Genomic DNA, 47,952 nt, shown 5'->3' on the forward strand with positions numbered 1-47,952 from the left:
AATGCCGCAGGGGACTTGGTGCAACCATCCGAAATCAACCAGTTAAGAAAATAGCATCAGGAGGAAATCATGGCAGCAGTAGATCACGATATTGGTCACGACGACCACGAACATCATCCGACCGGCTTGTCGCGCTGGCTGAACGCCACTAACCATAAAGATATTGGCACCATGTATCTGTGGTTCAGCTTCATCATGTTCCTGACCGGGGGCGTGATGGCGCTGACCATCCGGGCAGAGCTGTTCCAGCCGGGGTTGCAGATCGTTCAGCCCGAGTTTTTCAACCAGTTGACCACCATGCATGGCCTGGTGATGGTGTTCGGCGCCATCATGCCCGCGTTCGTGGGGTTCGCCAACTGGCAGGTTCCGCTGATGGTCGGAGCGCCGGACATGGCTTTTGCGCGCATGAACAACTGGAGTTTCTGGCTGCTGCCGCCGGCGGCACTGCTGCTGATGAGCTCGTTCTTCGTGCCCGGTGGCGCACCCGCCGGCGGCTGGACGATTTACCCGCCGTTGTCAGTGCAGATGGGCATGGGCATGGATATGGCCATCTTTGCGCTCCATATCATGGGTGCCTCTTCCATCATGGGTTCGATTAACATCATTACCACCATTCTCAACCTGCGGGCGCCGGGAATGACACTGATGAAAATGCCCTTGTTCGTGTGGACCTGGCTGATCACCGCCTATCTGCTGGTTATGGTGATGCCGGTGCTGGCGGGAGCGGTGACCATGCTGCTGACAGACCGAAACTTTGGCACCAATTTCTTTAACGCGGCCGGCGGCGGCGACCCGGTGATGTTCCAGCACATATTCTGGTTCTTCGGCCACCCTGAAGTCTACATCATGATCCTGCCGGCGTTTGGCATCGTGTCGGAGATTATCCCCACCTTTGCGCGCAAGCCGCTGTTCGGATATTCGTCGATGGTATACGCCACTGCATCCATCGCCATTCTGTCTTGCATCGTCTGGGCGCATCACATGTTCACCGCTGGCATGCCGGTCACCGGGCAGCTGTTCTTCATGTATGCGACCATGATGATCGCCGTGCCCACGGGCGTGAAAGTGTTCAACTGGACCGCGACCATGTGGCGTGGTTCCATGACTTTTGAGACGCCCATGCTGTTTGCCATCGGCTTCATTTTCCTGTTTACCATTGGTGGCTTCAGCGGTGTCATCTGCGCGATAGTCCCGATAGATATTCAGGTGCAGGACACCTACTACGTGATTGCGCACTTCCACTACGTGTTGGTGTCGGGCGCGTTGTTCTCAATATTCGGCGGCGTTTACTACTGGCTGCCGAAATGGACCGGGCATATGTATGACGAGACCCTGGGCAAGTGGCACTTCTGGTTGTCGATGTTCTTCTTCAACCTCACCTTCTTTGTTCAGCACTTCCTGGGGCTGGCGGGCATGCCGCGTCGCATTCCCGACTATGCGCTGCAGTTTGCCGACTTCAACATGATCTCAAGCATCGGCGCCTTCGGCTTCGGGTTTAGTCAGCTTCTGTTCCTCTACGTCGTGCTAAAGTGCATCCGTGGCGGCGCCAAAGCACCGGCCAAACCCTGGGAAGGAGCCAAGACCCTGGAATGGACGCTGCCATCGCCCGCTCCATATCACAGCTTTACAACCCCTCCGATTGTTAAGTAAAAAGGGTTGGTAGATGTCGAACGACGCAGAAAGAAGGCGCAGAGCGATCAGAACCGCCCTCTTTCTGTTCGCGATAGCGACGGCAATATTTGTGGGTGTTCTCTTTAAGAACTGGAAATGAGCACAGTTCAAGCCAATTCGGTAATACTGAAAAAGCTGTTGATTTTTACCTTGGTGATGTTTGGCTTTGGTTTTGCGTTGGTGCCGTTTTACGAAAAGATTTGTGAAGTAACCGGCCTCAACAATTTATTGCAGGCGGATACGTTAACCGAAAATACCCAGGTCGATACAACACGGTGGGTAACAGTCGAGCTGGATGCAAATACCCGCGGGCTACCGTGGAAGTTTAGGCCGCTTCAATCAAACGTACGGATTCATCCGGGTGAACTGGTTCAGGTGATGTACGAGGTAACGAATACGTCTAACCGGGAGATTAATGGTCAGGCTATACCCAGCTACAGTCCACAATTGCTCGCCAAGCATCTGAAGAAACTGGAGTGTTTTTGTTTCAGTAAGCAAGTGCTAAAGCCGAATGAAACGAGGCAGATGCCGGTTCAATTCATGATCGAACCGACTTTGCCCGCTGATTTCAATACAGTCACCATTTCGTACACATTTTTTGAACTGGGGAGCGACTAAACGCAGGTGATCAGTAGTCGAGCGGGCCAGAGTTGAAAGACCCAAAGGAAAAACCGACAAAAGCAACCTTTATCCAGGCGATGAAGGCCGTATCGTGGGCTTTTTTTGGGATTAGGAAACAGAGCGATCACGACCATGACGCCGCGACGCTAACAGCGGGACAGGTGATCATCGCCGGGATTGTGGGCGCGGCGCTGTTTGTGGTAGTTGTGTTTTTGCTCGTTAAGTTTGTAACAAGTTAAAGATTAATTAAATTATACGCAGGAGAAAGAGCATGAGCCAAGAAGGGGGTCACTATTACGTTCCAGCGCCGTCGACCTGGCCTATCACAGGGTCGATTGCGCTGTTATTTATGGGTTTCGGCGCGGCATTTTCGGTCAACAAGCTTCCGCTGGGCTATGGATTGCTGGCGATTGGGTTTGCCATACTCATCTACATGATGTTTGGCTGGTTCGGGGTGGTGGCCAAGGAAAGCGAGAGGGGGGCGTATAACCAGCAGGTGGACAAGTCTTTCCGCTGGGGGATGAGTTGGTTCATCTTTTCCGAGGTCATGTTCTTTGCAGCCTTCTTCGGTGCCCTGTTTTACATGCGCGTATATTCGATTCCCTGGTTATCGGATCTGGAGCATAAGATTCTCTGGCCTGACTTTACCGGCGAGTGGCCCACGGCTGGCCCAGGGATCGTAGAGAAATTCATGCCCATGGGACCATGGGGGCTGCCGGCGATCAATACCCTGATACTGCTGACATCTGGCGTGACCGTCACCTGGGCACACTGGGCACTAAAGCTGAACAAGCGCGGACAGCTCAAGTTGGGACTCTTCCTCACCTTTGCGCTGGGCTTTCTGTTTGTGGGCTTGCAGGCATATGAATATGGCCATGCCTATTCAGATCTCAACCTTAAGATGACCACCGGTGCGTATGGCGCGACATTTTACATGTTGACCGGTTTTCATGGTTTCCATGTCACGCTGGGCTCCATCATGCTGCTGGTCATCTGGTTCCGGGTAATGGCGGGCCACTTTACCCCCGAGAACCATTTTGGCTTTGAGGGCGTGGCGTGGTATTGGCACTTCGTTGACGTAGTCTGGCTGGGACTGTTTATTTTCGTATACTGGCTCATATAGAAATGCGAGCCGTACTACCCCTGCTAAAGCGATATGAACCCCGTATAGGTTCCCAGCATTAGCAGGGTAAACAGAAGAAGCGACAGACTGATGCGAAGTGTGAGGGACTTTACGGCGCGCGTACCATGCCCCTTGTCCTTCACCATGTAGTACAAGGCGGAAGCCAAGCTGCCGAGTATAAGGAATAGAATCAAGACGGCTGCAATTTTCACGATATATTCCTGTAATTATCGGGTCTGGAAACAAGTTTAGCCGAGTTCTGCATACTATCCAATGACTATTTCAGGCTGGCGGTTTAAGCCGCGATTATGGTCAACAATAGGCGCGGCAGTTGTCATCACGATTATGGTGCAACTCGGTAACTGGCAGCTGTCCCGCGCCCAGGAAAAGGAATCCAGACAGGAACGCCTGGATCTTCTTTCGCAGGAGCCCGCGGTTGTACTTCCTCCAACGGAGGTAAAACTTGGGGATTTTCAATATCGTCAAGTAGAGGCACAGGGCGAGTACGTACCGGGGTACACCATCTATCTCGATAACAAGATTTATCGCGGAGTAGCTGGTTACCACGTCATCACCCCGCTAAGGATAGGTACAAGTTCCATGCACGTTCTGGTGAATCGTGGATGGGCGCCGGCGGACCGGGATCGAAGCAAGTTGCCGGAAGTAGCTCCGCCTTCCGGTCAGGTGAGCGTCTCGGGAATTGCGACAACGGCTACTCAGCGAACGCTTGAGCTGTCTCAGGATTTGGTAGCCGGAAGGGTCTGGGAAAATCTGGATATTAACCGCTATCGGAACGCGACTGGGTTGACCTTGCAGCCGGTAATGATTTTGCAAAAGGACGACGTGCAAGATGGTCTGGTTCGGCAGTGGCCGCGTCCGGATTCAGGCTCAGCGAAAAATTTGGGATACGCGGTTCAGTGGTTTGCGATGGCTTTGGCTGTATTGATAATTTATTTGGTGTTAAGTGGCAAGCGAGAGCGGTTTGAAAAAAAATAGACGAACGCTGATTCTACTGTTCGTCGTGTTGTGCGCGCCTATTATCGCCTCGTATACGCTTTATTTTTTTGGCGTTCGGCCTGGTACCACTGTTAACTATGGCGAATTGCTTCAGGTTAAGCCCTTGGCAGGCACGGCTCTGAATCAGGCTGATCAAACTATTTTTCGCATGCGGCAACTTCGTGGAAAGTGGGTGATGGCGATGGTGGATTCCGGGAAATGCGACGAGCAGTGTCAGAAAAAATTGTATTACATGCGCCAGGTGCGTTTGACACAACATAAGGAAAAGGATCGGGTGGAAAGGCTATGGCTGATTGATGACGGGGAAGTTCCAGCGCCAGAAATCGTGAAGGACTTCGAGGGAGTGCTGCTCATTAACGCTAAGGACAGTGATCTGCTTTCAGAAATTCCGGCCGCTGTTTCCCACCGCGATCATATTTACCTCATCGATCCGATTGGAAACCTAATGATGCGTTTTCCGAAAAATCCGGATCCCGCTCAAATGGCTAAAGACATCAAGCGCTTGTTGAAGGTGTCCCAGCTTGAGCATGCGATGGGGACTGATCAAAAACACTAGGTGCCCCGAATCCGCGCGGCACCTCCCGAAGTGGCGATTACGCAATAATTGGGAGATCGGGCTTCCGTTGTCGCCCAGCAAATGGGTTAAACACAGATAAATATCTGTATTGAATTAGGAGAAAGGTAATGGCTACTACGAGTATCGCCTGGCAGCAAACCGCTACGCGCGTGCAGCAGTTTTACCGCTTGACCAAGCCCAGGGTAGTTTCGCTCATCGTATTTACCGCCTTTATCGGCATGTTTCTTGCTGTGCCGGGTGCTGTTCCGCTTAACGCACTGATATTTGGCACGATCGGCATCGCCCTCGTGGCTGGTGCCGCGGCTGCTGTAAATTGTCTGGTCGAGCAGAAAATGGATGCGGTCATGGCGCGGACACGAGGCAGGCCGCTGCCGCGCGGGCAGGTAACGTCTCCCGAAACGCTGTTTTTCCTGGCGCTGATCGGCGGAACAGGACTACTGATTCTTCACCAGTTGGTGAACCCACTGACGATGTGGCTTACCCTCGGAACGTTCGTTGGTTACGCGATCATCTATACGGTGATCCTGAAACCGATGACGCCACAAAATATCGTTATTGGCGGCGCTTCAGGCGCGATGCCGCCCGTTCTTGGGTGGGCGGCGGTAACGGGCGAAGTAACTGCCGATGCGCTGCTTTTGTTTCTCATCATTTTCGCCTGGACGCCGCCTCATTTCTGGGCGTTGGCTCTGTACCGCAAGCTCGAATACGCCAAGGTGGGTATGCCGATGCTGCCGGTAACGCACGGCGAGAAATATACTCGCCTTCAGGTCCTGCTTTACACGCTTATCCTCATCGCCGTCACGTTGATGCCTTACGCGACGCAGATGAGCGGACTCATCTATCTCGCCGGCGCGGCGGTGCTGGACGGAATATTCCTCTACTATGCCTTGAGAATCTACCTGAATTATAGTGATGAGATAGCCAAAAAAGCATTTCGCTATTCCATCGTCTATTTGACCGCGCTGTTCGTGGTATTGCTTGTTGATCATTACATCCGTTTCTAACCGGCGTGGTCGTGGTTCATTCCAAGCTTAACGCGGCGGTAAAAACCGCCGCCCTTGTTCTGCTGGTTTTTTTCCTACCGGCGTGTAGCAACACCGCACCCCCAAAATTTCTTTCGACCGATATCACTGGCGCCAACTTCGGCGGTGATTTTAAACTGTCTGATCAGTCGGGAAACGTCCGAACGCTAGCGGACTTCAAAGGCAAGGCCGTCGTCCTGTTTTTTGGCTATACTAATTGCCCCGACGCCTGCCCCACGACAATGGCGAATATAGCTGCGGCTATGCGCAAGCTCGGTCCGGACGCGAAGCGGGTCCAGGTGCTATTCGTATCCGTTGATCCGGAGCGGGATACTCCCGAGGTACTCAAGCAGTATGTCTCGGGATTCGATCCCGCATTCCTTGGCCTATCCGGCGACGTCGAAACCACGAAGAAAATCGCAAGCGACTTCAAGGCATTTTATCAGACGAAAGCAGCAGCAAAGACAGGGCATCATGACATCGATCATTCGACCGGTACGTATATTTACGATACCAAGGGACATCTGCGGCTCTACGTTACGAACGAAAACGGTGCTGACGTCTTCGCGCATGATATTGCAGAGCTATTGAAGGTTGGATAAAATTCTCTCGGGACCCAAGTGTAGCAAACTATAAATCGTCCAATCCCCTTCTCGCCCGAGTTTTCGCCCCCCCGCTTGTATCCGCCTACGGGAATAATTTTCCGGGATTGAGAATATTGTTGGGATCAAAGACCCTCTTGATTTCCTTCATCAACGCCAACGTCGGTGGATCTATTTCCTTACCGATGTAGGGTCGTTTTTCGCTCCCCACGCCATGCTCTCCGGACAAGGTGCCGTTGAGCTGGATCACCAGATCGAATATCTCATTCAAGCACGCATTCGCCCGCGACAATTCATCGGCAGACTCGGGATCCACGAGAAGATTGACGTGGATATTGCCGTTGCCGGCGTGGCCAAAGTTAACGTTAGCAACCCTGTATTTCGCACTTAACTGTTCGAGTCCTTCAAGAAAAACAGGCAACGCCGAAACCGGGACTACAACATCCTCATTGATCTTCTTCGGGGCAATATCGCGCAAAAGTGGAGACAGTGCCTTGCGGGCCGCCCACAACTTAGCGGTATCCGAGACCTCTTCCCCCTTAATCAATCCTTTGTCGCCGCACGCGCGAAGAACAGCGGCGCGGGATTCGGCAATAGACTGTTCGGACCCGTCCACCTCGATCATGAGCATTGCGGCAGCGTGGGCTGGCACCAGCGCAGGAAACCGGCCCCGTATCAAAAGTAGCGACGCGGAGTCCAGGAATTCAAGCGCGCTCGGCGTCTGAGGAAGTGCCATGATTCGAACGATCGCCGAGGCACAACTCGATAGATCGCCGAAGTATGCGGTAACTCCCGCACGCGCCTGAGGAAGCGGCGTAAGCTTGAGCGTAGCCTCGGTGATGACGGCAAGGGTCCCTTCGGAGCCAATCAACAGTCGGGTAAGATCGTAACCGACCACCCCTTTAGTGGTGTAACAGCCCGTCCTGATCATCTTCCCATCGCCCGTCACTGCCTTGAGTCCCAGCACATGATCTCGGGTAGTGCCGTACTTCACTGCATGAGGGCCGCCCGCGGAAGTGGCGAGATTACCTCCTATACTCGAGTAAGCCGCACTCGACGGATCGGGCGGCCAAAAGAACCCATGAACTCGCGCTGCCTCCTGAACCGATTCGTTCAAGACACCAGGCTCCGCAACGATTACACGATTGGCCGCGTCAACGGAAAGAATACGCTGCATGCGCTCAAGCGACAGTGCGACGCCGCCCTGTTCAGGCAGGCTGCCGCCCGCGGTGCCAGTACCGCGTCCACGTGGCGTGGCGGGCGTCTTGTACCGATTGCAAAGTGCCAACACCTCCTGAACCTCGAGGCCGGTCACCGGAAACACTACCACGTCAGGGGGGCAAAACCTCCGGCTATTGTCATAAGCGTAGGCAAAGCAGTCCACCGTATCGGTCAATACCTGCTCGAAGGGTAGAAGGCTGCGAAGCCGCGCGACAAAATCCGGCGAGAGCAATATACGATCCTATTAAACGGGCACAGCGCACACGTAACCGCAACATGGCGAGACTGCGGATCCGCGCCGCGATTGATGCGCAGCGTCCAAAGTCTCACCGTCTGCCGAACACCATAAATGGCAACGGGCCTCCTGAACAGGCGGTGGGGGAGTGCTATAGCATCCGATCTCGTTGGCATCCCCGCGCCAAGTCGGTTCCCAACGGCACGACCGCTTGTCGCGGCGCTGCGCGAGCATCGGCCAACGCGCGGGGTTCCAATCGCATTGGAACCGCATAGCCGTAACCGGCTTATATATGGCGAAGAGCAATCAAACTATCTAACCACCGACATGCGGTAGGTGAAAGCGCGACTCACAGTTGGCACCAACTCAGTTCATGTACTCAAATACCTTTACCACCTTACGCACTCCGTTGGTAGATCGCGCGATGTCTACCGCGCTCCCGGCCTCATCAGCATTTACAATTCCCAGTAAATAGACCACGCTATCCTCCGTTATCACCTTCACATGGTTGATCTGGAACTTGCCACCATCCATGAACCGGCCTTTAACCTTGGACGTAATCAGCGCGTCGTTGCTGCGCGAGGTAAACGAGCTCACAGGTGCCACGGCAATTTCATTAACCACGTTACGCACGTGCTCGACGCCCTTCACCGCTTGTTCAATCTCTTTCCTTACACTCTCGGATGAGACCTCCCCGGTCAGAAGCACGTTACGGTTGAAGCTCGTAACGTTTACATGTGCGTTATCTCCCATTTTCTCGCTAATGCGTCGATTACTTTTTGACTCAATATTTTGATCCTCGACTAACATCCCGCCGGTACGCCGATCCTGCGATACCGCGACCCCGGTGCCGACTGTTGCGGCGCCAGCTGCAACCAGCAGGGCGCAGCCGGAAAAAAAAGGCAACAGCAGTAAGACTAGAAGCACCTGTATCCGATGAAGATTTTGCATTGATTCCCCAGTTGATGATTCGCCTACAACAATACCGCAGCAATGATAATCTCGGCAGCGACGATGACACCGAACTCATCTCCATCCACCGAAGGCCTAGCCACTCCCCCATCCATTATCCCTTCTATTCCCCAAAAGCATCTCTGATCCACTCGATGTTTTCTCCCGCGCGACCGGACAGTAGCACGGCATCGAAGCGGCACGATGGCTCCGTCCGCAGCGATGCGAGATAATGCCGCGCTGTCCGCACTATTTTCTCCTGTTTTAACACGGTAATGCTGCTCGCTGCGCCACCGAAAAGCGCTTTCGCGCGCATCCTGACTTCGACGAATACTAACGTTGCGCAATCGCGCATGATAAGATCGATTTCGCCAAAACGGCAGCGATAGTTTCGCTGGAGCAATACAAGACTATGCTGCTTGAGAAACTCCTCGGCCCGCCGCTCCGCATCGCCACCAGTCAAAAAATCGACCTCCTTAATGCCCCAAGCACAACATGAAAAACCCGACATCACCAAATGGGCACCAACATATTTTACAGTGCAAACCCGGCCCAGGCCATAACCCCTACAGCGATAATGCATCCGGCTGACATGATCGCGCCCGCCACCTTATACGTGGTCGCTACGCCGATAGGCAACCTGAGGGATATTACCCTTCGTGCACTGGATGTACTTGCGGCGGTGGACGTGATTGCCGCTGAGGATACCCGCACCACACGACGCTTGCTGACCCACTTCTCGATATCAAAGAGAATGATAGCCGTGCATCAGCACAACGAGATGGGCGCTGCCCAGCGCATCATCGACCTGCTGCGCGCGGGGCAGGCAGTAGGCTTTGTTACCGACGCGGGCACACCCGGGATTTCAGATCCCGGCGGAACGCTTGTAACGTTGGCACGGGAACAAGGATGCAATGTGGTGCCGGTCCCTGGGGCGAACGCGGCAATATGTGCGCTATCGGCCGCTGGTATTCCCGCGTCCCGCTTCCTATTCTACGGCTTCCTGCCCCCCAGTCCCGGACCTCGGCGACGAGAACTGGAAGAGTTGCGGTCATCCCCCTACACGCTGGTATTTTACGAAGCACCTCACCGAATACTCGAGTCCGTCTCCGACCTCGCTGACGTGTTTGGCGCGCATCGCCACCTTGCAATAGCGCGGGAACTGACTAAATTATTCGAAAATATCCACATCTGCCCGCTGGGGGACGCTGTGGCCTGGCTTGAAGCGGATCCCAACCACCAGAAAGGCGAGTTTGTTCTCATCCTTGCTGCTTCCGAAGCTGCGAGGGAGGATCAGCTGAGCGATCAGACCCAGCGCACGCTAAAGCTGTTACTGGAAGATCTTCCATTAAAACAGGCTGTGAAGCTCGCGGCAGACATCACTGGGCAAAGCAAAAACAAGATCTATTCGCTCGCATTAACCCTCAAATCAGATTAGATTGAGAGGAAGGCCACTATATTTGTCATGCCAGGTGCCAGGTGCCAGGTGCCAGGTGCCAGGTGCCAGGTGCCGGCGCCAGATGCCAAGTGCCACGTATCCGGCACGGGCTGGCGAGACAGCGACGCTCTTTCGATAAAGAGGTAGACCGGGATATCAAGTAGCGCGCTTATATGTGTGTGCAGCGCCTCCAGCTAGGGCAGCAGGCCTGCAAGCTGGGGGTGCATCAACGCCTTGCATTCAATCGCTCGGCGTAGCGCGGCAATTGCCCAACTCCTTTTGCCTTATTTCATCCTTTTAACGCCCTTCGCTGAAGCGGATACCCCGCTGGCGCATGGGTGGGGCAGCGTTTATAATCTGCCTGTCGCTGGCATTTGGCTAACCGGTCCTTGCGACGTGGGTACTTCCCACCGACTTTATTCATTCTATTGGAGAGATTTATGAAAACAAGCGCTACCTTTTATCATGCTGGCTGTCCTGTATGTGTCGACGCCGAGCGTCAAATCGCAGATGCCTTAGACCCGGACCGTTACGATGTTGAGCTTGTTCATCTTGGCGAACAAAAGGACCGGATTGCTGACGCTGAAGCTGCTGGCGTGAAGTCGGTCCCAGCGCTGGTAATTAATGGTGCACCTTTCCATATCAATTTTGGCGCGCCGATGTCCGCGCTGAAGTCTTAATTGCAGAAATGGCGGGCAGAATGCCCGCCGTTCCATATCCTCATTGCTTACGCCCAAGTTGCTGAATTGATCGGACGGTTTTTCTCACAATCCCCTATCCGTCACCCCCGCACAACCACAACACCCGGATTCTGCAAATGCCTTACTTCCACACCGCTGGCGCCGCTCGAATAGGGGGTGGTTTCTGGTCCTGGTGCCGCAGACAGGTAAAATCTCTTCTATACTAAGCATGTACCGGATAAGGAAGAGCAACATTATTTACGCGGAGGAAAGGTGGAACTCATTTTATGGCGTCACGCGGAGGCTGAGGAGGGTACACCGGATAGTACTCGCAAACTTACAGCGAAGGGGAAGAAGCAGGCCCAGCTTATGGCCGAATGGCTTAAGCCGAGACTTCCCGAGCATACGCGCATTGTTGTCAGTCCCACTAAGCGGACACAGCAGACCGCCATCGCGCTTGACAATGAATTCGAGACTATCGCGGATATCGGACCGGGCGCTTCCGCGGAATCAGTCCTGAGCGTCGCCGGCTGGCCTCAGGCGAAAGACGCAGTCCTGGTGGTGGGCCATCAACCGACGCTGGGAGAAGTTGCTTCATTGCTCATGTCGGGTGTTCCGGAGGGCTGGAGCATGCGAAAAAGTGCCGTGTGGTGGTTCAGCAACACGAAAAAGGGCCTCTCCGCGGATCTGGTGTTGCGCACCGTTATCTCGCCCGATATGCTTTGATCGATAATTGGCAAAACGGTAGTATCTCCGTAACAGCATGTATCCCTTACGCCTGTCGCAAATCCAAACCAGCACTAAGCTACTAATTCTGATGGCCGGTCTGTAAGTTATTTTTTTTGACCAATCAGGATCCACTGATCCCAGGCGCCGTACCGGCTTTCTATAGGTCCCAGCGGCAGCGCGAGCAGTATCAACAGCACGCCGCCGATAACACTCGCGGCCGCAGCAGGACTCGAATATTCGCTCAACAGTACAGGTGCGGCGATCAGCCACGCGCCGAGAATGATGTTTGCGAAACGAAGTGGCCGCCCCACTTCGCTCAATGCCATGATCGAAAACGTCACCACCAGCGATCCGATCACATGATCGCTATCCGCAGCCGCGTCAGATGTATCAAAGATGATACGTGTGAACATTAGCGCGATACCGATAGCCATGCTTGCCATCATGGTCCAGGTAAAACGGACGCCGGTCTGCACTATCTGGCGTAACACGGCCGCAAATGATCCACCGAATTCATTTGTGGCGTCCACACCTCCGCCTTCAATCGTATCGCCATGCCATAACACATGCCACCACGATTTCCCCTGCCGGACGCGGGCTTTTAGAAACTGCAGCGTGGCAAGAATCTCATCGAAAGAATATGGAATCTGAAGCAGCATTGCCAATGCGGCAACAAGACACAAGGTGCACCAAGTGCCGATGACAATCGGCTGGATTATGATAAAAAAAATGCTAACCACCCCCAGAGGTACGATCAGTATCCCAAAAAACAGCACTACCCAGGGCATGGTCCGCCACCGCCGTTTGTCCCCGACGACACCGGTTACGATCTCCATCGCATATACTGCAGCGCCTAATCCTGCGTCAGCAACCGGCCACGCTTCGGACACCTCTGAAGTAATGATCTTGGCTGTCCCATCGCCGAAAAACGGATCCCAGACCTGGTCAATATGGCCCAGCTGAAACGCGGCCATATAGCGTGAGATAAGGAGGCCGACAACCGCAAGTGCCACAATTGGTATTCGGTTAGTCATCCCGGAGGGGGTGTAGCTCCAGCCAGGCGGCGTATCCGGTCCTGTCATGCGCGCAACAGGGCTTATACCGGGAGGCGGAGAAATCACTACTGCAAACAATACAACCAGCACGCCCACGAGCGTGTCATTGGCATACGCCGCCGCGCTTGGTGTCCAGAAGAAAAGGGGGGCGAAAAATAGCCAGACTCCAAGCAGGGCCGTGATCCAACGCGCCCAGCCATAGTCGCGGGCGATCGAAAGGCAGGCGAAGAGCATGATCAACAGTCCGCTAACGATGTCGTTCGCTGTCATCCAGGTATCCGACAGAGGTAAGCCGCGGCCGGTCGGAGACACCATCGCCTCAGCTTCCATCCATTGTTCGGCGAGCCCGAAAGCGAATGGACTCGATATGAGCCACAACCCAAGCCCTATGTTGGCGAGGTGACACCACAGCGTTCGCGCATGTTCATCGCGCTCGTTTTTATTACTGCGTTCGATCAGCAACGTACTGGAAACCGCGCTTTTCTCGATATCCTCAAGCCATCTAGGCGGGCGAATTTTGTTACGGTTGTACCACGCCTCAGGGCTGCCTTTCAGATGCGCAGCAATTTCTGGTAACGTCTCGCGTAGCATGTGTCTCGGCCTCCATCGCAGAAGTTTCCTCGCTCGCGAAATATCCAGTTCGAAGTGGTCATCGGATAGCGCTACCATGAAAGGCTTGACGAATGGTTCGATTCCCCGGTCTATCGCATCCGGAATCACGTCTTCCATTTTATTCTGTAACCATGCGCCCCCAACAGCGACGGTTTTTGGCACGCGATGCGTTTCCCAAGGCTCGCCGTGGATAAGCTCACCAATCAGGTTCTGTAGTCCCTCGTAGCTTTCGGTAATGGGTTCGCCTATCAATAGCGCGGCTTCCGCCGGCAGTTGCGCGCGCCGATCAACCGCCAATTGGAATGCGCGCGCTACGTCATCTATATGTACAAAGGCTTGGCCGTGAGAGGGATTGCCCGGGAAAATATGGCTCTGGAGCTGGCGCTCATAGATGCGTTGAATTTGTGTGCCGAGTGAGGGAACTTCCCCCCAACCACTGTAGACTCCGGCTAGGCGCATTATTAAGAAGGGAATGCAGCCGTGATGAGCACGTACTTCGTTTTCCGCCGCCAGCTTGGAGTGGGGGTAAGGCCACTTTGGCTCAAGAGGCCTGTCTTCGCTGAGCGGCAAGCCAGGCTGCGTGGGGGCATGGACCAGCATCGTGCTGGCATATATGAATTGTTCGACGTCAAACGCTTGAAGCGCTTTTAACAGCCTCCGTGTGCCTTTTACGTTGACTTCCTCATACAGCGGATTCTGCTTATCGGAGAAATCGTAATAGGCGGCCAGATGAATGACCGAGGCAATCTTCCCGCCAAAGCTGTGGCGTAGTCGCTCGCACGCCTTGGAGACGGCCTCGTCAGAAGAGATATCGACGGGAATGCAGTTGGACCCGGTATCACACTTTTGCTCGAAACCGACGACAACATACCTATCGCCCAACGCTGCCGTTATTGCCTTGCCAATCCTACCTTCGGAGCCAGTGATAAGAACAAGGGGTTTTTCTGTAGATAGCACTGCTCACGCACCTGTTTCCAGCCACCGCAAATTGTCCTCTAATCCTTTAACTTTCTGGATAAGATACAACGGCAGCCCCGACCCAGCGCCATGGAGTAAAACGCTTGCCATTAACGCCAGGCGGCAGTATCGAATAGTGTCGTCTTCCAGCGACCTTTGAGCTGGCGACGTTGCAAGTTATTTGCCTCGCCCGTAATTGCGATTGCCCGGTTGTGTCGTAGTGTAGGGCGTCTCGTCATATGGAGTGTCGGGCGTATCCTGCGGTTGCTTCACAGGTTCTCCATAAGGTTCAGAGTAGGACTTGGTGCCGTAATAAGCGTCAATCGTGTTCTGCCAAGTTGGATCGGCCATGTCGGGCCAGTTATCCTTGTCAAATCCAGGAGCGGTTTCAAGGCGCTTTTTGTCCACATTGAGAAGAAACCGCTTGTTCTCGGTATCCAGCTTCAGCGCATTCCAGGGCACTGCAAAGAGTTTCTCGCCCATGCCCATCACGCCGCCAAAAGACAACACCGCGTATGCGACCTTGCCGGTGTTCACTTCCAGCATGATTTCCTTGATGCCACCCAAATCTTCGTCCTTGTGATTGTAGACATCCTCCCCGATCAGCGTATCGGCGCCCATTAGTCGGGGTCCGGGCCCCTTCTTGTCGTAGCGTTTGTACATGCCGTAAATGTCACGATTTTCGTAGCTCATGGTCATCTCCAAAGAATAAATGCCAGAATAGATTAGATATCACTGCTCCGTCCGATCGCGTAATTCTCAGGCACAGAGATAAAGCAAGGATAGTGCGGATGAGCATCGCAATCAGTACGGTAAGCCACACAAAGGAAAACGTCGAGCGGCGGGCTGGAACCACAAGCAAGACTGAGGCTCACGTCGGTGGCGCTTACTGGTTGCGATCGGCCTCAGCCGTGCGCTCGAGGCGTATCCCTTTGTCCTCCTTGTCCTTTGTGTCATCAGCAAGCTGCTCGTGTACAATGACCTCATGTGCTGCCTCGATTCTTGGGGTAGGCAAGCCCCACTCTCTCTGGCGCGTGTCCTCCAGGATGCCCGGCGCAAAGCATAAGCACCGGAGGAATTTTGTGAATAAGCCCGTCCACGCGGCTGCTGATTGGGGGCTTTCGCAAACCTTCGGTGGTTCATGTGTTTTCGCTCCCGCTCGCCGGTCCGCAGTAAATAGAATCGCCCATCCCGGACAACGATGATGACAAGTCAAGATAAAGAACTGCAGCCGAATGTTGCCCATCAGTCCTTGGGTCTGGTGAGCTTGGCTGCGCTTGGCGTAGTCTACGGGGATATCGGGACAAGTCCGCTATATGTCATGAAGACGGTTTTTGACCCCACCCATGGACTTGCCGTGAGTGAGAGCAATGTCATCGGCGTCATTTCGCTCATCTTTTGGGCGCTCATGATAGTGGTGTCGGTCAAATACATCACCTTGATCCTGCGCGCAGACAACCGGGGAGAAGGCGGTATCATGGCGCTGTTATCCCTTGCCAGTTCCTCGGTCGCTGATCGTCCGCGCCTGCGGAGTATTCTCTTTCTTATTGGCGCATTTGGCGCCGCACTCTTCTACGGAGACGGAGTTATCACACCTGCGATCTCTGTACTCAGCGCCGTGGAGGGACTGGAGGTAGCCACGCCGCTTCTCCAGCCATATGTGCTGCCCATAACTTTGGCTGTGTTAATTGTGCTTTTTCTTGTGCAGCAGCGGGGCACAGGGGGAATCGGGGCAGTATTCGGTCCCGTGATGTTGTTATGGTTTGCCACTCTCGGCATCGCCGGCTTGACGAATATCGCGGCCGCACCCACTATATTGGGCGCATTTAACCCTATGCAGGCGCTCGCATTTTGTTTAAATAATGGTTGGCTCGCATTTGTTGCCTTCGGTGCTGTCGTGTTGGCCGTCACAGGGGGAGAAGCGCTGTATGCCGATATGGGACATTTTGGCGCGAAACCGATTCGCCTGGCTTGGTATGTCTGCGTACTTCCAGCGCTAACGTTGAATTATCTGGGACAGGGAGCGCTCCTGCTGGCGAATCCCTCTGCTATTTCAAATCCGTTTTATCTACTATTTCCTCCATGGGCGCTTTATCCCGCGGTAGGATTAGCCACCGTCGCAACCGTGATCGCATCGCAAGCGGTAATCTCGGGTGTCTATTCTGTAACCAAACAGGCCATACAACTGGGATTTTTGCCGCGCATGCAGATCAGGCACACCTCGGATCGCAGGATCGGTCAGATATATATCCCCTTCGTCAACTGGACGCTGCTCGCGGCCGTGACCATGGCTGTAGTGGGATTCGGTTCGTCATCGAGTCTCGCGTCTGCGTACGGTGTCGCTGTCACCACGACAATGGTGATTGAAACCATATTGACGTTTTTCGTTCTTCGCTACGCTTGGCGCTACCCCCTGGTTCTGGGTATATTCGCGACCGGATTGTTTTTGACGATCGATACCACATTTTTCGCGGCGACCATGCTAAAAATTGCCCAGGGCGGCTGGTTTCCGCTTGCTATCGGCGCCCTTATCTTTTTCGTTATGACAACGTGGAGCCGCGGACGGCAAATTCTGTTGGAGCACTTGCGGTCGGCGGCCATACCCCTCCAGCCATTCCTGGAATCATTGATCGCGCACCCGCCTGCGCGCGTGGCGGGAACCTCGATCTTTCTCACCGCCAATCCGGACGGGGTGCCTCATGCGTTGCTCCATAACCTTGCCCACAACCAGGTATTGCATGAGCGGGTGGTGTTTCTGACCGTGAATTACCTTGAAACGCCCCGGGTTCCGGAAGAAGAGCGGCTATCAGTAAAGCCGTTGCCGGGAAATTGCTACCAGATCGCTGTCCAATATGGCTTCAAGGATGAACCCAATCTGCCATTGGTGCTGGAACAGTGCCAGCAATACGGGCTTGAATTCGAGCCGCTGAAAACATCTTTCTTTCTTAGTCGGGAGATCGTCGTACCCAGTCCAGGCGGCGGCATGTCGCTGTGGCGGGAAAGGCTTTTCGCAACCATGGCGCGCAATGCCAGCAATGCAGCCGAATATTTCAAGTTACCCGCAAATCGGGTCCTTGAGTTGGGCGCGCGGGTCGAAATCTGACCCCGTTTTATCGCTTTGACTACCGTCATGAATGCCGAGGCTTACTCCAAAGTAGATCAAAATTGATGGTTGAGTTGAACCGAAAGGATGTGGACCGAGGTGTTGAACGAGCCGCGCACAATCTGAAGCGCAGGATTTTCATTCGTGGGCCGGTTAATCTTCGCCTTGTCGAAGAACACATGCGCATACCCAAGGTCAATCGATGTTTTCTTGCCAATCTTCTGGTTCAAGCCTAGTGCCAACCAGACACGGTCAGAATCCGCATTAAAACCTGCTCTAAGCGAAATCATGTCGTTCACTCGCCACGCGATGCTGGGATTAGCGTTGATGGTAGTAATTTCGGAAAAAACCCCCTGGTAGCGGCCGACAAAAGTATTGCTCCACTCCGTAGAGTTGCAAAAGTCGGTGAGATGCCCAGGCCGGCGCGTATAGCCGGCGTTACCGCCATACTCCAGTAAACAGCAGGGATGGGCGCCCAACCTCCACCCTGGCCGCCGTTATCGCCGAGAGGATAGATCAGCAGCGGATCGCTACCCGCGTCTTTAAACTTTAACGATCGTGCGAGTAAGCTGACCGCGCCGGAAACGTGATGTCCGGGAGCGAGGTAGGTCATCCCGGCCGGATTGAAGTAAATCGTTGAAGCGTCCTGGGCAACTGCCGCTGCTCCTGCGTAGGCGTGCCCTGTCCCGGCTCCGTTCTGATTTTGTAAAGCGAATCCCGCTGCTACCGCGCTTCCCGTGATCGAAATGCCACTCATCATTAAAAATATCGGAAATAACGTGTAGCGATAGCAGAACCTCAGGTTCAACCTCGGGCCGTGCATAAACGACAAGTAATGGTTAAGATGCGCGTGTAGGACATACATGTTTTTAAAATATAAGAAACCCTCACCCCGGTCATTACCCACATGAAACTAAAAAGAAGCTGGCAGCACACGCAAAAACATGAGGAGGGCAGACGCCAGGGCGTCTGGAGGCGCCCTGTAACAGAGCGGTTTTTTTATGGTTTACTTTTTGGCTAGGCGAGTCGGTACGCTAAACCGCATAAGAAGGATGGCCGGAAGGGCGTAGGCTCAGAGAGCGCTGCCAGACTATAAAGCCGCGTGCCCGCATTCATCTGCGATTGACGCGGGCAACAGAAAGAACTCGAACGCGTGATCCTGCGGAGAGGTTATCCAGCTAAAAAGAAATAGGACGAACGGTTAATTAAGGCAACAGCTAGACCTCGTCACGAGCGGCAAACGGGCGACCAGTTAGAAGATATTCAGTTCGACGAATCGCAAGTTGCGATGCTGCGTTCTATTAAGGATGACAACGCGTTCGTAGATGATATCTATGGCATTGCCAGGGTCTATAGTTATCTTTGTAGAAGCGAACCCGATAAGTTGAGCAACGCTGACTTGGAGGCCGCTCTTAAGGATCTGAAGGAAAATGCGGCGACGCTGACGGAAAAACTCGAAGAGATGCCGCAAAGTGTTGCGGCGGCCTTATGGGGTCTGAGCTATAGACGGGAGTCCGCGCCCGTGATGGAAAATCTCAGGGTCCTGCTGGGGTACCTTATTGACGAGATAGAGGGAGTGCTTGATAAAGAGCCAGGTTCTGGCAACCCGGGAAAACCGGTTACTGCGAATTGGTATGCAGCTAAGTCACTCGTGCGATGTTTTAACTCATATGGATTGCCGGTGAACGTGAATCAACCCGAAGACTCACCGATGTCTCCGGCAACGTCTTGCCTCGAGTTGATATTTGAAAGCAGCGGTCGGCACCTATCTCGTAGCGAGATTGAAGAGTATATAAAAGCATCTCCGTTGAATAGCAGCCGATAAGTGGCTTGTCCGAGCTACAGATCTATATCGAAACCCATCCGCGGAATGTCGAACAGAAAACACCTGCCCCGAAAGAAGTTCTGAGCCGGAGGACTTTGATCTCCAGAAAAAGAACCGCTGGAGGATTCAGCGAAAGTCATTCTACGACATCTTCTCCGAGGTCGAGCATGCCGATCTGTATGCGACCACCTACGGAATGATGTGGGAATCGATACATGGCTCCTGGAATGAGTCAATGGATTGGTGCCTTTCCAGAGATGATGATGGCAGCTTTTCCCCCGTCTCGTTTCATCACGGCACCGACGTCAGATACGTCACGCCGACATTGAAATTCACGAACCGGCCATACCGGTTGTGGCTCGATAGAATTGAAGCCTCCGCACCCTACCTTACAGCGCAGCTCGACTGGGTCGAGCGCGTCAACACAGCCCTGTTCGTAAAATTTGATGGCCTCTATGACGGATAAAAATGTTCGCGCCACGACACAGAGCGTCGGGATACTGGCCTATGGGTCTCTCATCCCCGATCCTGGGAACGAGATAGCGGCGGCAACCATCCGGATAATTGAGAATATCGAAACTCCGTTTTGCGTCGAATTTGCTCGGAGTAGTGGCAGCCGTGGTGGCGCGCCGACACTCGTTCCAGTAAGCACTGGAGGTTCCAGGGTTAGCGGCCAGATCATTGTCGTGAAGGCTTCGATCGAAGAGGCGACCGACATGCTTTATCGCCGCGAGATTCATAGAATAGGCTCCGGAAGATGCTACAAACCGCCGCCGGAAGGCGCTCAAGATAGAGTGCGGGTGAAGGTTATTGATGGCCCGTTCGAGGATGTTGCTACCGTCTTGTACACAGACATCGATACGAACATCGCCGATCTCACGGCTGAACGGCTGGCATATCTGGCGATCACCAGCGTTCATGACGCGGAGATCGGTAAAGACGGCATCAGCTACTTGATGGCCGCGCAAGGGCATGGAATTCGGACCCCATTGTCCGACCCCTATGCAGACGAAATTCTACGCCAGACCGGTGCGACGTCGCTTGAGGACGTGCTGCGCAATCTCCGACTCTAGGACGAGTCACACGGTCAATCCGCCAAGCCAATCCTCATTTTTGGTTCACGGATGTTAACTCATGGACCAAAATAGACATTTATAAAGACCACATAGATAAGATGTATATTACTGTATTAAAATGCTAAATCTTTAATTCTTCCGAATTTCTGAGTAAACTGTATCTAGATACATAAGGGCCCTCGGCCTAAAATTTTTGGGATGATTGAAAATGGAGTCTCAAAAATGCTTAAGATTGTTGAGTTGATTACAAAAGGTTCAGCGTTTCCGATGGAGTATGTGCTGGCGCTGATCGCGCTGGCAGCGATGGCGCTCGCCGCCTTCGCAATTCATGTGATTCACTCCATCGCCAGACGGAAACACGACTGATGGCGAAATTACTTCCATGGGTGATGATGCCCAGCGATTGGATCATGGAGGGTGGGCTGCAGGAGTTTCGCTGGGCGGCCGAAATTGGAGCTAATAATGTCGCTGCGTTGATGACTTTTGCGCCGACCCTTCATCGCGCTGATCGCGTGAGCGGAGTCGCTCGCTTGACCTACAACGATTTTGAACTGACAACGTCACTCAGCCGGACCAAGATTTCGGCTGGCTTGGAGATCCTTTGGAAGCGGAGACTCATCGAGCGCGAACCCGAAGGTCGAAGCACTTACAAACTCTGCGAGTTCAGCCCGTCAGGTGGCTGGGCAAAATTTCCAGCGTTGCGCCTCTATCGCGATGGTCGGATTCCCTTCTTTTATGAACTGAATCTGCGCAAGCGCACAGAGTTAGACGCGATGAAGCTCTGGTACTTCATTGCTGCCCGAAGAGATAACGACGACAATCTCGCCAAAGCGACCTACGATCAGATTACGGAGTTAACTGGAATAGCGAGAGATCGCCTCAAGACAGCGCTCTCCCTACTGGCAGCAAGTGGCATGGTTCATATTGAGCACGTCCCCAGTCGTCAGAGCGAGTATGGGATCGCGAACGCCTACCGAATTCCGCAGATTGATAGCTCTCGCCACAAGGGAACGGTCGGGCGTGGATTGACTGAACATGATGGGTTTGGCGGCCTCTGAGCTAACGCAAATCTGCTCACCTTACCAGCTACGCCATGTGCACCTTAGTCCATCAGATCAAGACTTTCCCCGAAACCCCGGCGAATTGAAAGACAATCATCGCAAAGCCGTAGTGAGGGAACGCCTGGCATCGCCTCTGCCGAATTGGTAATCCTGTAGTCACATGCAGGCTCATCACCGCACGAAGAACAGACTTCTTTCGACCGCTGTGCCTCAATGGAGGCGCGTGCAATCACACCAAGCCGAGGTTCTACGCGATCAACGATTGAGAACCATAAGTCGCTATGCGGTTCAACGCGCTCCATGTGCTGCTTCACGTCATTAGGATAATGTTTCAGGAGCCAACCGCGGGCGACCTCACGGCGATTTTGATCATTCTGCACGAGCGTTTCATAAAGATCGATGAGAAGGCCCAGCGTCTCCCCCTCAGTAGCCTTTTGCGTATCCTGATAGTAAACGAGATTGACGGCAAAACGTATGCCTCCTGAGTACGCTTCACTTATGGTCTCTATGCAATAGGCTCGCAAAGCCGCCAGATTGGCAGCATGTTGCATGTTCTCCATCGCGCCGAGATCATATCGCCAAGGATGTGTTTGAAGCTCGTGCTTCCACAATTCCAAGTATCTAGAATCTCGATACGCCTGTGAGATCACGCTGTCCCATTCCGGATGGCGTTGCACCAGTTCGCTTAGGTCCTGAAAATTTTCGATATTCGGATCGAGACTACGCGCAACGCCCAACACCTTATTTTGGGCGTCCCGCATCATCTCGATTGGGTTAGGCTGCGTTGTCCGCCACGCAATTTCCTCTGCGCTAACGATCTCCGTGAGGTTCGATAACTCAATAAGCAGCGGGCTAACCCGTAAATCTTCCGGCGCGCAGTAGTCATGATCAGCGACGAGCTGGATTCCGACGCTCTGATAAGCGCGAGCAACCAATCGGGAGCAAAATTCTCGCTTGTTTCGTGGCTTTGGACCAACGAGCACAGAGCGTACAGCTTCTGATACGGAGTAGCGTGTGCCGATTTCGGATCGTGCAAAGTCCACTACTTGAGCAATCATGGCTGCGGGTAATTCGTCCCGCAATCGGAATGCAAATACGTCCTCGCCATCCTCAAAAAGTTCACGCTGTAGATTACGCGCTTGAACACCATCGGACGTGGAGTCGATAATTGACCCGCGCTGGACACAGATCATAGCGTGAGAGACGATCCCTCGCGTAGATAGGCGAATAGCTTTTCCGACCTTAGTTATGCCCGCCGTGAGGATGATATCGCCAGGCTTTAGATTTTCGAACTTAACGCGTTTCATCGCTTTGCAATGTACGGCTTCTCGGGCGGAAAGTAGCCCGCTCGTCCTGAGCCCAGTATGCCTGTGAACTTGGTCGCTTGGGGAAGCGCCCGGACGCTGGCGGGCGGATCGGTGTTCTCAATGATGAGAATTTGTCGATCCGCCTTGAGATGCAAGAGGTGAGCGTAGAATTGATCCTTAAGATCAGTGCTGCTGAGGTCGTCATCGCTACCGTCGGGTGCCTTGTACGAAAGCAACGGTGAATCGAGGACGACGAAGCCGGGATGAGGCGTCTCATTCTCTCGGCAGAACTCAAGCAGGCCGACCGTGAACGCCGCCTGCGTTATCGCCCGTAGTCCCTTGCCGTAGGAAATCCGGCTCTTCCCATTAATGACGAGATCACGCGTCTTCATGTCGAAGTGAAGGCGATCAATTTCAGGAAAATGCCAAGCCTTCAGAATATCGAGGACGATCCCAGCAAACTTGTCTACGGTCGATGTCGAGAGGCCGGCATCGACAACGCCGTTGCTGCCCAAAGCTTCATCTTGGCGTTCAAGCTTGGCTTTTCGCTCTTCGAGATCCCCGAGCTGTCGATGGATCGCAAGAGCTTCACGCATCTCGCCATCCTTGTCAGCTAATTGACGATAGGTTGTCCGCACTTGCCGAAGATTAGGAGCCACCACTCTGTCGATCTGCCTAGACACTTCCGAGAGCTGATCTTCAAGGCGGGGCAAACGATTTTCAAAACTCACGGCCTCCTTGCGGAGCGTGGTGATCGTTGTCGCGAGTTCCGCCTGACGTAGCTCGATTTTCGTGATCTCCACGCGGGCCGCAGCAACGACCTTGTCTATGTTTCCATCACAATCATCCGCCAGACGATGATGCTGGGGCGCTGCTCCGCATAGTGGACAGGCGGCTTCGCCCAATACCCAAAAAAGGCTGCCCGCTTCCTCAATACCTTGAAGGCGTGCAACGTCAGAGCGGTAGTGCTCATCAAGCAATGTGAAGCGCTCCAGCAGCGCAGTAATTTCTGTGAGCCGGTCGCGTCCTTCTTCGACCCGTCTTGCTAGGTCCCGCCTTCGAGTTGCCGCGTCCTTGAATGCTGCTTCGGATACCAAAAGCAACTCACCCTGAGAGGCCATAGACTGATCGAGCTTCTCACGCTGTTCCTCTAATTCGTCCTTCTGGCCAGCCAGCTCCTTAACTTGCCGCTGATAACCGTCGATAAGTTGATCCAGCAGTTCGATTTGAGCGCCCCGACTTTGTTCCTCCGGGCTGCGTGTCTGCGCCGATCCCAAAGCGGAATCGTCAACCCCGGTAAGCATGAATTTGAAGGCGGACGTGTTCGTTGTGTCTGCGACGACGTTACCATCGGACAGGGGAGTTCGTTGCTGGATGATCTCTTCCTCATTGATGATGAGGAGCCGAGCAATGTTCCTAAAACTCAGACTCTGCGTTTCACGGCCTTTACGCGCGCGAAGCCGTCAAAATGCGCGCTACCGCATGTGTCGACTACGCCTTGATAGATTTCCTCTTGAAGCCCTTCAAATATGCCGGGCTCGACTTTATCTCTGACGAAAATTCTGAATGACTCAGCGTGGTAAAAGCTTTCACGCTGGCGGCTGAAGTGATCCGCGAGCGGCTGCCATGCCTTTAGGGCTGCAATGTCAGGCACAGCTTCCTTCTTATGATCGGCGTAGGCAGCAAGGAGTTGCGTAACGTAGCCACTCTCGTCGACATGGATCACTTCGGGTGGCCCTTCCGGAAGAGGGCGTGGCGGCAAACCGCCACCAAATCGCGCGATAAAATACGGAGACTGCCGATGCTGCTCGATCACCCCGCGTGTTGAAAGCGGCTTGAAGATCGAGAAGTCGAATTTGTCGACATACTCAGCAAATTTTCCCTCCAGCAGAACGGTTTCAGTGGAGGTGATTTTGTCCGCAACACTTTTTGGCCAAGCCTCAATCAGTGCCGCTTTGAGTGCTGGTGTGTTAGCAAGATACTGTGTCAGCGTCGTACCGGTGCCCCTGGGAGCAACAAAATAATACGCCCTCGGCGGCACGAAATGGCCGTTGAACGAATGCCAGAGCATCTTACCGATTTCCGGCCACGCCTCGCTGGGCATGATACTGTGATCGTAATGCTTGCATTGGAAATTGTCCCAGACACCCAGCAAATGCTCGTCGTCGGCAAAACCAGCGATGTCGATGCCGCGGTCATTGGCTCCCGAAAACTGCAAAACCGTAGGGAATTTTGCTTTCAGACAATGAGAAACCCACTCGTCGATGAATTTTTCCCATTCGGCAGCGTCATAGACCATCACACGCGTGAGGGGCTCAATTGGGGGACCGCTCTGCACATGCCCCGCCGAGAGCATCACGGTCGCTTTTGGTGGGTCCTTGATCTCGCTAAACTCCTCCATCGCCTCACCCCGCAGCCTCGGCGGCATATGACCCACAAAAAACGAAGTGACGAATGTTTTCAAGCTCGTGACTCGGACATATCGGCGTACTCGCCGATTGCCGCCGTATAGAGCTGTTCCTGCACGAGACGCTGGCACAGAACGTCATACCGCGTCAGGTATAAGGCACCCTGCCTTACGAGCGCAATCTGGTCCGAGGATTCCAAGATTCAGGGCTCGGAACCGGTTGCGCTGCCATCCATTTCCTTGACGCTGCCCGCTCGATCGAGGGATCGGGGCAGTCAAGAGATGCGCCAGAGCCGGGAGTCCCCCAACCAATAGCTTGGGTATCGATGCGCAATCCGCGTCGGGCCGGACTTTTCGCGGGCGAGAACGAAGATCGCAGGGTAAGCGATCACATCGAATCGGAAGGCAGGGGTATCGACTATATCGACCATGTCGACAAATATTTTCAGGTAAAACTGCGCTGCGATCATCGCTCTTAGCGGTCCGTCGGCGCAGATGAATCCGAGTTGCCCACCTTTCGTCAGAAGTCTGAAAACCTCTCGATGAAAGGAATATAGATGTCCGCGCGGTCGTAGAATAGTAGGATATCGCGAACGGTACTCGGACAAGAGCTACTTATTCAGACGTTTGCCTCAAAACTGAGGCCTACTCAGCAATCACGTTATACCGCTGCCCCCTGCTGCTGTGATAGCCGGCAAGGCATATGGGCCTCATCCTTCGGATGAGGGCGAATGACAGCCGAATTATTCTGACACCGCTCTGACACAGGCAATTCTAAATGGCTTGATGAGAGAATAAGTACTTGATCACTGGCGCGCCCAACACGATTCGAACGTGTGACCCCCGCCTTCGGAGGGCGGTACTCTATCCATCTGAGCTATGGGCGCGAATAGATTGCTCTCGGGGCAGTACGTCCAAGCAGCGCTAGGATAACGTTTTTTGCTTCGCCCGTCCAACCTAATGAAGCGGCCTTTTTGCGTCGATAAGCATGAACCTATACAATAACCATTTTTTCTTGGGGGGTTATGGTGAGCAGTAGTGAAGATGACGAAGACCATTCCTCGGTGATCAAAACACCGAGTCAGTTAGCAACCGCTGTTGTGGCTGCTTTCGTGTTTCCCGTCGCGGTTTTCATGCTATTGGGGCATTTTGTGACCGGCGAGCGGGCAATCGATCCAGCGAACCCCGCGTACTCAGATGAGGCCGTGGCCAAGCGCCTGAAGCCGGTCGGTGAACTGTTACTGGCCGGCGAAGCATCGCTGGCCGAGCCGCAATCACCGGTAGCGCCTGGTCAGACGCAGGTGGCAGGAGAGGCGTCTCCAACGCCAACTGGGGAGGCTGGAGAGGAGAAAATCAAGACGATCTATACGGCGAGTTGCGCTGCTTGTCACGCTAGCGGCGCCGCAGGGGCGCCCAAGCTCGGAGACAAAGCGGCATGGGCTCCGCGCATCAAAGCCGGCAGCGAAGGACTCTACAATAGCGCGCTCAACGGGAAAAATGCAATGCCTCCCAAAGGTGGGAACGCCAGCCTATCGGATGCCGATGTAAAGGCGGTGGTCGACTATATGGTAAGCCAATCGAAATGAGCCTTTAAAAGCAGAGAACATGAAGCCCGAAATGGAGCAGTCCCAGAAGTTGCCCCGGTTATCCCAAAAGGCAGCTATGGGGTACTGCCAGCCGCACCTTTATCCGCACGCATCGCTGCGATTGCAAATGGCAACGGGGTAACCGGGCGGGCCAAGACTATGCGAACCGTAGGATTTGTCCGCCAGCTGAATTGATAACAGTAACAATATGGCCACGTTCGCTATCGGGGATTTGCAGGGATGTTACAGGCAATTCGAGCAGCTTCTGGATCTGATTGGCTTTGACCGCGCGCACGACAGGCTTTGGCTGGTGGGCGACATCGTCAATCGCGGTCCAGACTCGCTAGAGATACTGCGTTTCGTGAAAGGTTTAACCGACGCAGTAACAATGGTGCTTGGCAACCACGACCTGCATTTACTTATGGTCGCGGAGGGATGTGCCTCATTAAGCCGGAACGATACCATACAGGACATACTCAGCGCACCTGATAGGGAGGAGCTTGTCCACTGGCTGAGACAGCAGAAACTGCTGCATGTGGATGGGAATTACGCGCTGGTCCACGCCGGTTTATTGCCCTCATGGAGCATCGCCCAAGCATCCGAGCTGGCCGGAGTGGTCGAGGCCGTGATACGTGGCGAGGAGTTCCATGAATTTTGCAGCCATATGTATGGTGATCAACCGGATCATTGGAATGATGGGCTGTCCGGTTATGCACGGCTGCGCGTAATTATAAATGCCATGACGCGCATGCGTGTGTGTACGCCTGATGGGAAAATGGATTTCAAGTTTAAGGGCATGGTCAAGGATATACCGGACGGCTATCTGCCCTGGTTCGAGACGCCTGATCGCGCGAGCCGCGGAGCAACCGTTATTTTTGGTCATTGGTCTGCGTTGGGATTGCAGTTACGGAACAATCTCATCGCGTTGGATACCGGGTGTCTGTGGGGAGGTACCCTTACTGCGATTCGCTTGGATGACCGGAGGGTGTTCCAGGTGTCTTGTGGGGAACGGGAAGAAACAAGGCGTTGGCAATAGCATGTTCCACCCAGCGCGCGAGTTCCCGTCGGTTTTTTCCGTTACTGTCAATCGGAGTGCCAAAGATCAGTTCAACATTGATCCAGGGTTCCCTCAATATCCGGCGCAACGACTCTATCATTGAAATATTTACGTAAGGTGCTGCGGTGCTGAGCTCCCCCGCCATGTTCGTGTAGCGTATTGCGACAGGGTACAACATGGCCTCGACGTTTACCGCGGGTTGTAGGAGCGAGGCATGGAAATGCATCAGCGCCTTGCCGTCCCCCGTGGTGCCTTCGGGAAATACGGCGACCCGGTCGCCTGATGCCAGCGCTTCGCTGATATGCTTATTGATTCGGGCGGTGTCGCTGCGTTTCGAGCGCTCGATGAATAACGTTCCCGCGTTTCGGCTTAACCAACCCAACAGCGGCCAGCCGCGTATTTCAGCTTTAGCCACGAATCGGGCTGGACATACCATTTGAAGAGAGTAAACGTCCAGCCAGGATACATGATTAGCCGCCAGCATAGCCTGCAATGTTTCGAGGGAAGGCGGCGTTCCCTGATAGCGTAACCGGATACTTAGAATCGAGAGGAGGCGGGCGGACCAGTTTTTAGCCATGCGGCGTTGCCATTGCTGGTCGACGTGAGGATAGATAGAGGACTGAATCAATCCGGAAACGATATGGAGCAGAAGGCGGGCCGCACGCAAAATTCGCGTCAGCCGGCTGGTGGTATCGGTTGTGGCAGGAGTCGTCGGGTTCGGCATGCTTTTATATTACAGCATGGAACTGGTGATCGCTTTTCCGAACGGGCTCGGGCGCGGTCAGCAGCTCATCTTCCCGCTCGGTTGAGTACGAGGCTTCGCGCCGCCGGCTGTTGCGCACCCTTCCCCCACAAAAGCCCGCCGTCCTCCCCATGGAGGAATTGTTGAGTGGTTGTTGTGTTTATAAAATACGGCTACCGAAAATCTCGAAATACCGTTGATCTATTTCGTCCCTGGTGAAGCGGTGATTCTGCCCGCCGCGCTGCGAAATTTTCAGGGCGCCCAAAAGAGATCCCAGTTGTCCTGTACTGCGCCAGTCCATATCATGCGTGATCCCATATAGTAGGCCAGCGCGATAAGCATCTCCGCAACCCGTCGGATCAACCAGCTTCTCTGGCTTAACGCTGGGTACCTCAACTTGCTGGCCGTTGGCGTAAATCACCGACCCCTCCGCGCCCCACGTGACGATCAGTCCCTTGACGGATTTCGCGAGGGCCTCTAACGAGCGCCCCGTACGCTCGCACAGAAGCTGGCCTTCGTAATCATTCACGGCCACGTAATCCGCCTTATGGACGAAATCCAGCAATTCTTCTCCCGTGAACATGGGCAGCCCTTGACCGGGATCGAACACAAACGGAATGCCAGCTTCGTGAAACTCGCGTGCATGCTGCATCATACCGTCCCGCCCATCCGGTGCGACAATACCCAGGTTTACGTCTTTTGCGTCAGCGACATGGTTTTGGTGCGAAAAGTTCATTGCCCCCGGATGAAAAGCTGTGATCTGGTTATCGGCGAGATCAGTTGTGATGAATGCTTGCGCGGTGAAAGTTCCGTTCACCTGGCGCACGTGATTTTGCGCAAGCTGAAGATCCTGCAAACGACTGGCGTATGGCTGATAGTCGTCCCCGACCGTGGCCATTATCAGGGGCTTTCCACCGATCATTTGCAAGTTGTAAGCAATATTGCCGGAGCAGCCGCCGAACTCGCGCCGCATATCGGGCACCAGGAAGGCAACATTCAGAATATGGATCTTTTCAGGAAGAATATGATTCTTGAAGTGATCCTTGAACACCATGATAGTGTCGTAGGCGATGGAGCCACAGATGAGTGTATGCATGACAGGACCGGGTGGCTAAGTTGGTTGGGATAGGCTGGTTATGATGGCGATTCAAGCGGGCTTCCAGACCAGGTCCAGTTCTCGCGCAGCGCGTACATCGTCCAGTTTGCGCACCGGCGTAGTATGAGGCGCATTTTTTACCAGCTCCGGCTGGGTGCGCGCTTCCTCAAGAATTTCCTTCATTGATGCAACGAAGGCATCGAGCGTTTCCTTCGATTCTGTTTCTGCCGGTTCAATCAGGAGACACTCCGGCACGAGCAGTGGAAAATAGGTGGTCGGCGCGTGATAGCCCTTGTCCAGCAGTCGCTTGGCCACATTCATCGCATTTACACCGGTTTTTTCTTTCAGGTCTTTCAAGGTGACGATGAACTCGTGACTTGCGCGACGTGTCGGATAAGCGATTTCAAACCCGACCTTGCTTAATTCTGCCATCAGGTAATTGGCGTTGAGCGCGGCGAATTCCGCCACACGATGCATGCCCTCTGCCCCTAGCAGCCGTACGTAGATGTAGGCACGGAGCAGCACGCCGGCGTTACCCATATGCGCCGAAAGCCTGCCAATGGACTGCGGTATATCCTTTTCCGTCAGCCATCGATACTTTCCTTGTTCCATGGTTACTATGGGCACGGGCATAAAGGGCAATAAACGTTCGGCCACCCCTACCGGGGCGGAACCAGGACCTCCGCCACCATGAGGTGTGGAAAAAGTCTTGTGCAAGTTGATATGAATGACGTCGAAGCCCATATCGCCGGGCTTGACTTTACCGAGTATGGCGTTGAGGTTCGCGCCGTCGTAATACAGCAACCCGCCCGCCTGGTGGACGACTTTGCTCATTTCAGCGACGTTCTTTTCAAACACCCCAAGCGTTGACGGGTTCGTCAGCATCAGCCCGGCGGTTTGAGGCCCAACCGCTGCTCTCAAGGCGTCCATGTCTACATCGCCTTCCTTATCGGTGGCTATTTCGACTACTTTGTAGCCGCACATCACCGCCGTGGCAGGGTTTGTGCCATGGGCTGCATCGGGTACGATGATTTCGGTCCGCGCCGTATCGCCGCGCGACTCATGGTAGGCCCGTATCATCGCAATGCCGATCAATTCGCCTTGTGCCCCTGCCATTGGTGTGAGGCTGACGCCAGCCATGCCAGTTACATCTTTCAATATTTCCTGCAGCTCATACATGCATGCCAGAAACCCCTGTCCAGTGCTCTCCGGCGCACGCGGGTGCCGTGCCAGAAACTGAGGCAGCATCGCAAGAGAGTTGCATGCACGCGGGTTATACTTCATCGTGCAAGAGCCTAGCGGATAGAACTGCGTATCAATCGAAAAATTCTTCTGGGATAGTCGCGTGTAATGGCGTACTGCATCCATCTCGGACACTTCCGGAAGCAACGGCGGAGCCTTTCGCAACAGCTTTTCAGGAATACCTGTCGTGGGTGTTGGAGTCAGCGGAGATTGTGAATAATTGCGCCGTCCGGAGCGGGAATGTTCAAATATCAGCATTATGAGATGTGCTTTTACGGTTAAGTTAAACTTTTATTTCTAGAGGGTAATTCTTAAATATCGGTCGTAGAATACACGCGATTATTGCAGGGCAGCCAAAGCTGCATCATAGTTAGGCTCATCCTTGATTTCGGGTACGAGTTCACTATGGATCACCTTGTCGTTTTCATCCAGCACGATTACGGCGCGAGCCGTGATGCCGGCAAGCGGGCTATCCGTTATCGCGACCCCATAATCTTTCATGAACCTGGATCCGCGCATGGTCGAAAGTGTCACAACCTTATCCAACCCTTCGACATCGCAAAAGCGGCTCATGGCAAAAGGCAAGTCAGCGGCGATTATCAGCACCACCGTATTATCCATATTGCTCGCTTTCTCGTTGAATTTGCGTGTGGACATCGCGCAGACCGGGGTATCCAGACTGGGAACGATATTGAGCACTTTTTTCTTGCCGGCAAAATTCGCCAGCGTAACATCCTTCAAGTCCCGATCCACCAATGAGAAATCCGGTGCTTTATCGCCTACTTTCGGAAAGGTGCCTTCAACTTTGATGGGATTGCTGGCTAGCGTAACCATGATGTTTCTCCTTGTTTTTCAGGGGATTAATGAATGGTAGAGAATCAAACGAATATTGTCAGCCGTTGATTGCTTTCTTCAAGCGTTCGGCGTAATTTTCCAGATCCCCGGAAGTTTTCGTCTCGGTGGCGCATACGAGCATCGCATTGCCAAGTTCCGGATAAAAATCCCGGAGATTCAAACCGCCCAGTATTCGTTCCGTTTTAAGCCTGTCCAGTACATCCTCGGCGGGAGCGGGCAGTGAAATCACTGCTTCATGAAACACCGGGCCATTAAAGGCCCTCTTTATTCCCGCCACGCCTTCCAATTTTTCCACCAGGGTGAGTGTGTTCGCATGAGATTGGGTAGCAATCCGGCGCAGGCCTTCCGGTCCCACCAACGCCATGTAAATGGTGGCAGCCGTGACCATCAGGCCCTGATTGGTGCATATGTTCGAAGTGGCTTTGGACCGGCGGATGTGCTGCTCGCGCGCCTGAAGCGTCAGCACAAAGCCCGGTTTGCCTTCCTGGTCCGTGGTGCGTCCGATAATGCGTCCCGGCATCTGGCGGACCAGCGTCTGCTTGCAGGCCATGAAACCGAAATAGGGTCCTCCGCTCGATAGCGGAATTCCCAATGGCTGCCCTTCACCTACCGCGATATCCGCACCCTTTTCACCCCATTCGCCCGGAGGCGTGAGGACGGCGAGCGCCGTCGGATTCACTACCCCGATAGCCAATGCATTTTTGCCATGCGCCCAGTCGGTAAGCGCATCGACATCTTCCAGCACGCCGAAAAAGTTAGGTTGCGGGATGACCAACGCAGCAAACTCTTCTTTGCCGAACTCAACCAACGCGTCCAGCAACGTCTGGCCAGATTGCTGGGAATAGGGTAATTCGATTACATCTATGCCCTGGTTCGCCACGATCGCCCGCACAACCCGACGGTAGATAGGATGAACGGTAGCGGGAATCAGGATGCGGCGAGAGGACTTGTGGGACCGCACCGCCATCAACGCTGCTTCAGCCAGCGCGGATGCGCCGTCGTACATGCTCGCATTCGACACATCCATTCCCATCAGCGATGCCATCATGGTCTGGTACTCATACAGCAGTTGCAGCGTACCTTGACTGGCCTCAGCTTGATACGGGGTATAGGACGAATAGAACTCACCGCGCGTTGTAATCTGCCAAACGGCCGCCGGTATGTGATGCTCATAGGCGCCCGCACCAATAAAGTTGAGGTAACGCCCGTCAGCCTCCGCCCGCTCCAGCATCAACCGGGTGACATCCATTTCATTCATACCGGGGGGGACCTGTTTCAGGCCCGCGCTAATCAAGGACGGCGGAATCTCATCGAACAGGTCATCAATGGTGGCTGCCCCGATGCTCGCGAGCATTGCGGAGATATCTTCTTCAGTGTGGGGAATGAACGGCATAGCGGGATCCGGAACTCATAAAATAAACGGGAAGGTGCAAGTACGGCAGATGTGAGCCGAGCTAAAGATTTGCCAGACGGATGATCAGTGGTCTTCGCTTTCAATAATATTTTGATAGGCGGTAGCGTCGAGCAGTTTATCCAGGTCAGATGCATTATCGGGCTTCAACTTGAAGAGCCATGCTTCGTAGGCATCCTGATTAATCTTTTCCGGGGCTGATTCAAGCTCGGGGTTGACCGCTGTTACTTCTCCCGCTATCGGCGCGTATACATCAGCTGCGGCTTTAACCGACTCGACCACCGCGCATTCTTCTGATTGTTTGAGTTTGCGTCCTACCGCGGGTGTTTCCACAAACACCATATCGCCCAGCAGTTCCTGTGCGTGCTGGGTAATGCCAACCGTCGCGGTGCCGTCGCCTTCGAGCCTCACCCACTCGTGAGATTTTGTGTACCTAAGGTTGTTGGGAATACTCATGTCTTTGCTCCAGAATTAATTGAGATTGGCTTACGAAGGCAAATCCACTAGAACTTTGCCATTGCGTACAAATGGATACTTCACGACTGTTGCGCGCAGCGCCTTGTCCCGCACTGCTACGTGTACTTCATCACCGGGGGAGACATTCAACGGCACGCGCGCCAGTGCAATGGATTTGTTGAGTGTGGGCGAAAACCCGCCACTGGTGATTTCCCCTTCGTCTTCATTCCGAGTCTGCTCTGTGGAAATTTTCTGATGGCTGCGCAGTACGCCGCGATCAATCAACACCAGACCGATCAGTTGCTTCTTTACCGGTGATTCCAGAAGCGTGTTTTTGCCGATAAAGTCGCGATCGCTTTTCAAATCAACCGTCCAGCCCAACCCCGATTCCAGCGGATTCGTGGTTTCATCCATGTCCTGACCATATAGATTCATGCCAGCCTCGAGCCGCAATGTATCGCGCGCGCCGAGCCCCGCTGGAGCGACGCCGGCAGCAAATAAGGCATTCCAGAACGCTACCGCGTCGGTGGACGGAAGCATGATTTCGAAGCCGTCCTCACCGGTATAACCGGTGCGGGCGATGAAATACTTATCGACGAGTTTTGCCTGGAACAACTTCAGTTGCTCGGTTTCGGCCTGAGCTCCGGGAACGACCTGCCAAACCTTGGCGCGGGCATTTGGCCCCTGAACGGCGATCATGGCGAGATCGCGGCGCGGAGTAATCGACAGACCCGGTGCAAGCTCATCGCGTTGCGCCTGCATCCACGCCATGTCCTTGTCTGCCGTGCCCGCATTCACGACCATGCGAAAATGCGACTCAGTCAGGAAATAAATGATGAGATCGTCTATTACTCCGCCCTGGGGATTAAGCATGCAGGAGTAGAGCGCTTTACCGGGTTGCGTGAGCTTGTCAACATTATTGGCGACCAGTCGGCGCAGGAAAGCGCGCGCATCCTGGCCTTCGATATCCACGGCGAGCATGTGAGAAACGTCAAACATGCCAGCGTCACTGCGGACCTTATGATGTTCATCCAGCTGTGAACCATAATGCAGAGGCATATCCCAGCCGCCGAAATCGACCATCTTGGCCATCATGTCGCGGTGGGTTTGATTGAGAGCAGTTGTTTTCAACGGTCGATACCTCAAAAAAAGGGGTGAAGTCATAGCTATGACTTCACCCCTCTGTCCTTTTTACCTGAGAGATTGCGGAAGTGCTGCTCCGTATGCCCCTTCGGTGGCCGAGCTCAACATCGGCACTCTCCAGATTGCCTTTCGCAAGCAGTTTTCAAGGATCAAAATACCTGATCTACGCCTGAGCGATTCCGGGGGGTTGCGCCTTCGGCGGCGACGATGAAACTGACGCGCTCTTCCGCTTGGAAAAATATGGCAGAACTTGAACTATACTCCACCCACCCGTATCAAGACAAGGCATATAGCAGGTTAGAGCTGTTTTTTGTCTATGGTTGGAGATTAGCTCGTGCCTGGGGTTATCTTGTTGAAAGGGACGCTTGCTCCACCGCCGCTACTCCGCTTGACTAAGGGTTTCCTATAGGCGGTTTTGAATTTATAGTGAATAATTGATCAGGCCGGCAAGCAAGGGAAAGACTGGTAGATCGGTTTTCCTCAGGCAGCGCCAGGCGATCATCCGAATACGAGGCAATATGTATCTTAGCCACTTTGGACTCTCTGAACGCCCATTCAACGATCAAATGGGCAGTGACTTTTTTTTCGAGGGAGGCAACCGTGGAACCACGCTGGATGCGCTGATTTACCTGCTTACGCACGGCGAGGGGGTTGAGGGCATCGTTGAGGTGACCGGCGAGGATGGCAGCGGAAAATCCACGCTGTGCCGGCTATTGCCGCAACGACTGCCCGCGAGCATGATGCTCATAGATTTCGCCCAGGGCTGTCTGCCCAGAGAAGAGCTTCTCCGTTCTCTGGCAGAAAAACTTGATTTTGATTCGAGCCAAAGCCGCGCTATCGCTGCGGCTGACACTGATGGAATAGGTGAACCGCAGAATGAGGTAGACGTCGAACTCCAGCGCGTGCTGACCGGGATGCGCGCGGCCGGCGCCCAGATCGTGCTTCTAATGGATGAGGCGCATGACTTGCCGGAGGAAACGCTGGACGCGTTGTGTACGCTATACGATCTGCAGTCGTCCTATCACAAGTCGTTTCAAATTGTTCTCTTCGGAGAGCCTCGGCTTGATGAAAGGCTCGCTTTGCCCAAGATGGGCAAGATCAGGGCTCGCGTGGCCCACCACTTTACGTTGCAACCATTCACCGCTAAAGTCGTGGAGGCTTATTTGGCTTGGCGCCTGGGCTCCGCGGGCTACCGCGGTACCGAAATGTTCAGTCGGTCGGCGATAAGGTCGATGACGATGGCCTCCTGCGGGCATATCCGGCAATTGGACCTGCTTGCGGCTAATTCGCTGCGGATAGCATATGCTGCCCAAAGTCAGGTAGTAGACGCGAGCCACGCCAAGGAAGCGATTAGGGGCGTGGGAACCAAGCGCGGCCTCAATTGGAGAAGCTGGCGGCTGGTGCAGGATTTGCCTGATCGCCGTATCGCCGGCGCGGGCGCGCTTTTCTCTGTAACGCCCCTGGCAGTGATCGTTTTGCTGAGCTGGAGCATTTGGCAAACTCCCGCCACAAGTAATCCCGCTTCAATTGCTCCAGCACCGTTCGAAGTGGCGGCATCCGCGCCGCTTCTGGGCCCTGTTCCTTCCTCCACCAATCCATCGACATTTGCAAGTGTCATTTCCAGCGCTCCACCTTCAGCCGCAGCTGCAGTGGCTTCATCCAATGCTCCGACTGCGGTTGTGCCATCCAATTCACCGGCAGAGCCGAAGGCACATGTGCCCGTTCCTCCCGTACCCTACAACTCGCCTGTTCCAGCTGTGCAACATGGCAGCACCGCTTCTATTGGTGGAGTTAAATTAGCGGGGTACGAGCTGCTGGAGCAGCGTGTTGAGGCGACTATAAAAACGGTGGGTGCAACCAATCGAGATACTTACACGATTCAGCTTTTTGCCACCGAGAACGTCCAGCCGGACCGGATGGAACGATTTCTAGCAAGGGCCCGTAGCCTGGTCGACTTATCGGATCTGTATGTTCACCCGGTAATAAACGGCGATAGGGCCAAATTCAGAGTCACGTATGGCATTTATTCCAGCCGCGACCAGGCAAGCGCAGCAGTGGGCGTGCTCCCGGAAAAATATCAAACCTCATTTCAGCCGGAAATCTACGCCTTGAGCGAAATACACTGACAAGGTTCCCCCGACCAATTTCCATTTCATTTCGGTCGGACTTCATGAAGGGATTGTTAAGGATCGGATAGGTTCGGAGGTGCTTACCATTTTCCTCGCAGCCCCTCTGCACAGAAAGAAGAACGCCGGGTGTTACAATGGTTCTTATCGATTAAATGTCATATTGATTATATGCCCCTTCCTCATCTTGCCGCTGCCCTGAGCGGTCCGATCCTGGATCTGGAGAGATCCGTCCTGGACGCCATGCCGTCAATCGAGCATTGGTTCCGTAATGAATGGCAGAAGCATGCTGTGCCATTTTATTGCGCGGTAGATCTGCGCAATAGTGGTTTCAAACTTGCCCCAGTGGATATGAACTTGTTCCCCGGTGGTTTCAATAAGCACTTATGGCATGGGGATCATAACGGTTACGGATGGCAGCGAAGTGCGCATGCTCAACCGGAGGCAGCGCAACAAAATGGCGGTAGTGAAAAAGGGCCTGCAAGTGACAGAGGTGAGGTGCAGGAGGGGGTATACACCTTCGAACGGGCTAACGAAGCGGTGGCGGAACTATCTGCATGATTGATCCCTTTGTCGTCGGCGGATTCTACGGGTGCATACTGGCCGCGGTATCGATGAAAACCTAATGCGCCGGGAATGCAGTTCGTACCGCTCGCTTTCGAAGATACATGCCCGTTGCCGGATCCGGATGCGCGGGCGGACTGAGGGATCTAACCGATTCTATGCGTGCGGGTAATTGCCCGGCTGGCGCTGCTGGCGGCGGCGCAAGAGATCGAAAAAGCCTGTCCCACGAAAGAGTATGGTTGAATAACGGAGCAGGATAAGCTTCGTCCTTAAGATTTGGCGCTGGGTTAAAAAATTTTTGTGATGCGACCTTCGTCGCTTTTCGTGACGACGCGTAGCGTTTCCGCCTTGCGACGGTGTTTTAGCCATTTATCCGCAGAAAGAGCCAACTGAAATGGCTCTGCATGCACCACGGACGTCGGTTCGGTTGGGGAAAACAGATTTAGGAAGGTCACGACATGGAACTCGCTTTTATTCTCGACCACCTCGATTCAATCAAGACCTACAAAGACTCGAGCTTTGCCATGATGCGCGAGGCAGGTTTCCGTGGCCACAAACTCTTCGCCATGCAACAAGGTGACTTAGCGTGGAGGCGGGGAGCGGCGGTTGGATTCGCGCGCGCGCTGGAGCTGAGCGGGGAAACGAATGAAACCCGCCGCTGGTATCGGGTCGACGAGCCGGAGGAAATCCCATTAAGTGGGTTTGACGTTGTATTAATGCGCAAGGACCCGCCTTTTGATATGGAGTATGTCTATAGCACCTATTTGCTCGAATTAGCGGAAAACTCCGGTGCGCATGTCATCAATAGCCCCGGGGCGGTGCGAGATAATAACGAAAAGCTCGCGATAGCAAAGTTTTCCCAATACACCCCGCCTACGCTGGTCACCAGGCAAGAGCGCCTGATCCGCGATTTTCTGGAAGAACACGGCGATATCGTGCTCAAGCCGCTTGACGGCATGGGAGGAACGAGCGTGTTTCGCATCCATCGCGCCGATCACAACATAGGCGTAATTATAGAAACCCTGACTCATTACGGCATGCGCACAGTGATGGCTCAGCGATACATCCCCGAAATCTCGCAAGGTGACAAACGCATTCTGCTGATAGCGGGCAAAGCCGTGCCCTATAGCCTCGCCCGCATTCCCAGGGCGGGTGAATCCCGCGGCAACCTCAATGTGGGTGCGACAGGCGTAGCGCAGCCACTTACTGAACGCGACCGGGAAATTGCAGAGGCATTGGGTCCGGTTTTAGCCGGTGACGGTTTGACGCTGGTTGGGCTGGACGTGATAGGGGATTATCTCACGGAGATCAACGTCACCAGCCCCACATGCATGCGTGAAATCGAGGACCAAACCGGCTTCAACGTCGCGGGAATGATGCTGGATGCGCTCGAAGAAATGTTTAGCTGATATAGGAAGGAGTCGCTCCCAACATGATCGGAATTTTAATTATCGCTCACGGCAATCTCGGCGATAGCCTTGTACATTGCGCTAACCATGTTGTGGGAGATAAAGCGCCATACTTGACGGATCTAAGTATTAGCGTCAATGACGATCCCGATCTTGCGGGAGACACGGCACAAAAACTGATCAAGCAGCTCGACCTTGGCGAGGGCGTGCTGATATTGTGCGATATATGCGGCGCAACCCCTTGCAACATCGCTACTCGGTTGGTAATTCCAGGCAGAGTGGAGTGTCTGGCAGGGGTAAACCTGCCGATGCTGGTGCGGGCCCTTACTTACCGTAATGAACCACTGGCAGTGGTAGTCGAGAAGGCGTTTAACGGTGCCAGGAACGGTGTCATTCCTATATTTCCGGCAGGAGCGCGGAATGCAATATAAAGAGGTGAAGATAGAAAACAAATTAGGGTTGCACGCGCGTGCTTCGGCGAAACTCACGCAGCTCGCCTCCCGATACCGCAGCGATGTATGGTTGTCCCGGAATGAGCGCAAGGTCAATGCAAAAAGCATTATGGGGGTCATGATGCTCGCGGCGAGTCAGGGCGTCACCTTGGGTATAGAAACGACCGGTGTGGATGAGACTGAAGCGATGCAGGCGCTGGTAAGCCTGATCGAGGGTCGTTTTGGAGAAAGTGAATGAGCTTTGCAATATATGGTGTGGGTGTTTCCGGAGGCATTGCGATAGGACGGGCGCATCTTGCCTCTCACGCCGCCCTGGAAGTGGCGCATCATACGTTGCCCCGAGATCAGGTCAGCAATGAGATAGCCCGGCTCGATACCGCGTTCACCGCGGTTCGTGAAGAGCTTGAGGCATTACATAGGTCGGTGGTCAGCGGCCCGGCAGCAGCCGAGTATGGCGCATTTCTGGATTTGCACCGCATGATCCTGGACGATCCCACGCTTTCCACCGCGGCCAAAACTTACATTGCCCAAAACCAGTGTAACGCTGAGTGGGCTATTACTCAGCAGATGGAAGTGCTCATGGCGCAGTTCGAGGAGATTGAGGATCCATATCTTCGAGAACGGAAAACTGACGTGATTCAGGTGGTCGAGCGGGTTCTGAAGGTTCTGCTGGGCCACCCAGGCTATGTGCCCGCTCAACCCAAGCGGGACGGCGACAGTATCCTGGTTGCTCACGACTTGAGCCCTGCGGATGTAATTCAGTACAAGCAGCATGCATTTACCGCGTTTCTTACCGACCTTGGGGGCTTGACGTCGCACACCGCGATTGTCGCGCGCAGTCTTAACATTCCCTCCATTGTTGCGCTGCATGTCGCACGGCGACTCATCCGCGACAATGACGTGCTGATTGTGGATGGCGGACAAGGTGTGGTGATCGTCGATCCCGACGAACATGTATTGTCGGAGTACCGGCTACGTCAGAGCCAGCTTGAACTCGAAAAGCAGAAACTGAAGCGCCTTAAAACCACGGTTGCCACGACACTTGACGGCACAGTGATAGAGTTGTTTGCAAACATCGAGCTACCGCAGGATGTTGAACAAGTAAAGGAAAATGGCGCCACCGGAATCGGCTTGTTTCGTAGCGAGTTCCTGTTTCTTAACCGCGCCAGCTTGCCAGACGAGGATGAGCAATTCGAAGCTTACCGCGCTGTGGCGCGCAAAATGCGTGGCCTGCCGGTAACCATCCGGACCTTCGATCTGGGCGCGGATAAGAATCTTGACAACGCCAAGCGCGTGGCGGCGAATCCGGCACTGGGTCTGCGCGCCATTCGCTTATGCCTTGCTGAACCGCAAATGTTCAATACGCAGCTACGCGCAATTTTGCGCGCCTCACGTTACGGTCAGATTCGTATTCTGGTACCGATGCTCTCCAGTGTTGCAGAAATTACCCAGACATTGCATCTGCTTGAGAATGCCAAGCAAAGCTTGCGCAACGACAAGATTCCTTTCGACGAGAAGATCCAAGTCGGGGGAATGGTTGAGATTCCGGCGGCGGCGCTGTGTCTGGATATTTTCATGCGTAAACTCGATTTCCTGTCCATCGGCACCAACGACTTGATTCAGTATACGCTTGCGATAGATCGTGCTGACGACACCGTGGCACATCTCTACGACTCGTTACACCCGGCGGTTCTGCGCCTGGTGGCTCATATCATCCGCAGCGCCAACCGGACCGGAACGCCCGTGGCCGTGTGCGGGGAAATTGCAGGGGACATTGTATTTACCCGTCTGCTGCTTGGTTTTGGGCTCCGCATGTTTTCCATGCATCCGGCACAGCTGTTGACTGTGAAACGGGAAGTCCTGAGGACGAATCTCCCCGACGTCATACCCTTGGCGCAAAAGATTCTGAAAGCCGACGACCCTGAGAGAACTCACGTATTACTTGCAAAGTTGAATAGCTGATTCATTCCGGAAAACTTGTCCCTCCGGCGAAAAAGGGAACAAGATGTGTGGATGTCACCTGCATGGAAAGGTCGTTTCTCCGTGCGGCGTGGGATGAACCTATGCAGGCAGTTGGATTTTTTAGGGCGTGTTTGACTATAATTGCCGGTCACATGTTTCCCGGTCTATTGAATGTCACCAGCTCAGATCAGCGCGATGGCGTAGAAGAAAAAAATTAAAACGGATTGTTATTCCGTTGGGCGCGACCCACAACGTTTTGTTTGCATGTCCACAGCATTTGCAACACTCCTGAAGAAAACGCTTTCACGTTAATGCAAGATACTAACTCGCTAGGCATCGTTACACCGCAAACTGCGTATTTCGATACACCGCTGCATCTAAAGAGCGGGGCCATACTTGAGAACTATCAGCTGGTATATGAAACCTACGGCGAGCTCAACGCGGCCAAGTCAAATGCCGTGTTGGTTTGCCATGCGCTGTCCGGCAATCATCACCTGGCGGGGGTGTATGAGGACAACCCCAAGAGCGTGGGCTGGTGGAACAATATGATTGGCGCGGGCAAGTCGATTGATACCGAGAAGTTTTTCGTAATTGGAGTCAACAATCTCGGCGGGTGCCATGGTTCGACCGGGCCCGCCAGTATAAATGCGAAGACCGGCAAGTGTTATGGCGCCGATTTTCCAGTGGTTACAGTGGAAGACTGGGTGCAAGCGCAGGTCCGGTTGGCGGACTATCTGGGCATCGATCAGTTTGCCGCGGTGGCGGGCGGAAGTCTCGGTGGCATGCAGGCGTTGCAATGGACGCTGGATTTTCCGCAAAGGGTCCGACATGCTCTGGTTATTGCCGCCGCCGCGAAGTTGACTGCTCAAAACATCGCTTTCAACGACGTGGCGCGCCAAGCGATCATAACCGACCCGGATTTTTACGGTGGAGATTACTACTCGCATGGGGCAGTGCCACGGCGGGGGCTACGGCTTGCGCGCATGCTGGGGCATATTACTTACTTGTCAGATGATTCGATGGCGGCAAAATTCGGAAGGGAGCTGCGTAATGGCGTGCTCGCGTTCGGCTACGATGTTGAGTTCGAAATAGAATCATACCTGCGCTATCAGGGAGACAAATTCGCTGACCAGTTCGACGCCAATACATATCTACTGATGACAAAAGCGCTGGATTACTTCGACCCTGCGTACGAGCATAACAATGATCTGAGCGCGGCATTTCGAGCAGCGAAGGCAAATTTCCTGGTAGTGTCATTTACCACCGACTGGCGCTTCTCGCCCGAGCGGTCGCGCGCGATTGTCAGAGCATTGCTGGATAATGAGCTTAACGTCAGTTATGCGGAGATCACGTCCAGTCATGGCCATGACTCCTTCTTGATGGAAGACCGTCATTATCACAAGCTAATACGTGCATACATGGACAATATCGCCAGGTGACCCAATTACCTATCACACAGCCTCTGCCCGAGCAGTATTCCGACGGCACGGATGAATTCGCGGCTCGCTCGCAAAATGTTTCCAGACCGGATTTCGCGGCTATCGCCGAATGGGTGAAACCTGGTGCGAAAGTGCTTGATCTCGGGTGCGGCGATGGATCGCTGCTGTGCTTTTTACGGGACGCTCGCAATGTGCACGGCTATGGAGTGGAAATTGACGACTTGAATGTGTTGGCTTGCTTCAGTAATGGCGTGAACGTGATTCAGAGCGACCTCGAATCAGGGTTGCAAAGTTTCGAATCAGGATCGTTCGACTACGTAGTACTGTCGCAAACCCTCCAGGCGGTAAAACATACGGAGGGCATTATCAAGGAGATGTTGCGGGTCAGCAAGGAGGGAATCGTCTCGTTTCCCAACTTCGGATACTGGAAAAACCGTTTGCAGGTCATGGCCGGTCACATGCCAGTCTCTGAAACACTACCCTATCAGTGGTTTGACACGCCTAACATCCACAACTGCACGCTTGGTGATTTTGAAGAATTCTGTCGTCAACATGGAGCGCGCATTCTCGAACGCAGGGTTATGAACGGGGGCCGTCTGGTTACCCTGCTACCCAATTTGCTGGGGATGTTAGCGTTTTATCGTTTTGAACAGCAGAAGTAGTATCCCGCTACGCTGTATCCGGGGGCCGCGTGACGGATTCGAACTTTGCTCGTCCAGCCAGCCATACCAGAACCAGCACCGGAAGACCCAGTAGCGCGGTACCAGTGAAAAAACTGGCATAACCATAAGCATCGACAAAGTCTCCGCTGAACCCGGCGATAAACTTCGGCAACAACAGCATCACCGAACTGAAAAGTGCATACTGCGTAGCGGAATAGGCCGAATTAGTCAATCCGGAGAGATAGGCGATAAAAGCGGAAGAAGCGATTCCGCCAGAGAGATTGTCGGCCGAGATCGTGAATATCAGTCCTGTCACGTCATGTCCGCGTCCGCTCAGCCAGACGAATAGCAAATTTGTCGTGGCTGATAGCACGGCCCCCAGAAACAGGGTGCGCATGATGCCCATTTTTGCCGTCAGCACCCCGCCAATGGCCGCGCCAGCGATCGTCATAATTACTCCATACACCTTGGAAACGGTTGCCACCTCATCCTTGGTATAGCCCATGTCGACATAAAAAGGGTTGCTCATGACACCCATCACCACATCCGAGATACGGTACACGGCTATCAACCCCAGAATCAGAAATGCGTGCCCACCATGACGCACGATAAAGTCCCGAAAAGGAGCTACCACCGCGCCATACAGCCAGGCTAGCAGTTGCGTGATCCGAGCGCCGAGATTCCAGTGGGCAATGGCTTCCATGGCGCGATTTTCATTTTCCGAGATCAGGCGGCTAACCGGAACCTCCGGTTCGCGGATGATGAGCGTGGTAATAATCCCTACTGCCATACACACTGCCATGGCGAAGTAGGCGGTACGCCAGGGCGCATAATCGTAGGTTGCTGGCGAGGGATCGACGGCCGCGGCGATCCATAGTGCTCCAGCGGAGGCCAGGATCATCGCTATGCGATAGCCGGCTTGATAAGTGGCGGCCATCGCTCCTTGAAGCCGCGGGGCGACGGCTTCGATCCGGTATGCGTCCAGCGCAATATCCTGGGTTGCCGAAGCGAAAGCCACAGCCAGGGCAAAAAATACGGTATGGGTTAGATTCTCGACCGGATCGTTCGTAGCCATGCCTGCCAAGGCAGCTGCAATAATAACCTGCGATAACAGCAGCCAGGCACGCCGCCGACCCAGCAACCGGGTTAATAGCGGCAATCGCAGGCGATCTACCAGTGGGGACCACATCCATTTAATACCATAAGCCAGTCCAATCCAGCTTAAATGACCGATAGTCGAGCGATCGATGCCCGCTTCTCGTAACCAAAAGGACAGGGTGCCCATCACTAGCAACAATGGTAATCCGGCGGAAAAGCCCAGCGATAACATACCCAGCACACGCGGGTGCGTATATATACGGAAAGCATGAAGCCAGCCGGACAGCGCCGTCGACATTATCTTGGCGCCGTCATTCGGGCGGGACACCAGCGATGCGGTGGCCTGTAGAGGGGTGGTTCACTATGTAGTGGAGAACCTATCGAAGGGAAATATGATGCCCTTGTATTGCAGACTCCCGGTTCAGCAATCCGCGGGGCAAACTTTGTAGTCCATTTCATAACATGATTACGCAAAATAAAGCCCGGGTGGCGCGCGAGTTATTATTACAAGCGCATGCGAAGGAAACTCTGAGCAAATGCCTTCGCAGAGCGCGTTGTTCGCGGCGATGGTGATTGTCCCCCGGGCGCCCGTCCTACAAAATTAAAGCTTGACCTATGACATAAAGGAGTGCGACCCGGCGAGTATCGATTTTGCCGCAACTCGAAGGAACAGGCTTTGTCCGCCGTCTCACCGAAGACTGTTCAGAGATGCGGGGCGTGATGACTCAATCCTTCTGGGAATCGGATTAAAGATTGTAGTCATAATCGATAATGAGCGGTGAATGATCAGAGAAGCGTTCCGTTTTGTAAATAGAGACCGCGGTTGCCTTGGCGGCTATCCCTGGGGTGGCAATCTGGTAATCAATGCGCCACCCCACGTTCTTTGCCCACGCCTGACCCCGGTTGGACCACCACGTATATTGCTCAGGCTGTTGATTGATGCGCCTGAATATATCTACAAATCCAAGGTCCTGAAAAACATCGCTCAGCCACGTCCGCTCTTCAGGTAGAAAACCTGAGTTTTTCTGGTTCGAGCGCCAATTCTTCAGATCGATTTCCTTATGAGCAATATTCCAGTCGCCACACAGGATAATTTCCCGGCCACAGTCCGCCAACGTCCTAAGCATGGGAAAAAAACGCTCCATAAAAAAAAACTTGGCCGCTTGCCGATGCTCGCCGCTGGAACCGGAAGGAAAGTAGATCGATATCACGCTTAAAGACCCGAAGTCCGTTCGCAAATAGCGACCTTCGGCATCGATCTCCGGCACGCCGACTCCCTCCGTGATATTGTCCGGTTGGTGCCGCGTGTAGATGCCAACACCGCTGTAACCCCTCTTTTCAGCGCAGTGAAAGTAGCCCTGGTACCCGTCCGGAGAGGCAATTTCGCCCTTTATATCCCCAGCCTGAGCTTTTAACTCCTGTACACATACAATGTCGGCTCCTTGCAGCGGCAACCACCTGAAAAACCCCTTGCTCGCCGCAGAGCGTACGCCATTTAGATTAAGCGTTATAATCCGCACGTTGTTTTTTTCCGGTTTGTCATAATCATGTCAGATTTCCGGCAAGAGTTTATCAAGTTTGCAATCAGCCGCGACGTGCTCTGCTTCGGTGAATTCAAAACCAAGGCAGGGCGACTTTCGCCGTATTTTTTTAATGCCGGACTGTTCAACGACGGCGACGCGCTGAGAAAGCTTGGGCAATTTTACGCCAAAGCCATTTTGGCTGCCCAGCTTCCGTTCGATATGCTATTTGGTCCCGCCTACAAAGGCATTCCCTTGGTCAGCACGGTGTCAATTGCGCTCGCGGAGCTTGGGTACAACTACCCCTTCTGCTTTAATCGCAAGGAGACAAAGGATCATGGGGAAGGCGGTAACCTTGTGGGTGCTCCGCTTCACGGACGGGTGCTGATCGTGGACGACGTAATTTCCGCGGGTACTTCGGTGGGGGAAGCGGTTGGCTATATCCGGACGTCCCGTGCTACCCCGGGCGGGGTTGTCATTGCCCTTGATCGGATGGAACGCGGGAGCGACGAACTGTCGGCTATACAAGAAGTATATAACTCCCACAGGATTCAGGTCGCAAGCATCGCCAGTCTGGACGACATTGTAAGATACATACGAAATGAACCGGAGCTGGCGCACAATCTGCCGGCGATCGAAGCATATCGCGCCCGTTACGGCGCTGAGCCATCAGCGTAGCGCACGAGTTTTCGGGGGCCGCATTCCTGAGACTCGGCCACGGCCATTGTGCAGTGTTATTGTACTGGGCGTGTCGCCCCTGGTCCCGCCGCCGGCAATGTCACCTCACCTGTAGAATCGAAGCGGTGGCCAAGAGCAAGTCCGGGGCCGCCGAGTCGGCCCCGCAGATGGTAGTCAACCTTGGTCTCGGTGCTGGGAAGGTCGTTCGTGGCTATTTGGAACACCTGCCGTAAGATCGCCGTCGCTGGAACGGTTACGGGCACCGTGATGACCGTTTCCCCAAAGCCCGGTATGGTCCCGCTCTGATCGCTCACCCCGCTCGCGAAGCTCATTCCGCGCAAATCCAGGTCGAGTGCGATGCCGTCATAATCCACAGGCTTGTTACTATGGTTCTGTATTCTAAGTTGTACCGCAAAGCGCGCTTCCATACCTTCACCCTCCAGGGGTTGCATTCCAGCTATGGAAATTCGGAGCGCGTCGCCCTGGTTGAGTGCTGCGCACCCCGCAAGGATGAGAATCAGTCCCGAGACGAGCAGCATGCGCATGTTCATAAGATTTACCGATAGCGAATAGCTAATCATACTCGAATACCACGACTCGTGGAGAATCCGCCCTTTTGGCGAGCTGACCGGGTATATGCAGGTATGTGGCGGTAAAGGGAGGGAAGTTTGCTCTCACCCTGGGGTTGGGATATGATCCCTCCTTGAAGCTGGCTAGACAGTCGCCGCCTGCCTTTCGATAAGAGAGGCGGGGGGAGGAAAGTCCGGGCTCCACAGAGCAGGATGCCGGTCAACGGCCGGCCGCCGCAAGGTGAGGAATAGGGCCACAGAGACGAGCGTATTAAGTTACGGTGAAACGCGGTAACCTCCATCCGGAGCAAGACCAAATAGGCAGGCAATGATGCTGCTCGCTGAGCCTGCGGGTAGGTTGCTTGAGCGTACGGGTAACCGTGCGCCTAGAGGAATGACTGTCCTTGACAGAACCCGGCTTATCGGCCAGCTTCAACCTAATTTTCCCATCTCTTCCGTAAAAAAAAGCGGCTTCAACTTACGTTGAAGCCGCTTGATCTGAAGAATTTCAGGTGATTCTTTTAGTGATCCATTGCCGGGGTTGAATTCTCGTTCGGCTTTTTGAGCTGGATCATGAGATCGTCGTCCCATTTGC

At 54.0% G+C, this 47,952-nt stretch carries 50 protein-coding genes, 1 tRNA gene, 1 other RNA gene, 2 pseudogenes and 1 riboswitch; of the genes and pseudogenes, 30 read left to right on the forward strand and 24 right to left on the reverse strand.

Annotated elements, in window-relative coordinates; translation table 11 throughout:
• The first annotated feature begins 69 nt into the window (after window positions 1-69).
• The 4 genes from ctaD to BM022_RS13065 all read left to right on the forward strand — a co-directional run bounded on the left by ctaD (window position 70) and on the right by BM022_RS13065 (window position 3,415).
• Entirely contained in the window at window positions 70-1,650 is a 1,581-nt protein-coding gene (gene ctaD, locus BM022_RS13050; protein ID WP_091139985.1) for a cytochrome c oxidase subunit I, read from the forward strand.
• A 117-nt stretch (window positions 1,651-1,767) separates the two neighbouring features.
• On the forward strand, window positions 1,768-2,289 hold the full coding sequence (locus BM022_RS13055; RefSeq protein ID WP_091139988.1) for a cytochrome c oxidase assembly protein: 522 nt from the start codon (window positions 1,768-1,770) through the stop codon (window positions 2,287-2,289).
• A 32-nt stretch (window positions 2,290-2,321) separates the two neighbouring features.
• The gene (locus tag BM022_RS13060) at window positions 2,322-2,531 is read left to right on the forward strand and encodes a DUF2970 domain-containing protein (RefSeq protein WP_218146886.1); all 210 of its coding nucleotides are present in this window, start codon (window positions 2,322-2,324) and stop codon (window positions 2,529-2,531) included.
• A gap of 32 nt (window positions 2,532-2,563) precedes the next feature.
• Window positions 2,564-3,415, forward strand: a complete 852-nt coding sequence (locus BM022_RS13065) for a cytochrome c oxidase subunit 3 (RefSeq protein WP_091139993.1) — start codon at window positions 2,564-2,566, stop codon at window positions 3,413-3,415.
• A gap of 23 nt (window positions 3,416-3,438) precedes the next feature.
• On the opposite strand, the gene BM022_RS13070 is transcribed toward BM022_RS13065, so the two are convergent.
• Window positions 3,439-3,627 (reverse strand): twin transmembrane helix small protein, encoded by a 189-nt coding sequence (locus BM022_RS13070; protein WP_091139995.1) that lies wholly within the window; start codon window positions 3,625-3,627, stop codon window positions 3,439-3,441.
• A gap of 61 nt (window positions 3,628-3,688) precedes the next feature.
• On the opposite strand from BM022_RS13070, the gene BM022_RS13075 reads away from it, so the two are divergent.
• The 4 genes from BM022_RS13075 to BM022_RS13090 all read left to right on the forward strand — a co-directional run bounded on the left by BM022_RS13075 (window position 3,689) and on the right by BM022_RS13090 (window position 6,633).
• Window positions 3,689-4,411, forward strand: coding sequence for an SURF1 family protein (locus BM022_RS13075; RefSeq protein WP_256209172.1), 723 nt, complete (start codon window positions 3,689-3,691; stop codon window positions 4,409-4,411).
• Window positions 4,398-4,988 (forward strand): SCO family protein, encoded by a 591-nt coding sequence (locus BM022_RS13080; protein WP_256209173.1) that lies wholly within the window; start codon window positions 4,398-4,400, stop codon window positions 4,986-4,988. Before BM022_RS13075 ends, BM022_RS13080 begins: the two co-directional genes overlap by 14 nt.
• A 128-nt stretch (window positions 4,989-5,116) precedes the next feature.
• Window positions 5,117-6,013 (forward strand): heme o synthase, encoded by an 897-nt coding sequence (cyoE, locus tag BM022_RS13085; RefSeq protein WP_091139997.1) that lies wholly within the window; start codon window positions 5,117-5,119, stop codon window positions 6,011-6,013.
• Between the two features lie 11 nt (window positions 6,014-6,024).
• Window positions 6,025-6,633, forward strand: coding sequence for an SCO family protein (locus tag BM022_RS13090; RefSeq protein WP_256209174.1), 609 nt, complete (start codon window positions 6,025-6,027; stop codon window positions 6,631-6,633).
• 85 nt (window positions 6,634-6,718) lie between these two features.
• Here BM022_RS13090 and BM022_RS13095 read toward each other — a convergent pair whose 3' ends face one another.
• From BM022_RS13095 to BM022_RS13105, 3 genes are all read right to left on the reverse strand, one after another.
• The gene (locus BM022_RS13095; protein WP_091140004.1) at window positions 6,719-8,086 is read right to left on the reverse strand and encodes an FAD-binding oxidoreductase; all 1,368 of its coding nucleotides are present in this window, start codon (window positions 8,084-8,086) and stop codon (window positions 6,719-6,721) included.
• 369 nt (window positions 8,087-8,455) lie between these two features.
• Window positions 8,456-9,040 (reverse strand): BON domain-containing protein, encoded by a 585-nt coding sequence (locus BM022_RS13100; protein ID WP_091140006.1) that lies wholly within the window; start codon window positions 9,038-9,040, stop codon window positions 8,456-8,458.
• 124 nt (window positions 9,041-9,164) lie between these two features.
• Window positions 9,165-9,551, reverse strand: a complete 387-nt coding sequence (locus BM022_RS13105) for a YraN family protein (RefSeq protein ID WP_091140008.1) — start codon at window positions 9,549-9,551, stop codon at window positions 9,165-9,167.
• A gap of 81 nt (window positions 9,552-9,632) precedes the next feature.
• Between BM022_RS13105 and rsmI the strand changes: the two genes are divergently transcribed.
• The 3 genes from rsmI to sixA all read left to right on the forward strand — a co-directional run bounded on the left by rsmI (window position 9,633) and on the right by sixA (window position 11,884).
• Window positions 9,633-10,478, forward strand: coding sequence for a 16S rRNA (cytidine(1402)-2'-O)-methyltransferase (gene rsmI / locus BM022_RS13110; protein WP_091140066.1), 846 nt, complete (start codon window positions 9,633-9,635; stop codon window positions 10,476-10,478).
• A gap of 440 nt (window positions 10,479-10,918) precedes the next feature.
• Entirely contained in the window at window positions 10,919-11,158 is a 240-nt protein-coding gene (locus BM022_RS13115; protein ID WP_091140010.1) for a thioredoxin domain-containing protein, read from the forward strand.
• Between the two features lie 273 nt (window positions 11,159-11,431).
• A complete protein-coding gene (gene sixA / locus BM022_RS13120; protein ID WP_091140012.1) occupies window positions 11,432-11,884 on the forward strand; it encodes a phosphohistidine phosphatase SixA in 453 nt (150 codons plus the stop codon).
• A gap of 107 nt (window positions 11,885-11,991) precedes the next feature.
• Here the strand turns inward: sixA and BM022_RS13125 are convergent, their stop codons facing one another.
• The 3 genes from BM022_RS13125 to BM022_RS16110 form a co-directional block, all read right to left on the reverse strand.
• Complete coding sequence (locus BM022_RS13125) at window positions 11,992-14,511, reverse strand: NAD-dependent epimerase/dehydratase family protein (RefSeq protein WP_091140013.1); 2,520 nt, start codon at window positions 14,509-14,511, stop codon at window positions 11,992-11,994.
• Between the two features lie 177 nt (window positions 14,512-14,688).
• Window positions 14,689-15,204, reverse strand: coding sequence for a PRC-barrel domain-containing protein (locus BM022_RS13130; protein ID WP_091140016.1), 516 nt, complete (start codon window positions 15,202-15,204; stop codon window positions 14,689-14,691).
• 193 nt (window positions 15,205-15,397) lie between these two features.
• Window positions 15,398-15,526: a hypothetical protein gene (locus BM022_RS16110; RefSeq protein WP_256209176.1), complete on the reverse strand. Its 129-nt coding sequence runs from the start codon at window positions 15,524-15,526 to the stop codon at window positions 15,398-15,400.
• A 189-nt stretch (window positions 15,527-15,715) separates the two neighbouring features.
• Between BM022_RS16110 and BM022_RS13135 the strand changes: the two genes are divergently transcribed.
• Window positions 15,716-17,614, forward strand: a complete 1,899-nt coding sequence (locus BM022_RS13135) for a potassium transporter Kup (protein WP_091140019.1) — start codon at window positions 15,716-15,718, stop codon at window positions 17,612-17,614.
• 56 nt (window positions 17,615-17,670) lie between these two features.
• Here the strand turns inward: BM022_RS13135 and BM022_RS16115 are convergent, their stop codons facing one another.
• Window positions 17,671-17,904 carry an outer membrane protein transport protein gene (locus BM022_RS16115; RefSeq protein WP_256209177.1) on the reverse strand — a complete coding sequence of 78 codons (234 nt, stop codon included), beginning with the start codon at window positions 17,902-17,904 and terminating at the stop codon, window positions 17,671-17,673.
• 30 nt (window positions 17,905-17,934) lie between these two features.
• A pseudogene (locus BM022_RS16480) lies at window positions 17,935-18,479 on the reverse strand (outer membrane protein transport protein); the annotation flags it as partial.
• Window positions 18,480-18,902: 423 nt separating this feature from the next.
• Here BM022_RS16480 and BM022_RS13145 point away from each other — a divergent pair.
• The 5 genes from BM022_RS13145 (at window position 18,903) to BM022_RS13160 (ending at window position 21,573) form a co-directional block, all read left to right on the forward strand.
• Entirely contained in the window at window positions 18,903-19,439 is a 537-nt protein-coding gene (locus BM022_RS13145; RefSeq protein ID WP_091140020.1) for a hypothetical protein, read from the forward strand.
• Entirely contained in the window at window positions 19,426-19,905 is a 480-nt protein-coding gene (locus BM022_RS16130; RefSeq protein WP_256209178.1) for a DUF5677 domain-containing protein, read from the forward strand. The genes BM022_RS13145 and BM022_RS16130 overlap by 14 nt, the downstream gene beginning before the upstream one ends.
• Entirely contained in the window at window positions 19,895-20,512 is a 618-nt protein-coding gene (locus BM022_RS13155; RefSeq protein ID WP_091140024.1) for a hypothetical protein, read from the forward strand. Before BM022_RS16130 ends, BM022_RS13155 begins: the two co-directional genes overlap by 11 nt.
• A 225-nt stretch (window positions 20,513-20,737) precedes the next feature.
• Complete coding sequence (locus BM022_RS15600) at window positions 20,738-20,881, forward strand: hypothetical protein (protein WP_177191728.1); 144 nt, start codon at window positions 20,738-20,740, stop codon at window positions 20,879-20,881.
• Window positions 20,881-21,573 carry a hypothetical protein gene (locus tag BM022_RS13160; RefSeq protein WP_091140025.1) on the forward strand — a complete coding sequence of 231 codons (693 nt, stop codon included), beginning with the start codon at window positions 20,881-20,883 and terminating at the stop codon, window positions 21,571-21,573. Before BM022_RS15600 ends, BM022_RS13160 begins: the two co-directional genes overlap by 1 nt.
• A 44-nt stretch (window positions 21,574-21,617) precedes the next feature.
• Here BM022_RS13160 and BM022_RS13165 read toward each other — a convergent pair whose 3' ends face one another.
• From BM022_RS13165 to BM022_RS16280, 4 genes are all read right to left on the reverse strand, one after another.
• Window positions 21,618-22,883, reverse strand: a complete 1,266-nt coding sequence (locus BM022_RS13165) for a YiiX/YebB-like N1pC/P60 family cysteine hydrolase (protein ID WP_091140027.1) — start codon at window positions 22,881-22,883, stop codon at window positions 21,618-21,620.
• The gene (locus tag BM022_RS13170; RefSeq protein ID WP_177191729.1) at window positions 22,880-24,187 is read right to left on the reverse strand and encodes a coiled-coil domain-containing protein; all 1,308 of its coding nucleotides are present in this window, start codon (window positions 24,185-24,187) and stop codon (window positions 22,880-22,882) included. Before BM022_RS13170 ends, BM022_RS13165 begins: the two co-directional genes overlap by 4 nt.
• A 119-nt stretch (window positions 24,188-24,306) precedes the next feature.
• The gene (locus BM022_RS13175; RefSeq protein WP_091140029.1) at window positions 24,307-25,347 is read right to left on the reverse strand and encodes an ABC-three component system protein; all 1,041 of its coding nucleotides are present in this window, start codon (window positions 25,345-25,347) and stop codon (window positions 24,307-24,309) included.
• Entirely contained in the window at window positions 25,344-25,409 is a 66-nt protein-coding gene (locus tag BM022_RS16280) for a hypothetical protein (protein WP_305728858.1), read from the reverse strand. Before BM022_RS16280 ends, BM022_RS13175 begins: the two co-directional genes overlap by 4 nt.
• Window positions 25,410-25,616: 207 nt before the next feature.
• On the opposite strand from BM022_RS16280, the gene BM022_RS15605 reads away from it, so the two are divergent.
• On the forward strand, window positions 25,617-25,769 hold the full coding sequence (locus BM022_RS15605) for a hypothetical protein (protein WP_177191730.1): 153 nt from the start codon (window positions 25,617-25,619) through the stop codon (window positions 25,767-25,769).
• 331 nt (window positions 25,770-26,100) lie between these two features.
• On the opposite strand, the gene BM022_RS13180 is transcribed toward BM022_RS15605, so the two are convergent.
• Window positions 26,101-26,177, reverse strand: a tRNA-Arg gene (locus BM022_RS13180).
• A gap of 138 nt (window positions 26,178-26,315) precedes the next feature.
• Between BM022_RS13180 and BM022_RS13185 the strand changes: the two genes are divergently transcribed.
• Both BM022_RS13185 and BM022_RS13190 read left to right on the forward strand, forming a co-directional pair.
• Complete coding sequence (locus BM022_RS13185; protein WP_091140031.1) at window positions 26,316-26,876, forward strand: c-type cytochrome; 561 nt, start codon at window positions 26,316-26,318, stop codon at window positions 26,874-26,876.
• A 208-nt stretch (window positions 26,877-27,084) separates the two neighbouring features.
• Window positions 27,085-27,912: a symmetrical bis(5'-nucleosyl)-tetraphosphatase gene (locus BM022_RS13190; protein ID WP_091140033.1), complete on the forward strand. Its 828-nt coding sequence runs from the start codon at window positions 27,085-27,087 to the stop codon at window positions 27,910-27,912.
• Here BM022_RS13190 and BM022_RS13195 read toward each other — a convergent pair.
• From BM022_RS13195 to gcvT, 7 genes are all read right to left on the reverse strand, one after another.
• Window positions 27,833-28,657: a lysophospholipid acyltransferase family protein gene (locus BM022_RS13195; RefSeq protein ID WP_091140034.1), complete on the reverse strand. Its 825-nt coding sequence runs from the start codon at window positions 28,655-28,657 to the stop codon at window positions 27,833-27,835. The two genes, BM022_RS13190 and BM022_RS13195, sit on opposite strands and share 80 nt — an antisense overlap.
• 178 nt (window positions 28,658-28,835) lie before the next feature.
• Window positions 28,836-29,771 (reverse strand): carbohydrate kinase family protein, encoded by a 936-nt coding sequence (locus BM022_RS13200; protein ID WP_091140036.1) that lies wholly within the window; start codon window positions 29,769-29,771, stop codon window positions 28,836-28,838.
• Window positions 29,772-29,822: 51 nt separating this feature from the next.
• Entirely contained in the window at window positions 29,823-31,271 is a 1,449-nt protein-coding gene (gene gcvPB, locus BM022_RS13205) for an aminomethyl-transferring glycine dehydrogenase subunit GcvPB (protein ID WP_091140037.1), read from the reverse strand.
• Between the two features lie 81 nt (window positions 31,272-31,352).
• Window positions 31,353-31,847, reverse strand: coding sequence for a thiol peroxidase (gene tpx, locus BM022_RS13210; protein ID WP_177191731.1), 495 nt, complete (start codon window positions 31,845-31,847; stop codon window positions 31,353-31,355).
• Window positions 31,848-31,905: 58 nt separating this feature from the next.
• Entirely contained in the window at window positions 31,906-33,261 is a 1,356-nt protein-coding gene (gcvPA, locus tag BM022_RS13215) for an aminomethyl-transferring glycine dehydrogenase subunit GcvPA (RefSeq protein ID WP_091140040.1), read from the reverse strand.
• Between the two features lie 84 nt (window positions 33,262-33,345).
• Complete coding sequence (gene gcvH, locus BM022_RS13220) at window positions 33,346-33,735, reverse strand: glycine cleavage system protein GcvH (RefSeq protein WP_091140042.1); 390 nt, start codon at window positions 33,733-33,735, stop codon at window positions 33,346-33,348.
• Window positions 33,736-33,765: 30 nt separating this feature from the next.
• Complete coding sequence (gene gcvT, locus BM022_RS13225; RefSeq protein WP_091140044.1) at window positions 33,766-34,899, reverse strand: glycine cleavage system aminomethyltransferase GcvT; 1,134 nt, start codon at window positions 34,897-34,899, stop codon at window positions 33,766-33,768.
• 8 nt (window positions 34,900-34,907) lie between these two features.
• Window positions 34,908-35,009: riboswitch (glycine riboswitch) on the reverse strand.
• Window positions 35,010-35,444: 435 nt separating this feature from the next.
• Between gcvT and BM022_RS13230 the strand changes: the two genes are divergently transcribed.
• The 8 genes and pseudogenes from BM022_RS13230 (at window position 35,445) to metW (ending at window position 43,492) form a co-directional block, all read left to right on the forward strand.
• Window positions 35,445-37,004, forward strand: coding sequence for an AAA family ATPase (locus tag BM022_RS13230; protein WP_177191732.1), 1,560 nt, complete (start codon window positions 35,445-35,447; stop codon window positions 37,002-37,004).
• A gap of 171 nt (window positions 37,005-37,175) precedes the next feature.
• A pseudogene (locus BM022_RS13235) lies at window positions 37,176-37,811 on the forward strand (glutamate--cysteine ligase).
• A gap of 215 nt (window positions 37,812-38,026) precedes the next feature.
• Window positions 38,027-38,977, forward strand: a complete 951-nt coding sequence (gshB, locus tag BM022_RS13240; RefSeq protein WP_091140047.1) for a glutathione synthase — start codon at window positions 38,027-38,029, stop codon at window positions 38,975-38,977.
• Window positions 38,978-39,000: 23 nt separating this feature from the next.
• On the forward strand, window positions 39,001-39,408 hold the full coding sequence (locus BM022_RS13245) for a PTS sugar transporter subunit IIA (RefSeq protein WP_091140049.1): 408 nt from the start codon (window positions 39,001-39,003) through the stop codon (window positions 39,406-39,408).
• Window positions 39,398-39,667 carry an HPr family phosphocarrier protein gene (locus BM022_RS13250; RefSeq protein WP_091140050.1) on the forward strand — a complete coding sequence of 90 codons (270 nt, stop codon included), beginning with the start codon at window positions 39,398-39,400 and terminating at the stop codon, window positions 39,665-39,667. Before BM022_RS13245 ends, BM022_RS13250 begins: the two co-directional genes overlap by 11 nt.
• Window positions 39,664-41,391 carry a phosphoenolpyruvate--protein phosphotransferase gene (ptsP, locus tag BM022_RS13255; RefSeq protein ID WP_091140052.1) on the forward strand — a complete coding sequence of 576 codons (1,728 nt, stop codon included), beginning with the start codon at window positions 39,664-39,666 and terminating at the stop codon, window positions 41,389-41,391. Before BM022_RS13250 ends, ptsP begins: the two co-directional genes overlap by 4 nt.
• Window positions 41,392-41,702: 311 nt before the next feature.
• Entirely contained in the window at window positions 41,703-42,830 is a 1,128-nt protein-coding gene (locus tag BM022_RS13260; protein ID WP_091140054.1) for a homoserine O-succinyltransferase MetX, read from the forward strand.
• 23 nt (window positions 42,831-42,853) lie between these two features.
• Window positions 42,854-43,492, forward strand: coding sequence for a methionine biosynthesis protein MetW (gene metW / locus BM022_RS13265; RefSeq protein ID WP_091140067.1), 639 nt, complete (start codon window positions 42,854-42,856; stop codon window positions 43,490-43,492).
• Between the two features lie 7 nt (window positions 43,493-43,499).
• On the opposite strand, the gene BM022_RS13270 is transcribed toward metW, so the two are convergent.
• Window positions 43,500-44,888 carry an AmpG family muropeptide MFS transporter gene (locus BM022_RS13270; RefSeq protein ID WP_091140055.1) on the reverse strand — a complete coding sequence of 463 codons (1,389 nt, stop codon included), beginning with the start codon at window positions 44,886-44,888 and terminating at the stop codon, window positions 43,500-43,502.
• Window positions 44,889-45,336: 448 nt separating this feature from the next.
• A complete protein-coding gene (locus BM022_RS13275) occupies window positions 45,337-46,110 on the reverse strand; it encodes an exodeoxyribonuclease III (RefSeq protein WP_091140057.1) in 774 nt (257 codons plus the stop codon).
• A gap of 27 nt (window positions 46,111-46,137) precedes the next feature.
• Here BM022_RS13275 and pyrE point away from each other — a divergent pair, with 27 nt between their 5' ends.
• Window positions 46,138-46,788, forward strand: a complete 651-nt coding sequence (gene pyrE, locus BM022_RS13280) for an orotate phosphoribosyltransferase (protein ID WP_091140059.1) — start codon at window positions 46,138-46,140, stop codon at window positions 46,786-46,788.
• A 56-nt stretch (window positions 46,789-46,844) separates the two neighbouring features.
• Here the strand turns inward: pyrE and BM022_RS13285 are convergent, their stop codons facing one another.
• Window positions 46,845-47,339: an LEA/WHy family protein gene (locus BM022_RS13285; RefSeq protein ID WP_091140069.1), complete on the reverse strand. Its 495-nt coding sequence runs from the start codon at window positions 47,337-47,339 to the stop codon at window positions 46,845-46,847.
• A 154-nt stretch (window positions 47,340-47,493) separates the two neighbouring features.
• Here BM022_RS13285 and rnpB point away from each other — a divergent pair.
• Window positions 47,494-47,795: RNase P RNA component class A (gene rnpB / locus BM022_RS13290), an RNA gene on the forward strand.
• Window positions 47,796-47,952 lie beyond the last annotated feature (157 nt).

This window comes from Nitrosospira sp. Nsp14 (genome assembly GCF_900113575.1).
Taxonomy (GTDB): Bacteria; Pseudomonadota; Gammaproteobacteria; order Burkholderiales; family Nitrosomonadaceae; genus Nitrosospira.

Bases quoted from the DNA above. Each gene is read 5' to 3' on its own strand.
- ctaD (WP_091139985.1), top strand. From the start codon at position 70: ATGGCAGCAGTAGATCACGATATTGGTCACGACGACCACGAACATCAT.
- BM022_RS13055 (WP_091139988.1), top strand. From the start codon at position 1,768: ATGAGCACAGTTCAAGCCAATTCGGTAATACTGAAAAAGCTGTTGATT.
- BM022_RS13065 (WP_091139993.1), top strand. From the start codon at position 2,564: ATGAGCCAAGAAGGGGGTCACTATTACGTTCCAGCGCCGTCGACCTGG.
- BM022_RS13075 (WP_256209172.1), top strand. From the start codon at position 3,689: ATGACTATTTCAGGCTGGCGGTTTAAGCCGCGATTATGGTCAACAATA.
- cyoE (WP_091139997.1), top strand. From the start codon at position 5,117: ATGGCTACTACGAGTATCGCCTGGCAGCAAACCGCTACGCGCGTGCAG.
- BM022_RS13100 (WP_091140006.1), bottom strand. From the start codon at position 9,040: ATGCAAAATCTTCATCGGATACAGGTGCTTCTAGTCTTACTGCTGTTG.
- BM022_RS13105 (WP_091140008.1), bottom strand. From the start codon at position 9,551: ATGTCGGGTTTTTCATGTTGTGCTTGGGGCATTAAGGAGGTCGATTTT.
- rsmI (WP_091140066.1), top strand. From the start codon at position 9,633: ATGATCGCGCCCGCCACCTTATACGTGGTCGCTACGCCGATAGGCAAC.
- BM022_RS13115 (WP_091140010.1), top strand. From the start codon at position 10,919: ATGAAAACAAGCGCTACCTTTTATCATGCTGGCTGTCCTGTATGTGTC.
- BM022_RS13130 (WP_091140016.1), bottom strand. From the start codon at position 15,204: ATGAGCTACGAAAATCGTGACATTTACGGCATGTACAAACGCTACGAC.
- BM022_RS13135 (WP_091140019.1), top strand. From the start codon at position 15,716: ATGACAAGTCAAGATAAAGAACTGCAGCCGAATGTTGCCCATCAGTCC.
- BM022_RS16115 (WP_256209177.1), bottom strand. From the start codon at position 17,904: ATGATTTCGCTTAGAGCAGGTTTTAATGCGGATTCTGACCGTGTCTGG.
- BM022_RS13145 (WP_091140020.1), top strand. From the start codon at position 18,903: ATGCTGCGTTCTATTAAGGATGACAACGCGTTCGTAGATGATATCTAT.
- BM022_RS13155 (WP_091140024.1), top strand. From the start codon at position 19,895: ATGACGGATAAAAATGTTCGCGCCACGACACAGAGCGTCGGGATACTG.
- BM022_RS15600 (WP_177191728.1), top strand. From the start codon at position 20,738: ATGCTTAAGATTGTTGAGTTGATTACAAAAGGTTCAGCGTTTCCGATG.
- BM022_RS13160 (WP_091140025.1), top strand. From the start codon at position 20,881: ATGGCGAAATTACTTCCATGGGTGATGATGCCCAGCGATTGGATCATG.
- BM022_RS13165 (WP_091140027.1), bottom strand. From the start codon at position 22,883: ATGAAACGCGTTAAGTTCGAAAATCTAAAGCCTGGCGATATCATCCTC.
- BM022_RS13170 (WP_177191729.1), bottom strand. From the start codon at position 24,187: ATGCTTACCGGGGTTGACGATTCCGCTTTGGGATCGGCGCAGACACGC.
- BM022_RS15605 (WP_177191730.1), top strand. From the start codon at position 25,617: ATGCGCAATCCGCGTCGGGCCGGACTTTTCGCGGGCGAGAACGAAGAT.
- BM022_RS13185 (WP_091140031.1), top strand. From the start codon at position 26,316: ATGGTGAGCAGTAGTGAAGATGACGAAGACCATTCCTCGGTGATCAAA.
- BM022_RS13190 (WP_091140033.1), top strand. From the start codon at position 27,085: ATGGCCACGTTCGCTATCGGGGATTTGCAGGGATGTTACAGGCAATTC.
- BM022_RS13195 (WP_091140034.1), bottom strand. From the start codon at position 28,657: ATGCCGAACCCGACGACTCCTGCCACAACCGATACCACCAGCCGGCTG.
- BM022_RS13200 (WP_091140036.1), bottom strand. From the start codon at position 29,771: ATGCATACACTCATCTGTGGCTCCATCGCCTACGACACTATCATGGTG.
- gcvPB (WP_091140037.1), bottom strand. From the start codon at position 31,271: ATGCTGATATTTGAACATTCCCGCTCCGGACGGCGCAATTATTCACAA.
- tpx (WP_177191731.1), bottom strand. From the start codon at position 31,847: ATGGTTACGCTAGCCAGCAATCCCATCAAAGTTGAAGGCACCTTTCCG.
- gcvPA (WP_091140040.1), bottom strand. From the start codon at position 33,261: ATGCCGTTCATTCCCCACACTGAAGAAGATATCTCCGCAATGCTCGCG.
- gcvH (WP_091140042.1), bottom strand. From the start codon at position 33,735: ATGAGTATTCCCAACAACCTTAGGTACACAAAATCTCACGAGTGGGTG.
- gcvT (WP_091140044.1), bottom strand. From the start codon at position 34,899: ATGACTTCACCCCTTTTTTTGAGGTATCGACCGTTGAAAACAACTGCT.
- BM022_RS13230 (WP_177191732.1), top strand. From the start codon at position 35,445: ATGGGCAGTGACTTTTTTTTCGAGGGAGGCAACCGTGGAACCACGCTG.
- gshB (WP_091140047.1), top strand. From the start codon at position 38,027: ATGGAACTCGCTTTTATTCTCGACCACCTCGATTCAATCAAGACCTAC.
- BM022_RS13245 (WP_091140049.1), top strand. From the start codon at position 39,001: ATGATCGGAATTTTAATTATCGCTCACGGCAATCTCGGCGATAGCCTT.
- BM022_RS13250 (WP_091140050.1), top strand. From the start codon at position 39,398: ATGCAATATAAAGAGGTGAAGATAGAAAACAAATTAGGGTTGCACGCG.
- ptsP (WP_091140052.1), top strand. From the start codon at position 39,664: ATGAGCTTTGCAATATATGGTGTGGGTGTTTCCGGAGGCATTGCGATA.
- BM022_RS13260 (WP_091140054.1), top strand. From the start codon at position 41,703: ATGCAAGATACTAACTCGCTAGGCATCGTTACACCGCAAACTGCGTAT.
- BM022_RS13270 (WP_091140055.1), bottom strand. From the start codon at position 44,888: ATGTCGACGGCGCTGTCCGGCTGGCTTCATGCTTTCCGTATATATACG.
- pyrE (WP_091140059.1), top strand. From the start codon at position 46,138: ATGTCAGATTTCCGGCAAGAGTTTATCAAGTTTGCAATCAGCCGCGAC.
- BM022_RS13285 (WP_091140069.1), bottom strand. From the start codon at position 47,339: ATGAACATGCGCATGCTGCTCGTCTCGGGACTGATTCTCATCCTTGCG.